61 protein-coding genes, 2 tRNA genes and 1 pseudogene (1 of these 64 running past the window's edge) are annotated in these 53,567 nt (G+C 61.7%); 24 read left to right on the top strand and 40 right to left on the bottom strand.

Annotated features, from left to right (window positions below):
* Positions 1–17 precede the first annotated feature (17 nt).
* The 3 genes from AC1DQ3_RS15055 to AC1DQ3_RS15045 all read left to right on the top strand — a co-directional run bounded on the left by AC1DQ3_RS15055 (position 18) and on the right by AC1DQ3_RS15045 (position 5,261).
* Positions 18–329, top strand: a complete 312-nt coding sequence (locus AC1DQ3_RS15055) for an H-NS histone family protein (protein WP_477120977.1) — start codon at positions 18–20, stop codon at positions 327–329.
* Between the two features lie 304 nt (positions 330–633).
* Positions 634–4,620 (top strand): NACHT domain-containing protein, encoded by a 3,987-nt coding sequence (locus AC1DQ3_RS15050; RefSeq protein ID WP_477120976.1) that lies wholly within the window; start codon positions 634–636, stop codon positions 4,618–4,620.
* 2 nt (positions 4,621–4,622) lie between these two features.
* The gene (locus tag AC1DQ3_RS15045; RefSeq protein ID WP_477120975.1) at positions 4,623–5,261 is read left to right on the top strand and encodes a plasmid fertility inhibition factor family protein; all 639 of its coding nucleotides are present in this window, start codon (positions 4,623–4,625) and stop codon (positions 5,259–5,261) included.
* Here the strand turns inward: AC1DQ3_RS15045 and AC1DQ3_RS15040 are convergent.
* Positions 5,220–5,504 (bottom strand): hypothetical protein, encoded by a 285-nt coding sequence (locus tag AC1DQ3_RS15040; RefSeq protein WP_477121029.1) that lies wholly within the window; start codon positions 5,502–5,504, stop codon positions 5,220–5,222. The two genes, AC1DQ3_RS15045 and AC1DQ3_RS15040, sit on opposite strands and share 42 nt — an antisense overlap.
* Before the next feature lie 61 nt (positions 5,505–5,565).
* Here AC1DQ3_RS15040 and AC1DQ3_RS15035 point away from each other — a divergent pair, with 61 nt between their 5' ends.
* The gene (locus AC1DQ3_RS15035) at positions 5,566–6,099 is read left to right on the top strand and encodes a hypothetical protein (protein ID WP_477120974.1); all 534 of its coding nucleotides are present in this window, start codon (positions 5,566–5,568) and stop codon (positions 6,097–6,099) included.
* Here AC1DQ3_RS15035 and istB read toward each other — a convergent pair.
* Both istB and istA read right to left on the bottom strand, forming a co-directional pair.
* Positions 6,050–6,823 (bottom strand): IS21-like element helper ATPase IstB, encoded by a 774-nt coding sequence (gene istB, locus AC1DQ3_RS15030; RefSeq protein ID WP_477120973.1) that lies wholly within the window; start codon positions 6,821–6,823, stop codon positions 6,050–6,052. The two genes, AC1DQ3_RS15035 and istB, sit on opposite strands and share 50 nt — an antisense overlap.
* Positions 6,820–8,395, bottom strand: a pseudogene (istA, locus tag AC1DQ3_RS15025) (IS21 family transposase). The gene istB and the pseudogene istA overlap by 4 nt, the downstream one beginning before the upstream one ends.
* A gap of 106 nt (positions 8,396–8,501) precedes the next feature.
* On the opposite strand from istA, the gene AC1DQ3_RS15020 reads away from it, so the two are divergent.
* Positions 8,502–8,990 (top strand): hypothetical protein, encoded by a 489-nt coding sequence (locus AC1DQ3_RS15020; protein WP_477120972.1) that lies wholly within the window; start codon positions 8,502–8,504, stop codon positions 8,988–8,990.
* A gap of 229 nt (positions 8,991–9,219) precedes the next feature.
* Here the strand turns inward: AC1DQ3_RS15020 and AC1DQ3_RS15015 are convergent, their stop codons facing one another.
* From AC1DQ3_RS15015 to AC1DQ3_RS14890, 26 genes are all read right to left on the bottom strand, one after another.
* On the bottom strand, positions 9,220–9,483 hold the full coding sequence (locus AC1DQ3_RS15015; protein ID WP_477120971.1) for a hypothetical protein: 264 nt from the start codon (positions 9,481–9,483) through the stop codon (positions 9,220–9,222).
* 12 nt (positions 9,484–9,495) lie between these two features.
* Positions 9,496–9,744, bottom strand: coding sequence for a hypothetical protein (locus tag AC1DQ3_RS15010; RefSeq protein WP_477120970.1), 249 nt, complete (start codon positions 9,742–9,744; stop codon positions 9,496–9,498).
* Between the two features lie 44 nt (positions 9,745–9,788).
* Positions 9,789–10,364, bottom strand: coding sequence for a hypothetical protein (locus AC1DQ3_RS15005; RefSeq protein ID WP_477120969.1), 576 nt, complete (start codon positions 10,362–10,364; stop codon positions 9,789–9,791).
* Positions 10,365–10,560: 196 nt separating this feature from the next.
* Entirely contained in the window at positions 10,561–11,340 is a 780-nt protein-coding gene (locus tag AC1DQ3_RS15000) for a hypothetical protein (protein ID WP_477120968.1), read from the bottom strand.
* Between the two features lie 214 nt (positions 11,341–11,554).
* Entirely contained in the window at positions 11,555–12,241 is a 687-nt protein-coding gene (locus AC1DQ3_RS14995) for a hypothetical protein (RefSeq protein WP_477120967.1), read from the bottom strand.
* 11 nt (positions 12,242–12,252) lie between these two features.
* On the bottom strand, positions 12,253–12,498 hold the full coding sequence (locus tag AC1DQ3_RS14990) for a type II toxin-antitoxin system death-on-curing family toxin (protein WP_477120966.1): 246 nt from the start codon (positions 12,496–12,498) through the stop codon (positions 12,253–12,255).
* Between the two features lie 5 nt (positions 12,499–12,503).
* Positions 12,504–13,085, bottom strand: a complete 582-nt coding sequence (locus AC1DQ3_RS14985) for a hypothetical protein (protein ID WP_477120965.1) — start codon at positions 13,083–13,085, stop codon at positions 12,504–12,506.
* A 9-nt stretch (positions 13,086–13,094) separates the two neighbouring features.
* Positions 13,095–13,601 carry a hypothetical protein gene (locus AC1DQ3_RS14980; protein ID WP_477120964.1) on the bottom strand — a complete coding sequence of 169 codons (507 nt, stop codon included), beginning with the start codon at positions 13,599–13,601 and terminating at the stop codon, positions 13,095–13,097.
* A 78-nt stretch (positions 13,602–13,679) separates the two neighbouring features.
* A complete protein-coding gene (locus AC1DQ3_RS14975) occupies positions 13,680–14,567 on the bottom strand; it encodes a DUF5677 domain-containing protein (RefSeq protein WP_477120963.1) in 888 nt (295 codons plus the stop codon).
* Between the two features lie 15 nt (positions 14,568–14,582).
* On the bottom strand, positions 14,583–15,020 hold the full coding sequence (locus tag AC1DQ3_RS14970) for a hypothetical protein (protein ID WP_477120962.1): 438 nt from the start codon (positions 15,018–15,020) through the stop codon (positions 14,583–14,585).
* A gap of 17 nt (positions 15,021–15,037) precedes the next feature.
* Positions 15,038–15,466 (bottom strand): hypothetical protein, encoded by a 429-nt coding sequence (locus AC1DQ3_RS14965; RefSeq protein WP_477120961.1) that lies wholly within the window; start codon positions 15,464–15,466, stop codon positions 15,038–15,040.
* Positions 15,467–15,536: 70 nt separating this feature from the next.
* The gene (locus AC1DQ3_RS14960; protein ID WP_477120960.1) at positions 15,537–15,878 is read right to left on the bottom strand and encodes a hypothetical protein; all 342 of its coding nucleotides are present in this window, start codon (positions 15,876–15,878) and stop codon (positions 15,537–15,539) included.
* Positions 15,879–15,976: 98 nt separating this feature from the next.
* Positions 15,977–16,198, bottom strand: a complete 222-nt coding sequence (locus AC1DQ3_RS14955; protein WP_477120959.1) for a hypothetical protein — start codon at positions 16,196–16,198, stop codon at positions 15,977–15,979.
* Between the two features lie 406 nt (positions 16,199–16,604).
* Complete coding sequence (locus AC1DQ3_RS14950; protein ID WP_477120958.1) at positions 16,605–16,871, bottom strand: hypothetical protein; 267 nt, start codon at positions 16,869–16,871, stop codon at positions 16,605–16,607.
* A gap of 92 nt (positions 16,872–16,963) precedes the next feature.
* Positions 16,964–17,392, bottom strand: coding sequence for a hypothetical protein (locus AC1DQ3_RS14945; protein ID WP_477120957.1), 429 nt, complete (start codon positions 17,390–17,392; stop codon positions 16,964–16,966).
* A 14-nt stretch (positions 17,393–17,406) separates the two neighbouring features.
* The gene (locus AC1DQ3_RS14940) at positions 17,407–18,171 is read right to left on the bottom strand and encodes a hypothetical protein (RefSeq protein ID WP_477120956.1); all 765 of its coding nucleotides are present in this window, start codon (positions 18,169–18,171) and stop codon (positions 17,407–17,409) included.
* Positions 18,172–18,284: 113 nt separating this feature from the next.
* Positions 18,285–18,536, bottom strand: coding sequence for a hypothetical protein (locus tag AC1DQ3_RS14935; protein WP_477120955.1), 252 nt, complete (start codon positions 18,534–18,536; stop codon positions 18,285–18,287).
* 7 nt (positions 18,537–18,543) lie between these two features.
* Complete coding sequence (locus tag AC1DQ3_RS14930) at positions 18,544–18,720, bottom strand: hypothetical protein (protein ID WP_477120954.1); 177 nt, start codon at positions 18,718–18,720, stop codon at positions 18,544–18,546.
* 13 nt (positions 18,721–18,733) lie between these two features.
* Entirely contained in the window at positions 18,734–18,952 is a 219-nt protein-coding gene (locus AC1DQ3_RS14925) for a hypothetical protein (protein WP_477120953.1), read from the bottom strand.
* Positions 18,953–19,280: 328 nt separating this feature from the next.
* The gene (locus AC1DQ3_RS14920) at positions 19,281–19,592 is read right to left on the bottom strand and encodes a hypothetical protein (protein ID WP_477120952.1); all 312 of its coding nucleotides are present in this window, start codon (positions 19,590–19,592) and stop codon (positions 19,281–19,283) included.
* Positions 19,593–19,611: 19 nt separating this feature from the next.
* Positions 19,612–19,878 carry a hypothetical protein gene (locus tag AC1DQ3_RS14915; protein ID WP_477120951.1) on the bottom strand — a complete coding sequence of 89 codons (267 nt, stop codon included), beginning with the start codon at positions 19,876–19,878 and terminating at the stop codon, positions 19,612–19,614.
* A 21-nt stretch (positions 19,879–19,899) separates the two neighbouring features.
* The gene (locus tag AC1DQ3_RS14910; RefSeq protein WP_477120950.1) at positions 19,900–20,133 is read right to left on the bottom strand and encodes a hypothetical protein; all 234 of its coding nucleotides are present in this window, start codon (positions 20,131–20,133) and stop codon (positions 19,900–19,902) included.
* A 24-nt stretch (positions 20,134–20,157) separates the two neighbouring features.
* Positions 20,158–20,556 (bottom strand): HepT-like ribonuclease domain-containing protein, encoded by a 399-nt coding sequence (locus tag AC1DQ3_RS14905; protein ID WP_477120949.1) that lies wholly within the window; start codon positions 20,554–20,556, stop codon positions 20,158–20,160.
* Positions 20,553–20,843: a nucleotidyltransferase family protein gene (locus tag AC1DQ3_RS14900; protein WP_045237942.1), complete on the bottom strand. Its 291-nt coding sequence runs from the start codon at positions 20,841–20,843 to the stop codon at positions 20,553–20,555. The genes AC1DQ3_RS14905 and AC1DQ3_RS14900 overlap by 4 nt, the downstream gene beginning before the upstream one ends.
* A 64-nt stretch (positions 20,844–20,907) precedes the next feature.
* The gene (locus AC1DQ3_RS14895) at positions 20,908–21,132 is read right to left on the bottom strand and encodes a transcriptional regulator (protein ID WP_477120948.1); all 225 of its coding nucleotides are present in this window, start codon (positions 21,130–21,132) and stop codon (positions 20,908–20,910) included.
* Positions 21,132–21,791, bottom strand: coding sequence for a tyrosine-type recombinase/integrase (locus AC1DQ3_RS14890; protein ID WP_477120947.1), 660 nt, complete (start codon positions 21,789–21,791; stop codon positions 21,132–21,134). Before AC1DQ3_RS14890 ends, AC1DQ3_RS14895 begins: the two co-directional genes overlap by 1 nt.
* 204 nt (positions 21,792–21,995) lie before the next feature.
* Between AC1DQ3_RS14890 and AC1DQ3_RS14885 the strand changes: the two genes are divergently transcribed.
* From AC1DQ3_RS14885 to AC1DQ3_RS14875, 3 genes are all read left to right on the top strand, one after another.
* Positions 21,996–22,196: a hypothetical protein gene (locus AC1DQ3_RS14885; protein WP_477120946.1), complete on the top strand. Its 201-nt coding sequence runs from the start codon at positions 21,996–21,998 to the stop codon at positions 22,194–22,196.
* 130 nt (positions 22,197–22,326) lie between these two features.
* Positions 22,327–23,304 carry a CFI-box-CTERM domain-containing protein gene (locus AC1DQ3_RS14880; RefSeq protein ID WP_477120945.1) on the top strand — a complete coding sequence of 326 codons (978 nt, stop codon included), beginning with the start codon at positions 22,327–22,329 and terminating at the stop codon, positions 23,302–23,304.
* 86 nt (positions 23,305–23,390) lie between these two features.
* Positions 23,391–24,014, top strand: coding sequence for a CFI-box-CTERM domain-containing protein (locus AC1DQ3_RS14875; RefSeq protein WP_477120944.1), 624 nt, complete (start codon positions 23,391–23,393; stop codon positions 24,012–24,014).
* A 533-nt stretch (positions 24,015–24,547) separates the two neighbouring features.
* Here the strand turns inward: AC1DQ3_RS14875 and AC1DQ3_RS14870 are convergent.
* The gene (locus tag AC1DQ3_RS14870; RefSeq protein WP_477120943.1) at positions 24,548–24,700 is read right to left on the bottom strand and encodes a hypothetical protein; all 153 of its coding nucleotides are present in this window, start codon (positions 24,698–24,700) and stop codon (positions 24,548–24,550) included.
* Between the two features lie 75 nt (positions 24,701–24,775).
* Between AC1DQ3_RS14870 and AC1DQ3_RS14865 the strand changes: the two genes are divergently transcribed.
* Positions 24,776–24,994, top strand: a complete 219-nt coding sequence (locus AC1DQ3_RS14865) for a helix-turn-helix domain-containing protein (RefSeq protein ID WP_477120942.1) — start codon at positions 24,776–24,778, stop codon at positions 24,992–24,994.
* 614 nt (positions 24,995–25,608) lie between these two features.
* Here AC1DQ3_RS14865 and AC1DQ3_RS14860 read toward each other — a convergent pair.
* Entirely contained in the window at positions 25,609–25,797 is a 189-nt protein-coding gene (locus AC1DQ3_RS14860; protein ID WP_477120941.1) for a hypothetical protein, read from the bottom strand.
* An 893-nt stretch (positions 25,798–26,690) separates the two neighbouring features.
* Between AC1DQ3_RS14860 and AC1DQ3_RS14855 the strand changes: the two genes are divergently transcribed.
* Positions 26,691–26,764, top strand: a tRNA-Gly gene (locus AC1DQ3_RS14855).
* A gap of 2 nt (positions 26,765–26,766) precedes the next feature.
* A tRNA-Ile gene (locus tag AC1DQ3_RS14850) sits at positions 26,767–26,845 on the top strand.
* A gap of 72 nt (positions 26,846–26,917) precedes the next feature.
* On the opposite strand, the gene AC1DQ3_RS14845 is transcribed toward AC1DQ3_RS14850, so the two are convergent.
* Complete coding sequence (locus AC1DQ3_RS14845; RefSeq protein ID WP_477120940.1) at positions 26,918–28,312, bottom strand: MFS transporter; 1,395 nt, start codon at positions 28,310–28,312, stop codon at positions 26,918–26,920.
* Between the two features lie 547 nt (positions 28,313–28,859).
* Here AC1DQ3_RS14845 and AC1DQ3_RS14840 point away from each other — a divergent pair.
* Together AC1DQ3_RS14840 and araD are read left to right on the top strand one after the other, a co-directional pair.
* A complete protein-coding gene (locus AC1DQ3_RS14840) occupies positions 28,860–29,948 on the top strand; it encodes a mannonate dehydratase (RefSeq protein ID WP_477120939.1) in 1,089 nt (362 codons plus the stop codon).
* An 18-nt stretch (positions 29,949–29,966) separates the two neighbouring features.
* Positions 29,967–31,709: an L-arabinonate dehydratase gene (gene araD, locus AC1DQ3_RS14835; protein WP_477120938.1), complete on the top strand. Its 1,743-nt coding sequence runs from the start codon at positions 29,967–29,969 to the stop codon at positions 31,707–31,709.
* Positions 31,710–31,807: 98 nt separating this feature from the next.
* Here the strand turns inward: araD and AC1DQ3_RS14830 are convergent, their stop codons facing one another.
* Positions 31,808–32,851, bottom strand: coding sequence for a LacI family DNA-binding transcriptional regulator (locus AC1DQ3_RS14830; RefSeq protein ID WP_477120937.1), 1,044 nt, complete (start codon positions 32,849–32,851; stop codon positions 31,808–31,810).
* 53 nt (positions 32,852–32,904) lie between these two features.
* Entirely contained in the window at positions 32,905–33,954 is a 1,050-nt protein-coding gene (locus AC1DQ3_RS14825; RefSeq protein ID WP_477120936.1) for a LacI family DNA-binding transcriptional regulator, read from the bottom strand.
* 269 nt (positions 33,955–34,223) lie between these two features.
* On the opposite strand from AC1DQ3_RS14825, the gene AC1DQ3_RS14820 reads away from it, so the two are divergent.
* The 4 genes from AC1DQ3_RS14820 to AC1DQ3_RS14805 all read left to right on the top strand — a co-directional run bounded on the left by AC1DQ3_RS14820 (position 34,224) and on the right by AC1DQ3_RS14805 (position 39,675).
* Positions 34,224–35,756: a UxaA family hydrolase gene (locus tag AC1DQ3_RS14820; RefSeq protein WP_477120935.1), complete on the top strand. Its 1,533-nt coding sequence runs from the start codon at positions 34,224–34,226 to the stop codon at positions 35,754–35,756.
* Between the two features lie 31 nt (positions 35,757–35,787).
* Positions 35,788–37,344, top strand: a complete 1,557-nt coding sequence (locus AC1DQ3_RS14815) for a UxaA family hydrolase (protein ID WP_477120934.1) — start codon at positions 35,788–35,790, stop codon at positions 37,342–37,344.
* Between the two features lie 64 nt (positions 37,345–37,408).
* Positions 37,409–38,395 (top strand): Bug family tripartite tricarboxylate transporter substrate binding protein, encoded by a 987-nt coding sequence (locus AC1DQ3_RS14810; protein ID WP_477120933.1) that lies wholly within the window; start codon positions 37,409–37,411, stop codon positions 38,393–38,395.
* 74 nt (positions 38,396–38,469) lie between these two features.
* Positions 38,470–39,675 (top strand): L-talarate/galactarate dehydratase, encoded by a 1,206-nt coding sequence (locus tag AC1DQ3_RS14805; RefSeq protein ID WP_477120932.1) that lies wholly within the window; start codon positions 38,470–38,472, stop codon positions 39,673–39,675.
* Positions 39,676–40,012: 337 nt separating this feature from the next.
* Here the strand turns inward: AC1DQ3_RS14805 and AC1DQ3_RS14800 are convergent, their stop codons facing one another.
* The 4 genes from AC1DQ3_RS14800 to AC1DQ3_RS14785 are packed head-to-tail and all read right to left on the bottom strand — an operon-like array spanning position 40,013 to position 43,115.
* Complete coding sequence (locus AC1DQ3_RS14800) at positions 40,013–40,318, bottom strand: Dabb family protein (protein WP_477120931.1); 306 nt, start codon at positions 40,316–40,318, stop codon at positions 40,013–40,015.
* Positions 40,312–41,817 carry an aldehyde dehydrogenase (NADP(+)) gene (locus tag AC1DQ3_RS14795; RefSeq protein WP_477120930.1) on the bottom strand — a complete coding sequence of 502 codons (1,506 nt, stop codon included), beginning with the start codon at positions 41,815–41,817 and terminating at the stop codon, positions 40,312–40,314. The genes AC1DQ3_RS14800 and AC1DQ3_RS14795 overlap by 7 nt, the downstream gene beginning before the upstream one ends.
* Entirely contained in the window at positions 41,814–42,266 is a 453-nt protein-coding gene (locus AC1DQ3_RS14790) for a nuclear transport factor 2 family protein (protein WP_477120929.1), read from the bottom strand. Before AC1DQ3_RS14790 ends, AC1DQ3_RS14795 begins: the two co-directional genes overlap by 4 nt.
* A gap of 27 nt (positions 42,267–42,293) precedes the next feature.
* Positions 42,294–43,115: an RraA family protein gene (locus AC1DQ3_RS14785; RefSeq protein WP_082095252.1), complete on the bottom strand. Its 822-nt coding sequence runs from the start codon at positions 43,113–43,115 to the stop codon at positions 42,294–42,296.
* A gap of 187 nt (positions 43,116–43,302) precedes the next feature.
* On the opposite strand from AC1DQ3_RS14785, the gene AC1DQ3_RS14780 reads away from it, so the two are divergent.
* Positions 43,303–44,922, top strand: coding sequence for an IclR family transcriptional regulator domain-containing protein (locus tag AC1DQ3_RS14780; RefSeq protein ID WP_477120928.1), 1,620 nt, complete (start codon positions 43,303–43,305; stop codon positions 44,920–44,922).
* Positions 44,923–44,928: 6 nt separating this feature from the next.
* Here the strand turns inward: AC1DQ3_RS14780 and AC1DQ3_RS14775 are convergent, their stop codons facing one another.
* Positions 44,929–45,654 carry a GntR family transcriptional regulator gene (locus AC1DQ3_RS14775; protein ID WP_477120927.1) on the bottom strand — a complete coding sequence of 242 codons (726 nt, stop codon included), beginning with the start codon at positions 45,652–45,654 and terminating at the stop codon, positions 44,929–44,931.
* 124 nt (positions 45,655–45,778) lie between these two features.
* Here AC1DQ3_RS14775 and AC1DQ3_RS14770 point away from each other — a divergent pair, with 124 nt between their 5' ends.
* The 4 genes from AC1DQ3_RS14770 (at position 45,779) to AC1DQ3_RS14755 (ending at position 50,352) form a co-directional block, all read left to right on the top strand.
* The gene (locus tag AC1DQ3_RS14770; RefSeq protein ID WP_477120926.1) at positions 45,779–46,540 is read left to right on the top strand and encodes an alpha/beta fold hydrolase; all 762 of its coding nucleotides are present in this window, start codon (positions 45,779–45,781) and stop codon (positions 46,538–46,540) included.
* Positions 46,537–47,823, top strand: coding sequence for an iron-containing alcohol dehydrogenase (locus tag AC1DQ3_RS14765; RefSeq protein WP_477120925.1), 1,287 nt, complete (start codon positions 46,537–46,539; stop codon positions 47,821–47,823). The genes AC1DQ3_RS14770 and AC1DQ3_RS14765 overlap by 4 nt, the downstream gene beginning before the upstream one ends.
* A gap of 146 nt (positions 47,824–47,969) precedes the next feature.
* Positions 47,970–49,352 (top strand): MFS transporter, encoded by a 1,383-nt coding sequence (locus AC1DQ3_RS14760; protein WP_477120924.1) that lies wholly within the window; start codon positions 47,970–47,972, stop codon positions 49,350–49,352.
* A 193-nt stretch (positions 49,353–49,545) separates the two neighbouring features.
* Positions 49,546–50,352 carry a fatty acid hydroxylase family protein gene (locus AC1DQ3_RS14755; RefSeq protein ID WP_477120923.1) on the top strand — a complete coding sequence of 269 codons (807 nt, stop codon included), beginning with the start codon at positions 49,546–49,548 and terminating at the stop codon, positions 50,350–50,352.
* Positions 50,353–50,566: 214 nt separating this feature from the next.
* On the opposite strand, the gene AC1DQ3_RS14750 is transcribed toward AC1DQ3_RS14755, so the two are convergent.
* The gene (locus AC1DQ3_RS14750; RefSeq protein WP_477120922.1) at positions 50,567–51,631 is read right to left on the bottom strand and encodes a LacI family DNA-binding transcriptional regulator; all 1,065 of its coding nucleotides are present in this window, start codon (positions 51,629–51,631) and stop codon (positions 50,567–50,569) included.
* A 179-nt stretch (positions 51,632–51,810) separates the two neighbouring features.
* On the opposite strand from AC1DQ3_RS14750, the gene AC1DQ3_RS14745 reads away from it, so the two are divergent.
* Both AC1DQ3_RS14745 and AC1DQ3_RS14740 read left to right on the top strand, forming a co-directional pair.
* Positions 51,811–52,974: a mandelate racemase/muconate lactonizing enzyme family protein gene (locus tag AC1DQ3_RS14745; RefSeq protein ID WP_477120921.1), complete on the top strand. Its 1,164-nt coding sequence runs from the start codon at positions 51,811–51,813 to the stop codon at positions 52,972–52,974.
* A gap of 293 nt (positions 52,975–53,267) precedes the next feature.
* Positions 53,268–53,567, top strand: partial view of a Bug family tripartite tricarboxylate transporter substrate binding protein gene (locus AC1DQ3_RS14740; protein WP_477120920.1) — the start only. 579 nt of this gene lie beyond the right edge of the window; 300 of the gene's 879 nt are visible here — the first part of the coding sequence; it begins with the start codon at positions 53,268–53,270; its stop codon lies beyond the right edge, outside the window.

Genomic DNA, 53,567 nt, shown 5'->3' with positions numbered 1-53,567 from the left:
CGGTATCATCTGCGTCCATGCCCACTACCATTTCCTCCAGCCAGTCCACCGCCTCCCGTCTGTTGTCGGCCGCCAGCCCCACCGCGGCGCTGCGCGAGCGCGCCGAGGCGATCCTCTGGATCCGCACCAAGATGGCGCGGCACGGCGTGACCCCCGAGCAGTTGGTGGCGGCCGGCTGTTTTGCCGTCTCCGAGCGACCGGCGCCGGCGGCGGTGCGCTATCGCAGCGCGGACGGGCAAAGCTGGGACGGGGAGGGCGCCATGCCGGACTGGCTGCAGCGGGCGGTCAATGCCGGGCAGACGGTTGAGCATTTTCGGGCGCGGTCCTGACCGTGGGATCCTGTACCGGCGTTCTGGGCTGGCCTGTGTCCGTGGGCGCTGCTTCACGTCACCAGTACCATCATCGGAATCCGAGTGAGTAAGTGGCGCCTTATTTGCTTTGCTTCGCTAGAATCGGATCTTCTGCACCCTGCGTTCGCTGTGGCGAGCCTGTTCCGAGATGCCCTCCCTTTCCGACGCACCACTAGACCGGCGTATAAGAGTACTCGCCTCCAGCCGCGCAGACGCTTTGGGGGCGTCTCGGGTTAGCGAACTGCATAGTTGGCCGTACATCGTCCTGCTCGGCGAGCCCGGTATGGGCAAGACGACGGCTCTCACTAGGGCGGCGGAGGAGCGGCAGTCGAGCACTCAGTCTGTGCGAAAATTCATCATGGGCGATTCCCGTTTAGGTGGAGTACCTCTGTTTCTTGATGGTTTGGACGAGTATCGACCCGATCGGGAGCAACGGACAGATAAGGTCGAGCGGCTCGTCAGTCGGCTTCGGGAGGCCGCGCCACCGGACTGGTGGATCTCATGTCGTGTCGAGGATTGGAGCGATGACTACAGAGACATGTTGGAGAGTGTCACTGGGCCGAATGAAATCGTGGTTGCACGACTCGAAGCGCTGGATAAAGCGGAAGCCCTTGCACTTCTGCGAGCGCTAGGCGAGGAGAATCCCGAGCCTGTTTGGGCGCGTGCCCAGGCGTTCGGGGCTCTGGCATTTCTTGAGAATCCCCTTAGCGTAACGTTGATGGTCCAAACCGCGGGCGCAACCGGGAAGTGGCCAAAAACGCGCTTTGATCTGTTCCACGCCGCGACACTTCGTTTGGCGCAGGAGCAGAATCCGAGACGCGGTCTCAGCCGGCCACGTGATGCGCCCGAGGCAACGCGCGAGGCGGCAAGCCGCATGTGCGCACTGCTGCTACTGAGCAATCAGTGGGAGATTTGGCGCTCCAATATCCCCTACGCGAGCAGCGTTGACAGCGGAAACATCGTCTCGTGGTTTGAGTTCGATATCGCTCCAAGCTTACTTCTCAATACGCTGGACACCGCGCTGTTCCGCCAGGCGGAGACGGATGTGTTTGTGCCGATGCACCGTGCCGTCGCGGAGTTTCTTGCCGGCCATGCCCTAGCAGTGGCTGTCGCTGGCGGGACGGACAAGAGTCGCTATCCACTGAGTCGCGTTCTTGCCTTTATCGCCGGAAGCGATGGGAGGGCGTTGTCGGAGTTGCGCGGCGTCTACGCATGGACCGCCGTGCACTTGTCGCGCATGCACCTCGATGCCGAGGCACAACGCCTAATTCGCCAGGATGCGGCCACGATAGTGGTCTACGGCGACGCTGCCGTGCTGACCGAGCCGCAGCGGCGCCTTCTATTGCAGAGCCTAACGAAAGACGATCCGTGGTTTCGGGCCGCGGACGAAGGCGAAGGCGACACCGCCGTCGGTGCACTCGCTGGGGATGACCTCGAAAACGACTTCGCCGCAATACTCCGGAATCGGACCGACCAGAGCCATTTGTTCCTGACGGTCACTGAAGCGTTGACCTACGGGGCGCCGGTGCCGTCGCTCAGAGTACTCCTGCGCGAGATCGCTCTAGACGACACACGCGAGGTGTGGCAGCGGGGGCGTGCTGCTGAGGCATGGGCGGCCGGTGCCTCCGATCGAGGCGCCGCTCGACATGAACTCTACTTGGCTGCCTCGCAACCGCCTTGCAGCGACAAGACTGTCGCGCTACGCCTGGAACTGATCGAGCGCTTGCCAGCCGATCTACCCGTTGACGACGACGTCCGGAAGTTGCTGCAAGACTTTGCGACGGCGCGAGATGAGAAAACGGTAGGTCACCTGTTTCCGCTGCAATTGAGGCTCCAGCGCAACCCAAGGCCAGGGGTGCTGGAGTTTGAATGGGGCCCCTGGCTGGATGAGTTCTCCACCCCGCTCCTGTCAAGCACCGTGAGGCAAGCACTGTGGGGCATGCTCGCCGCAATCATCAAGGCCGCACCGGCGACTTCCGGCAGCGAGTTCTGGCGCTGGATGACGAACATCCACCGGCACGCCTATATAGAAGCGTCGGTCGGTCAGCAGTACGCGATGAAAGGCTGGCTCGCTTCGCGGCCAGGTGTAGAACGGGAGCTCTACGCAGCGATAGCAGCCAGCGCGGGCAACGAACGGGGCCCTCGGCTCCCAATGAACGAGTTTATCCGCTTGACTGGCGCTATCCCTTCTGCCGAAGTCGTGGCGGCCTTATTGGCGGACGAGAGCGCTCTCTTCGGTCAGTTCGGGGCGGGAGAACGAATCGACATGGCGACGGAGATTGCAGTGCAGGCGGGCGAAGAGTCAAAACAAGCGGCGCTGGTGGTTGCCTACTTGCGCGGCCTGGACTGTACTCCGGAGACGCGAGCAAAAACTGATGCTCTGCTCCATCCCGCAATCCCGGAGTGGAAGAGGAAAGCTGAACAGTATCGGATGGCGCAACAGGCAGAGGTCGAAAGGCAACGAGAGGCGCTAAGGCTGGAATATGCCACGGCTGCACCTAACCTTGCGGCAGGAACCGATCTAACTAGGTTGGCAAATGCTGCTTGGTGGCGGTTTGGTTCGGGCCCGTTTGGCGCACAGATCGGACCGGGTGTGGAGCGGGTTGTTGAGTTCGTCGGCGAGGAGGTCGCCGCAGCCATTGCACTGGGCTGGCGCCACGTGGCAATGACGGGCATCGGCATTGAGCCAGATGAGATCGGGCGTGCGATGGTGAACGGTCTTGGCTGGTACGCTGAAGCGGCTATTCTCGCCGGCTTAGATGAGCAAATTGTGGCCACAGGAAATGAGGCAGCATTCTGGCCCTTGCAAACGGCCCTGCATGTCTTGAACGCAGCCGGTAGCCTGCCGTTGAACGCCCGGATGGCATTTGTGACTTGGGCAATTGAACGCCTGGAAGCTTCCTCCGGGGAGTCCACCTCTTGGCTCGTGACATTGTGGAAAACCGCCATTGAGATGCGGCCGGAAGGTGACTTGCCGGTCTTGTCCCTGCTTAACGACTATGCGCCGGGCGGTGGAGTTTGTGCGCGAGCGCTCCAGGGACTATTGAGAGACCATCCCATGATGCCAGAGCGCGCTTTGGTTTCAGCATTGGTAGTCGCCATTCGGCTGACAGGCCGAGCGGATCTAAGCGAAACAGCGACGACGGCCTTAGCAGTTGATTCGGTTTGTGGTGAACCGCGCGCGATTTGGCAGTACCTCGCCTTTTGCCTCGACCCCCAGGGAGCGTCCGCTCCGTTTTCTGTGCTGTTCGCCGACCCATCGATGGTCGGCGCAGCCTTTCCCTGGAATCGGCTAAGTGTCATGTTGATAGAGGACATGACGACCGCAACGAGAGCGCGCTTTGCCGCCAGCGTTATCAGCCTCCTGGCGCCCAGGCAAGCCCCGGCCATGAGGATGACTAACAGCTCCGAGGCCGAAGACCTCGTGTGGCGAGAGCTAGCTTGGTTGGAGCGTTGCGAAGAGGAGAGCGCAACCGACGTCCTGCGCGATCTTGCAGACGCCCCGGCTATGGCCAACTGGCGCGATCAAATCTGCCACAGAATGGCGAAGCAATTGCGGCTTCGACGACAGGCGACGCATGTGCCTGCAACTGTACGGCAGATCAGAGAGGCATTGGCCGGCGGGTCCCCGGTGAATTCATCTGACCTGCAGGCGGTCGTCGTCGATGAACTGCGTAAGATCCAGGCTGCGATGCAAGTGGACCCGCTATTACCCTGGCAGCTGTTTTGGAATGAAGATTCAAAGCGTTCGGCGCCGGAGCAGACTCCAAAGGTCGAGAACAGTTGCCGTAACGTGGTTGGACTGTTGCTGCAGGCAAAACTGGGGGCGTTTGGCATCACCGTCCCGCCGCTTCCAGAAGCGTCCCGCGCCGCGGAGACCAGGACAGACATTTTGATCTTGAGCGGTGCCGGCAGGAACCTTCCGATTGAGGCAAAGCGGCATTTCCATCCGCAGGTTTGGGCCGCGGTTGACGGGCAACTAAAGGGATACACAGCCGATCTCGGTGCCGACGGTCTTGGCATCTATTTGGTGTTCTGGTTTGGCTCAGTCCCCGGCGTGTCTATGCCACGGCGCGAGGGCGAAGATTACAAAGAGCCAGGGACGGCAGCTGAGATGGAATCGATGCTGCGTGAGGATCTGTCAGACGAATTACGCGCAAGAATTGAAATTGTCGTACTCGATGTATCGAACCCAAAGGGCAGGCGTGGGTCGGCCAGAAGGCGGGCATCAAGCACACGGCACGCTCGCAATGGTACCGCTGGGGGGTAGGCATGCTAACTTTCGATAGTCTAGCCTGGATCAACCATGGCAGAAAGGCGGTCTTTGCCGTGGAGACGGCGAGCAAGGGAACTGTCTATATGAGCCAAGGACGTGGCCGCGCAAGCTTATCCGTGGTGGAAGTCGATGCCGAAAGGCTACTCAAGCTTTGGCGGGACGCCGGCATTGCTGAAACTTATCTGGCACATGGTGACGTGGCAAGTTGGCGGGCAGACCGCAAGTACCGCTCTGTGGACGCGTGCTATTCATCTGGGCGAGGCAATCCCGTTCCGTTGGCCTTTGTAAGTTGTGGCGAGGCCCAGTCACCCTCGACAGTGTGGAAGTGGCGGGGTGGGCGAGTAGAGCGGCAGTCGCATACTCGAATCGTGTTCGGATTCTCCGATGGCATCACACGTACCATCTGGCTATTGGCCAACGGGGCAAAGGTCTTCCCAGTGCTCTGTTCATCGCGAGACGCCGCACGGCTCAAAGCACTTGCGGGCGCGATCGGCGGTGGTTCGAGTGCTGTCGACGACTTGGTACCGGACTACCCGGGGATCGAGGAGCGATTGAGCGAGATCGCGGCGACCCCGTCCTTTCCTCCCGTTGGATCACTTTGGCCTGTTCGCAAGGATGCAGAGCTCCCGCTTTAATGCCGTACCTACTAGCAGGTTGCTCAATTCGCTCAGGGCCGCCCTAATCGGCTGCAGCAGCAAGACCAGCGCGAGCCAGAACACATCGCCGCGCGGCGGCTTGCCTGCAGCCAAGAATGCGGTCCGACTGAGGCAGATTGCCAATCTGGCAGCAGTGTCTGCGAGGGCCGGTATGCTGCGAGCAACCGTGCTGTGGTGACACTCTTGATCTTCATCACCACGAAGTAAAATATCAATTTGCATCGGCGTGAATGGAATCTGGCGCTTGACGTCTATCCGAACCACTCAAACTATGACTTGGCAGATGAACAAGCGAACTCTGATAGGCGTCGTCGTCCTCGGCGCCACAGCCCTGACCGGGTGCAGCAACAAGACCGACGCGAACGAGAAAAATTTCGGTGCCGCGATGGCCCAGTACTTAGATCAGAAAGGGGCCCAGTGCCTCGGCCTGTCGAGCTGGCCAGTGGACGTGACCGAGTACAACGTTAGCAAGGGACTACATGACGCACCCGCCATGGCCGCGCTCGAAAGCGTCGGCCTGGTCCACGGTGTGGATGCCGAGATCCAGAAGCCGGACCCTTTCGGCACGCGACGCGTTCGAGTGAAGCGCTACACCTTGACCGAGCTGTCCAAGCCATTCGTCCGAGAGTGGGAGGCCCGGACCATTCCACTCGACGGCGGACCCAGCATCGTCAAGGAGGCTGATCTTTGCTGGGGCAGGACCCGGACGGTCATTTCAAACTCCCCCACTTGTGGTCGGCTAAATTCCCCCAGGCAGGACGGGCAGATTATGAATCGGCCTTCTCACAAACAGCAAGCCTGGTGGCGGCTTCTTTGAGGCGGTAGCTTTTGCCTTCGAACTCGAGAAGCTTGGATCGATGCATCAGGCGATCCAGAATGGTAGTGGCCATGGTGTTGTCGCCGAGGTATCGCCCCCAGTCCTGCACCACGCGGTTGGAGGTGACGATGATGCTGCGACGCAGTTTGTAGCGCTGATGGACCAGGGTCTGCAGCAGTTCGGCGGCGGCGTCCGGGATGCGTTTTGCCAGGAACAGGTCGTCGAGCACCACCAGTTCCGGCTCGAGCAAGGTCTTGAGCAGTCTGTCCTGATCGGCGCGCGTGTCCACGGCGTAGCCGGCGAACACCGTGTCGGACTCGACGTAACGCACCTTCATGCCCTGTAGGGTAGCGTTGTATGCAATGGCCTTGGCAATGTGGCTCTTGCCGGTGCCGGGCTTGCCAATTAGCAGCGCATTGTCAGCGTCGGCGATGAACTTCAAAGTGTGCAACTCGAAGCAGGCCTGGCGCGGCAGCTTCGGGTTGAACGCCCAATCGAAGTCGGCCAGGGTTCGGCGCTCATCCAGGCCGGACTGCTGGTAGCGCCGCTCGAGTAGCCGGGAATGGCGGCGATCCAGTTCATCTTGCAGGATCATCGAGAAGGTCTCGAGGAAGGGTTGCTGGCTGGCCTGGGCCTGCAGCACGCGAGTCTCCAGTGTAGCGCCAATACCGGACAGGCGCAGTTCGCGCAAGGCACGATCGATTTCAGCAAAGCTCATGGTCATGGGTGATCTCCTGGGTTGGCGGCGGCGCTTTGTCTGGCGCCGAGCGAGAACAGGTCGGCATAGTCGTCGCCGCCCCGAATCAAAGGATGTTCCTGGGTCAGGGGCAGTTCGCCCTGGATTGGCGTATCGAGGTCGGCCAGTGCTTGCTCGAGCAGGCGTTCGGTCAAGGCTTTGACCTGCCGGTAGCTGGGCGCACCTTCGCGCAAGGCGGTTTCGCACGCCGCGTCGATCAGCCGACGGGGATACCGCCGGACAAGACCGACGATGCCCCACAGCTTGCGCTGGCCCACACGCCCCTCGGTGTCGAACAAGAGCTGGCACAGACGTTCGGCGGAGGACCCGATGGCTTTGGCCTGGGCAAGAATGCGCCGTGTCTCGCGCGAGGGATTAAAGAGGCGCTCGTCCTGCGGCAGCACCACCGAGCCGGGCCTGTCCACCAGATCGTGGCTGCGCAGCAAGGCTTGGGTTTTCAGGTCACGGATTTCCAGACGGTGCGCGTACTTGCGCACCAGCACCCGGCTGCCAATAGCCGCCGGCCGGGCCGCGTAGCTGCTGTGATCGACGCGAATGCACGTGTCATCGTAGACGGTGTAGACCTTGTCGGTGAAGTACTCGAAGTTATGCGCCGGCAGTGCCCGCAGATGAGGGCGTTCTTCCTCGAACATCGCCTGGACCTGACGCCGAGTGCTGCCGTGGATCCGCTTGGAGGCCCAGTTCGTTTCCCATTGTTCAAGGAAGATGTTTTGCTCTTCGATCGACTCGAAGCGGCGTCCCTTCAGGGCGGTCGCCTGGGTATGCTGGATCGCGTTCTCGACCGTGCCCTTGCGATTGGGGTCGCGCACGCGCGCCGGATCGGCCACCACGCCGTAGTGGGCCAGCATGGCCGCATACACCGGGTTGAGCTCGGGCTCATATAGGTCGGGCTTGAGGACACCTTCCTTCAAATTGTCCAAGACCACGTACTGGCTCACGCCGCCGAAGTGGCGCCAGGCCTGCTCGTGGAGTTCTGCCCAGACCTGCTGACTCGATTTCCACACCACGTGCCGGAAGCTGCGGCGAGAATAGCGCAACGTCATCACGAACAGCCGCGGCTTGCGATAACGGTCCGTGCCTGGCATCCGGGTCGGAGCACCTTCACCGTAGTCGACCTGCGCCTCCTCGCCGGGCAGGAACTCCAACCGGTCGAATTGTGCCGGCGCGTGATGGCGCAAGATCCTGACGAAGCGCTTGACGCTTTCGTAGCTGGAAGCAAAGCCGAACTGGTCCACCAGGTCTTGGTAGATGGCCGTGGCGTTACGATGCAGACGCACCTGGGCCTGGACAAATTCCTGGTACGGCGCGCAGGCCGAACAACGTGTTTCCGTTATTTGCCGGCGGTCGGGGTGGAGGAATTTGCGGCCCAGAGCCGGTGGTCACCGTGGGGGAGTTTGCCTGGGCGGCGGCAAATCGTTCTTGATATCCTCGAATCGTCTTGCGATCGATCCCGGTAATGCGTGCGATCTCTCGCTGGCCTTTGCCTGCCGCGACCAGCGTAGCAATGGTGGTTTGTAGATGTGGCTTCAAGACGTTCACTCCGGCAACCCCTCTGCTTCATGCGAGGGGAACAAGGTAACGTCCTGCCGGGCGCCTACATCACTTTCAGCGCCCCTTCAGGTGGGGGAGTTTGAGGTGACCACAGGTGGGGGAGTTTGACCGACCATCGGGGGTGGCAGCGGTGCTGCTCCTTTATGCATTGCTGGCTTGGCTAATGTTGCCAACACGCTATCGCTGGAGCCTGGGTGCCCTTGGTATCTTGACATTCAGTGGAAAAATTCCTCTGCCAGACGCTGCTCGAATAGCCTATGAAGAGGCTCGAGCCTGTGACTCGATATGGGCGCATGCTGCCGAACGTCTGGCCGTTGATAAGTCGCCCGACGGCATCTTGGATTATATAGCGTGCTACTTCGCCGGTGAAACTCAACTCTACGGAAAGAGGAAACCATCCGAACGCCTGGAAAAGATCGACACGTTCCAGGCGAAACAAGGTACCTTTACAGAGGGCGCGAAGTATCTCTGTCTCAGAGCCCAAGCCAAGACGGTCTTTTCAGATATACGAGTCGCCACCAAGGACTTGAGGTCGGTGGTAAGACAAATGCGTGAGTCACTGAAGGCGACCACGCCAATCTAGCTATCCAGATTGCCAAGCGCTCATAGCTCTACAATCGAATCGCAGCTCCTTCCCGAGAGTCCCGTTCGCGACCGTCCCATCGCGACCCGTCGCGGTCACCCGACTTGTGTCGAACTCTATTGTCGCGTGTCAGACTCTATTGTTTTGTGTCGAACTCTATTGTCGGTTCACAGCATTGGCATCAAAACTGGCATAAGCAGGGCAATGATTTCTTTTCCTCGGTCAGTGGTCATTCGTGGCTCTTGGTATTGGCGTCGCTTTTCTTGCCTGACCAACGCAATGAAAACGGCTCCATCGATCTAAAGCACAAGGCGTAGGCTGCCACAACAAAAAAGAGGTCGACGCCACTATATTTATCCTTACCGATAGCGCCAGCTATCCAGGTCATGGCAACTGCAACCACCGTGACAGATGTTCGGGTTCCCCAACGGTTGGCCGCCCAAATGACGGGTATGGCATGGGCGACTGCAATTACAAGCACAGTTAATGTCATCCCGTCTTTTCCTTACCGAGTCGGCAACGCGTGTAAAGCCGGAAAAAGCTGCATTGCAAAGCCAACTGCTATGAGTCCAAGGCCAAACCGGGAGAGACAGTTATAGCGCCTCATCTGCGGCGTCTCTTCGATCTCAACGTACGCGCCAGAGTTGAGCACAGCGAGGCTGGGCAGACCAAAGTAGAACGTTAGGCAACTTCCAACGACGCCCGCCGCCGGGCCGATGACGTTCAGATACGCAAGCACAGTGTCGAAGCTCATTCTTTTCCTATTTGAATACTGCTCAGTTGCTCCCGGGCGCATGATCACATGCCACCCTTCTTCACGCGTTCCCATTCGTGCTTCAAGATAATCTGGAGGTGCCCAATGACGTTATCCCGTGCCAGACCAAACTGGCCTCGAGCCTCGCTCTTCTGCCCTTCAGTTTCGTTTGGAGGTGGGTCTTTGCAAACATCGGACAGGGCTCCAAGCAGGCGTACGAACTCGTTGTGCTCGTCCTCTTTCGGATTTAACCGCAGCTTAATTCGGATGCCCAACTCTGTCGCCCGCTTGTTCGCTTCCATGAAGTCGTCAAAGGTCGACCTCTGGTCCTCGGGAAAAAGATTCGACGTTGGCCGCCGAAGCTCTTCTAGTCGCGCAAAGAGCGTCAGGTACTCGGCGACATCCTTGCGTAGCTCGTCGATCCATACCTGTCGCTTCGCGGAGATGTTATCGGCAGCCTGCCGATTCGCGATCTGCTCTTGCAAGAGTGCCTGCTTCTTGGCGATACGCCACTGCATGAACGGGCTGATGACAAGACTGATGAGGGCGACGATACCCAGGACGACCTTGTTGAAATTGTCTGCCGTGACGGACTTCAGAATGGTGATGAGCTGATCCATGATGTCGGTCTTTTCCGACTCGTTCAGCGCGTGGTCTGTGACCTACCACAGCGAGCACACTGGTAGAAGCTGTAGCCACTGTCATTCAGAATGTAATGATAGTGAGGCCCTTGCTCCCACTTGTGCCTTCCGAGTAGGCATGCTACCCACCCCAACCAGCCTTTGCGGATACTGTTCACAATCTTTTCCTATGAATTTACATCAACTCGAAGGGTGAAAGTACCCCGGACAGGCCCCCATTCTCATCGTCCACGAGCCAAAATGTAGGCAGGTTTGGGTTCACATCATCAAGAAGGCCTGTAATGTCGTCCTCAGGCTTGACGACACGGGCATCTACAAGAACGAGGGGGCCGTCCACACGTGAGACAGCATTTTCGATTGACGTGCCCAGTGCGATCTTTCTCTGGGGGCCGCCGCGGGGAAGGAACTTTTCCATGGAAACCTCGGGAAGCAGCTTCCACTGATCCCCGATTTTGACTGGAAGGTACGTGAACGAATGCATCAACATGAGCTGCCGAGCATAGGCGACAGGTTGCCACGGATGTACGGTCACCGCGCCTCTGACCATGAAGTCTTTGACCTTTTTACGAGCATCATGTTGTTCTTGCATTAACGCCTCCTCAAGCCCAATGCATAGTTCGATTGCCGCCGCCGTAGCGTGACGCGCGTACACTCCAGAATGCATCGCATCGTTGCGGGCCGCCATGAGCGCCCTGTAGAGGGCATCAAATCGCGAAAAGAGTCCTGGATAGCAATCCAGCATTTCAGTCAGAACGACAGAATCGCTTGATAACTGTCGAACAGAATCGATGTACTTTCCCATATTTGCCTCGCTTCCGTTGAGCCGCAATCCAACGGCTTCGAGGACAAAACAGATTTCACTAAATCCTTCTGCGTCGGCAAGTGCCGCATATCTCGCTGTACGAAGACCGTCTCTGTAGTGCAAACGCTCCTCCCATCTCAGGGTCGGTGGCATTGTTTTCCGTGTCAAGCCGATGGGATGTCGTCGATCGCAACCTTCAGACGAAAGGCTGTATTCACATCGACTCCCTGGCGAGAAAGGTCGGCCATCAAGTCCTCTGCCGACAGGATGCCCTTCGCGATAAGACAACGAACGGCTGTGTGGCTCAGAACGACGAGTTATTCTGCGCTCAAAGGCTGCAAATGCATCATCTCTCCTTTCATTTCCTCTATGTTTTGAACTCAAACCATCCGTGACCAGCATCGGCGTCGAGGAACGTTCTCAACTGAGCCGGATATTTATTGCGAGCACTATGGACAATCTCAATGTACCCACAACCAGAGGCGTCCACGGCAAGCCCAAACGATGGCCAGACTCGCTCAAGGTGTTGAGCAAGATCGCTCCAAAGCAATATCTGTGATCCGAGTAGGGAACGGTGCTCCGGCAGCAAGTGTCCCGAACATGGTGTCGGATGCCCGCCGTTTTCGCAATGGGCCCAGTATTCCTGCTCGCGAAACTTGCCATTGCTGCGCTTTCGCATGGCATTCGGAGTGAAGTACCCCCGCCGTTCAGCAGCCGGGCAGTTTCGCCACCTGATCGCCTCTTCAATATCCTGTGCAAACAGAAATAACAAATACTCGGCCTCGATGAACTGTCGAGTCAGCGCCGCGCCGGCATACCAGTGTTCGGCCGAATACAGATGAACAGCACCGCGTGCGAGCACGCCGGCAGTTTGCGTTACCAGGGCGACAGCCTCGCGAGCCGGTTGATCAGCGGCGAGCCCGAATGCCCACAACGCACGACCGCATTGATCAAGCGCATCGCTCACCTCCGCGCAGTACCGAACGCGCGCTTGCTGCGCGTGTGGATCATTGAGCAGGTCGAGCAAGTCTTTGGGGACTATCGCTGCATCCATATCGGCTCTTCCTAAACTTTACCATTGTGGAACGGGTGATTTTGAACCAGGGAATGAAATAGTGCGGCCGCCTTCGCTTCGATGCTACGGTATTTTTCGATGCCACTCAGCGACGTTCGCGGCCGGTGCACCGCCATTTCGATCAGGTTTGCGTCACATACTCCATGTGGCGATATTGGATCCCCGTCGTCGGCGAAAACCTCCACCAGTCGATCGTGAATATCGATGGCATCCTCCGAGGCGAGATAGCGACGCATGGCTGTTATCGCGCTACGCATAGGATCTTTAGCAGTCGCGCGCCGTTCCCTTCCGGTGGGACGTACCGCCAATCGCCAGACTCGTTGCTGGAACCGCGCTTGCCGCCAGTTTGAATGGAAACGCTTAACTCTCGAATCATGCGTTCCCGGCAGTCGAGTTCGTAAAATATGCTGGCTTGCGGATCCAAGTTACCGATGTTTGCTGTGACTTCGTATAGCGTGATCGTCAAACGTTTGTCGGCGTCAACCGTCTCCACCGTCGCAAACGGCGGTACGTATTTGCTCCCGACCTTCTGAGCAGTGTTCTCCAGGATCTTGCCGCCGAAGTCCTTTTGGATATCAATGCTATCTAGGGCTTTTTCACGGAGGCACTTTGTCCACACCCTCACGTGAGCGCTGGGCATCTGTGTGATGCCTGTAGCGTCATAGAAGCACCATGCTCGCTCATTTAACGATGTACCGCCATATAACTTCCAATCGACGCCCGGTGGTTGCGCGAAGGCCCCGCGAACGACGATGAGCAGCACTGCCGCGCTACAACAAGCAGCGCGGTGTAACCGTTGCGTTACCGTTAGATAGCGGTTCATGTGCTTTTCCTATCGGCCGCCAGTCATAATGTGCTCGGCTTCACCGAGCGGCTTCATCCCCCGTCGCTTTTGTTCGGCGGGTGACGCATCCCGCAATCCGGCAAAGTGGCGATCGAGGCCACCTTGAATTTCGGCCGCCGCCTGAGTATCGTGGCTCGATCCGCTATTCGTTGGAGTTTCTGTAGCCAGAAACCACACGTTGAACACCTGAACCTCTAAAGGTTGCTCTGGCCCGCACAAAACGGCACAGTCGTGACAGGCGCAGAAGAGCATGCACTTGTTGTCTTGGTCACGAAGCTCAATGGTATCGGCAAGAGATTCGCCGGGATGTTTGAAAAAGTTGCGCGCACCGTTAAGGACATTCCATAGCTGCTTGCTGTCGTATCCTGGATTGGCTGTCTTGATGTATTCGAACATCCGGTCGATACCCTGCCTGTCGCAGTGTTGCTCGTAAATTTCACGAGCCGCACAAGCGAGCGTATGCACGGCGACCATGTCGTCATCAGCGAAGTACATTCGGATCGCCGTAGCAAGCTGGCGATGCGCAGCCTCAAGCTTTGTTATAGCTGGACACATGGTGCTTTTCCTTGTGGTTCAGTCACCCTCATACTGGCCGGCCATGCGCTCAGCGGTCAGATGCCACTTCCTTACCAGTGCCGCCGCCGTCGGCTGCGCGGCCATGACTTGTGCCGCCTCGGGAAAGAGCGCCACATAGTGATTCGCGAAGTAGCCCATGAGGACACATGCAGTACTCACAGACGTGGCGGCCATGGTGGCTTGCTGGGCGAGATCGCGCGCATCACGGATCTGCAGTATGCTCAGCCAGCTCGCATGCGAGTAGCCGCACAGATAGCTGTAGAGATCGCGGATTTGCGCGGGGTGAAACCCGGCCTGGACGCCGATCGCTGCCCACGCCCGCCCCGCGCGCCAGTCCCCATTCAGGAACGCCTTGCGGTCTTTCGCAGGATGTTGCGCCCACCTGCGATGGGCTTGCATCGCGGCGCGTAGCGTCTCGATGGCCGCCCTTTCGTCCGCCAACTTCTGCCTGTTCTCGGCCTTGCGCGCGCTCGCCCGCAGCTTCTGCCGGTCCAGCAGGCCCGCGCAATGCCACGTCAGGTGACGAAATTCCCGCAGGTCGGGATCGCTACAGCCATACACATGTGCAAACGTCAGATAGGTCTCCAAGGCTGCCCGCGCCAGAATCAGCACCGAACTATGGTCGACGTGCGACGCCGAACCCTGCGGCATCACCACCTCGACAGGCTGCACCAGCACGTGCAGCGACGCGAGGTGATAATAGAGCTTAAGCGCCAGCACCTGGGCATCGTTCATCCACAACTGGCCGACCGGGATCACCCTGTCGGCCTGAGACTCGATCAGCTGCACCGTCAGGTGCAGCAACGTCCGGGAATCGCTCGATCCCGCCTGCGTGACAGCTGCGTTGCCGTCCGCCCCCACGCGCGGTGCAGTCAGTGGATCCATGTTGTCCGCCTTTTCCTAAATGCCCACTACATGTTCGTAGAACCAGTCATCGAACGCCTGAAATCCCGGCACCTCTAGGCCTAGACGGCTAGCGTTCTCGCACGCACGAACCAGCATCCAGCAAGCTGTTTCTTCCAGGTCGACGGTTACTTGCGACTCACTCGGGTCGCCGAAGTGCTTCAGCGCATCACGAGTGCTGTTCGCCTCACGAATAAAGTCCTTCTTCTTCAAAGGCGACCGATGCAAGAGTCGATGAACCTGTTCGTACTGGTCAAAATTCGAGTCCAGGACACGCTGCTGGCCGCGTCGCACAACCTCACATCCAAGCACCTCCTCCGCGGCGCCTGCAAGCGTGATCACAGCGGCGAACGCGTCATGGTCCAGAAACAGTCGAATCACGGTTGCGAGCTGCTCAATGGCTAGATCGATGCGATGGTAAGTTTGTAGTCCCATCTTGACCTCCTCTTTTCCTATTCCCGCAGCGCGTCCACTGCCGCTCGATAACCGTCATGCGGGTAGTATGGCCAGCCGGATGGCATGCAGAAGCCGTCGCGCTTCTCAATGCAAGCAAACTGAGCGTGCCACCCGGTCTCTGGCGTGAAGATCCAGCCGGAGAGGCCAGTGTCTGCAAACTGGTCGTAAGTTATGTCGATCAGAACGTTGGCCACCTCAAACCACGCATGCGACTGGTTTGCGGGTAGCGTCGGATGCTCGTATCCGCAGACATACGCTCCTTCGTAGCCCAGGTGCTCCTTCAACAACCGCCCGAGGATTTCTGACGCAGGGCCGCATGTTGCTCGCGGGAAGTCAGCGAACATCGAACCGTTGGCGCCTTTCAGGCCGTTCAGGCCGCGGCGGCACGCTATGGCGATCCTCTCAATGGCAGCACGGTCAATCATGATTGATGCCTCAGGGGGTGCACTTGTCTTGCTTTTTCTAGCCATTCCAACTTACTCATCGCGTGCCGTGCTACGGCGCTCTGCGGCGCGATGCGCGTGCGGCTTCAAGTGCTTTCACTCCCGCGCCCAACACGTAAAGATGCGCGAACTCGATGGCGCGATGCATCGGCTCCAGCTGCTTCATCAAGTCGAGCGACGTGCCGGCGTTGAACATTGCCACCACAATCGTCGCGAGCAAGTTAAGGATGACCAAGACCGCATAGGCCAGCATGAGCAGTGCCACCAGCCAGTTGCGCGTCGCGCACAGCACCACGGTCGCGACGAATACTAGCGCGGGCTGCAGATACCACCACGCACTGGCGTCGTCGTGGTACACGAGAATCGTTATCAGCGCGGAATTGAACAGGGCCAAGACACCCCAGCGAACGGCGGCATCGTTGAATGCTTTGTCGATGTCCTAAGGGATCATAGCTGGCTCCTTTTCCTGTGCGCCGGCAGAACCGGCCTCTCCTACTTCAGCGTGGCGGACACGCCGAGCCGGTTCAATTGCCGCGCGAGTTCGTCAGCTTGCTCGACGGTCGTTTCTGGTTGCAATTCGATTGCCAAGCGATGGCCGGAAAAGCTCGGATTGCGATCCAAATCTTCAAGATAGATAGCAAAACCGTACCCGGTGGCCGTGGCGTGATTGGCAGGCTCCTTGACCGTGGCCGTAAACTTTCGTTGCTTCGACATAGATTCTCTCTCCACTGGTGCCAGCGACGGGATGGCCCGGCCCGAGCTTTTTCTATCGTCCAAACTCATGTGTTATGCCGTCAAAAACACCGTCCTCATCGAAACGAATCGCGATGTGGTAGCCGCGTGCCTGCCATTGGAGTAACGCACCCTTCGGAACACTCGACACAGACGTCGGGCGCCCCACAGCTTTCACAATTTCGGTTCGTGTCTTGCCTGTCAAGTCGCCTAGGCGTCTAAATCTTTTGCTGATACTGCCTGAAGACGCCCTTCTGATAAACCACGCCATGAGAACCAAAACAAGTACGAGCGGCACAAATGCCATGAAGCGCTCCTGTCAAATGATTTTTCCTAGCTATTGAGACGGGGGCGATTCCTACGCCCCCGCGTTCCCTTCGCTTTGCTCTTATGCGCGGTCTCGTCCGTGCACGTGCGCAAAGTACACATAGAACATCGACCCAAGGAACCAGGCCATAGGCACGCCGACGGCCGCACATACGCTGAGAGAAGCCCAACGCGGCAAAAACCAGTCGGCAGCGAAAAGAGGCAGCAACGGAAGGGCTATCGTGGCGGCGATGGGCCAGCCCCATTCCTCACTCTTGTCCAAGTAGGTGAACAGTCTGTCAATAACGAACATCACGTAAGCCTTCCAGAGTTCGTAAGCGCGATACATTGCATTGCTTCCTATTGTTTTCCTAACGACGACCGGCCGCGCCGACCGGCTACGCAGCTGCTCGGCACGGATTGACCCGATCCTATGTTCTMTCATTCTCCGCGAAAGCCTCTGCGCACCCAGGCTATTGCGTAGCCTATCAGGTAGACGCTAGCGCAACAGAGCAACCAGGCTGCGATCGCAAGACCTACTATCACCAATATTTTCTTGGTCGCCTCAGTCCTCAAGATGGCGTTGTACTGACCCACCACAGTCTGCGCTTCTTTCTCGGGCACCCCCTGTAGAAATAGAAGGTCGTTTCCGTTGGCCGCCGTAATTTCTACGCCCGTGGGGAGATCAAGAATCTCGTGAACCGAATGCTTGAGCTTTGCTAGCGATTCTTTCGGCAGGCGCTCATAGAAGGCAAATCGGTGAGCGATCTGCTCTGGCCTAGGAAACTGGTGCCACGCGACAACCGCGACCGGTGGCGCGCAAAGGACCGATGTGACCACCCAGAGTCGTTGCCAGCCGTTCAATCGCATCGCGTCCTCTCCGTTCAATCAGTCAGGGGGGTGGCACTGGCTTCACGGCCGAGATCAATTGGAGCAGCTAAGGCTGCGTGCAAGCGTCGATTGGCCGCGCGCAGCGCCGGTACCGAGTCGGCCGAACGGGCCGGTAAGTAACCGCCATGCTTTACTCGCACGGACTCCAGCAGCTCCAGTGCCAGCAGGCCAGCGTGCGCAGAATGACACAGATCTGCCTTTGCGCGCTCAGGATCATCGAAATCAAACACCTCATTTCGGATGACTTGAACTGGCTCGCCCTCGAACGCGAATGTGTGGATGCTGTTCAGTATGTTCGCGTGTGCGGTTTCCGAGTTGATCTCATCCTTCATGCGTTTGATCTCCGACGACACCTCGGGATGTTCACGTTCCAGCCATCTGTAAGTCTTGATGGAAATCGTCTTCGGATCGTCGAGCCCGCCATTCTTCACGTATGCAGAGCCGTCTTTGTGAGCGAGCCCGTAGGCTGCGTGCGATGTCGTCTCAAGGAAGTATCGCAGGTTCGTCATTGCCTGTACGCGGTGCTGACGGACAATCGAGACCATGCATAGAAGCAAAGTCTTCTTCATCTGTGCAAGAAATCGCAAGAAGATTTCGCACGGCACAGTCGGCCAAAGAATGAGGTTCATCAGCACGTCCACCGTTTCAAAGGCATGCGTGGAGTACTCTCCGTAGGTCGACTCAGCGTCGACTACCAGTCGATTTTCGACATCTGAGAACCCCATTGCCATCGCCTTAACATCTGGATTGCTTCCCATCGTTTGCGCTCCCTCACGCAACAAAGCTGCTTTTCTGTCGAACAGTGCCTTTCTCGCGGTGGCTGCCAGCAGATCGCAGTTCGAGCTTGTGCACTTTTCCGTTGCTGTTCATGTCAGGCTACCTTGAGAGCGCGGGACGCGCGCCGGACACGCGCGGCCGCAGCCTTCGGGGTGTCGCCAATCTGGCCCCATTCGTGGTGCCACCAGGTTATGACCCCAGCCGCGGCCGCAGTGTTCTCGGCAAGGATCACAGCGACTACTTCCGCCGCAACGGCAGCCCACCAGGCGGCACCCTCACCGTCGCTCACCTTCGGGTCGATCGCGCGGCGGTAGATGGCCGTCACAGCGTCCAGCGGAATGGTCATGCTATTCCTATTCGTGGTCCTTCAGATCAGCAAGCGCTGCTTCCAGCGTATCGGCTGCATCGGCATGCAGCCCCGCAGTCGCTTCGTTCAGCTCGGCACCCGACGGCAGCTTATGGGACTCCGCTGCGTCGCGCAGTACGTTGATTGCGAGGCGCAGCGCATCGGCGGTTGTTAGTGAGGTCATGTGCTTTTCCCCGTCAAACGATCTTGATCGTCCCTCGCTCCACCAGGCCGTCGAAGTCGGCCTCTGTGAAGCCAGCGTTTGATCTGGTGAAGTCGGAAATATAGAAGCCGACATCCATTCGTAGGCGGTCGCGGAGCTTCTTCTGTTCATCACGATCTGCCCCGCGAACCTTCCGCAGGAGTTCATGGACGCGCTCTGCTTCGGCTGGCGAAAAAATGCTCTTTCCCTTCATGCCGGCTCCTGTCGTTGCTTTTCCCACTTCAAAGAGTTAGGAGCGCTATCGCACCGACTCCACCCAAGAAGAGCGCTGTAACGCCCCACGCAGGCAAGTCGACGGCAAGGCCAAGCGCACCGCACGCGACAGCAAAGCAAACACCGGCCACAAGCTTTCCTCGGCGAATGTTTCGGTACTGCTTTACTGCCACCGTGTACGCTGCTTCCGATGCAGCAAGCCGAGCGTCACTCTCAATGCCGCCAGCCTTGCATGCCGCTCGAACGGCATCGCGCTCCCGTAGCGTGCGAAGCATGTTTTCTCTCGATGCGCTCATCGCGCCCTTCCGTCACGACTTGTCGGGGTCGCTTCCACGCTCTGCAATTCCGCTTGACACGATCCGTAGGGTTTCATCGCGTGCCGTCCGTAGCGCTCGCTTGGCCTTGGCGCCAACGGCATCCAGATCTGCCTTCAAGTTGCTGATGTGCTCATCGATTTCATCTTCGGTCATGAGATGTGGCGAGATGATAGGCCCGCCCCGCTCCGATGCTTCCGACCACTGTTGCAGACAGATCTCGACTACTGGGTCGAATGGAATCTTCTGGTTGGCAGTCATCTTGATGACGGAGAAATCAAAGCGACCGATTGTCTTCTTGCTCATGATCTCTTCCTATGTCGTTTCAATGGGGGGGCAGATGAAAAAGAGCCGACAATCCCCAGCCGAGCAAGCCTATAGGCAAGACAGCGCTGAGCCAACCCGTGTCATCCTTGAATGCCAGCAACGTGCTGATTGCCCCACTCACGGTCGCGGCGATGCCGGCGATCATCGAGAATGTGTAGATTGCTGCGAGCGCTGGGACCATGTGCAAAAACATCAGCGCGATAGCTGACGTCGCAATCCAGCCCTCGACCCCTACTCCGCGCTGTTCAGATTGTTGTGTGCCCATAGGGTGCATTCGTTTTCCCTGTTATCCGACCTTCTTGCTCTGCTTGGCAAAGTCCGCAGCCAAGGCAATACTATTGTTCTTGGGAACGATCCAGTTTCTGTACTGCTCGTTCCATCTACCGTAGTGTCGCATTGCAACGGCGCGAGCAAGAGCGACTACAGCACCATCGCCAGAGCCCTTCACCGTCAGGTCGCCGCTCGGTAGCGTCCCAATGCAAATCTCGCCGGCGCAGCCAGGAATTCTGTAGATGCTCATGGTCGCTTTCCCTTGCTTGTGTACTCACGGCCTCGGGCGGGGCGCGACAGGCTGACCGTCGTCCTGCGAGAGAGATTGGCTCAGTGCTTTCACCTGCTGATGAAGTCCAGGCAGGTCGTTTTGGATGGTCTTCCAGACAATTTCAAGGTCCACTTTGAAATAGCCATGCGCGACGGCGTTGCGCATCTGATAGGCAAACGCCAGGGGTAACTCAGGGTGCGCTGCCGCAAACTCCGGATAGTGATCCTCTATGTTGTGGCTCGCCTCGCCAATGATCTCGATGTTGCGGATCACCGCATCCTGTGCCATCTCGTTCCCCAGGAACACCTCTTCGTCCATGACTTCCGTGTAGCGGGCGATCCGGTCGATGGCCTCCAGAATGTGCTCTAGATAGTCGGACAGCCGTTGCTTGTCGCGACTCATACCGGCACCGCTTCGGCAAGAACAGTCGCCCGGAACTTTTCAGGCAGCGCCTTCGGGGTCAGGACATCAACGGGCACGCCAAGGAGTTGAAGCAACTCGTGCCGAATCGCACCGATGTCGAACAGGGTCGTTTCTGGAGTCGGGTCGATCAGGATATCGAGGTCGCTCCCTTCAACATCATCACCATGAACGACTGAGCCAAAAACGCGAGCGTTTCGGGCTCGATGGGATTCCACCACGCGTCGAATTGCCTCCCGGTGGGAGGCAAGTGCTAGAGATGGTTTCATAGCTTGCTAACCCCTTTCTCACTGTATCGAACAGATACGATGTTATACCCCCATTGGGGGTGCATCAAGTGCTTTTTGCTTCCCACGCCAGAATCTCTCGAACATAGGCCCAAACGACTTCAGGCATGTTGCGAAAGTCTGTTGTCTCGCTTGGAGCAAGCCACTTATCTAGCGTTTTCTCGGGCACGCTGATGCGCTTTGCAAATGCAGCTCTTGTCATGCCAAGCGAACCCATTGCCTCACGCAAGAATTCCTGCTGCGGCTGCACGCCGGCCTTCTTCTCCCCCATCAGATAACTCCTGCGACGATGGCCGACAGCCGTACTGGATCGCCCTCCACCAAACGTTTAACGGCAGATAGGCTCGAAACTCCAATCAACTCCTGAATCAGTTTGATCGAGCGCCCCTGGCGGTGGAGCATCACTGCAAACGTCCGACGCGCCGCACTTGCGTTGCCGTTGGCGATGCCGGCCTGCTGGTGGACCCTCCGAAAAATCTCCGTCAGCGACTCACACGAATAGCTGACGGCCCCCGCTGCCGTGACACGCCGCGTGAAGGCGAACGGCTCGCCCTCGCCGGTAAGAAAAAGCGGACTTTGATGATCCAGGCCACGGTACGCAGCGGGACTCGTCGTGACGCCGTGCCGAGCAGCAAGCCGGTGCTCTAGGTACTGGTCTATCGCAGCGCGCACCTTCGTGCTCGCCCAGAACAACGGACGAGCCTTGCCATTGAAGGATATCTCCGCCCTCAAGGCCGATTCGATCCGACACGCCCCGTTCGCTTGGAGATAGTCAGACACGAGCAGTTTCGCAATTTCGTTGGGCGTGAGCCCAGTGCCATAGGCAACCATCAGCAGGGCAACATCGCGCCGGCTGTTCTGCCCAGTGACCGCCGCGACCTTCAGTGCATGGCGTATTTGATTGTCCTCGACTACTGGCGGTTTTGCCATCCCGTAATACTTCCGCTCGTGGTTGTGTTACGAGATAGTATGCAAGCGATCAGGAGGGATTGCAACGCGCGGCCGCGCCGCAAGCCGGGTCCTCGGAAAAAACCGCCATGTGCGATAACAGGAAATCTGCTGGACATGTGCACGTTTGCCATAGAGCGCTGCTGCCAAACCTTCTGGTCTGGCGTTTCGTCGGTCTGCTGAGGAGTGAGGTTCATTGCCACAGAAGAAGACATTGAGGCGATCCGAGCCGGCATCAAGGCCGGCCGCTTTCCGAATGAGGCTGCGGTTTCGCAAGGGATCGTGCTGTGGCTGCTGGGTACACTCGGCTGGGTGCCCTACGACACGGGCGGCGTCCGGCCAGAATATTATGATGCCACGACTCGTACGCTGGCGCCGCGGCAGTGACCCTTCCCGGTTCCACAATATGAAAAACAATGCATCGCCTTCTGACGGGAGAATGGTGAATGATCGGAACCGATGGAGCATCGTCTATGAATATTGCCGTTACTGATCGCCGTCTTGCGAGGCGCACCTGATGGCCTACTACGGATACGGTAGCGGCCGGCGCCGCCGCTATCGTGGATGGAGCGGGCGCTCGGTCGGGCCGTCCAAATATCAGGAGCTGACCAGGCTCTTCGGCGCGGCGGTGGGGGCGATACGCGGTGCATTCCTCATGCTGGATGAGGAGGCCGTCGACGAGCTGCTGACCGACTATGGCGAGATCCACGGCGAGGCAGCAGAGCGCTACGCGCGCAAGGCCTACCCGAAATGGCGGAGCGGGGAGACCGGGCTTTCAGGCCAGACAATGGAGCGGCTCGTTGCCCTGGTGCCACCCTACCTCTCGCCAGTGCAGCGCTTCGAGATCATGCGCGCCGTGGTCGAGAAGCACCGGCCAGGGGCACCTTACCTCAGTATCCACGTCGACCCAAAGAAGCCGGAGGAGGGTTTCGCCAAGATCGATGCCTCCTTGGACAGGATGCGCAAAGAAGACTCGCTCGCCCACGTGCCTGAAAACGTTCTGTCTGCGGCGACCTGGCTCTGCGACAACGACATGACGGCGGCAAGGGCATTGCTGGCGGCATCGGAGGGCAAGGAGAATGAGACGCTGAGGGCGAACGCCATCCGCGAGATCGAGTTGCTCAAGCGCACGATCCGCACCGGCCAAGTCCAGCGGGCGTCGTATTCCGTCCGGATGCCGGCCGGCAATCTCTCCGTGTCCGTCCACAAAACGTCGAGCTGCTTCGTTGCCACAGTCTGTTTCGGCGAGGAGGCGCCGGAGACCGAAACCTTCCGGCGTTGGCGCGACCGGACACTCATCCAATCGGAATCAGGCAGAAGGTTCATTGCCTGGTATTACCGCAATGGTCCCGCGTTGGCCCGGCTCGCCCAAGCTGCGCCGGGCGCCTTGCCGGCGGCCCGCTGGTTTCTGCGTCGCTTAGCTGGGCGCTTGGCGCGCCGCGAGGCCGGACGCTCGGGCCATGGCGCAGCGGGTTGTGGAACAATGCAGGATTGAAGGAGCGCAAAACGCGTCTTCATGGGAGCCGCATCGAACCTGCATCGGCGGTTGTGGCAACCGGCGGGGCCAAAGGGAAAACGCCAATGACAGAAGAGCAGAAGCAAAAGCACGGGGCCAATGGCCAGATCGTTTCGGCTGACGCCGGTGACGGCCGGGTGGCGCAGTTGCGCGACAGAGGAGTGAGGCCTGGGCAACTGATCGACGCTGCCCTCTCCAACCTGACCCAAAGCCAAGCGCAAGCGTTGATGGGCAAGGCGGCCGACGAAGCCCTTCGGCTGGAGGTGAAGGCCCGCGAGCAGAACCTAGATTACGTTGCCGGGAAGAAGGCCCTCGAAGACCACATCGAAGCCTTCGACATGCTCGATAAGCGCGGCAGGCTGACGCGCCAGAACGTGACATCGGACATCAAGACCGGAGCAGGAAACATGCGGGTGGAGAGCAAGTCGGGTGCGACATGCTTCGTGGCCACGGTAGCCTACGGCGACGGCGACCACCCCAACGTTCGATTCCTGCGTTCGTTCCGCGACGGCTGGCTGCAGCGCCGCAAGTCAGGCCGAGCCTTCATTGACTGGTATTGGCGCGTCGGACCGAAGCTGGCCGAAGTTGTTGGCTCGCGCGAACCTTTGCGGCTCGTATCTCGAGTCGCCTTGGGATTCTTGGTGCGCGTCATTCGCATTTGCTGGCAAGACCCCGCTCGCCGCCGCTGATCGACGCAGCGTGCCTCTTGAGGGGAATGAGGGAATTTCCAAGGGGAAACCACCGGTTCCAGCCAAAAAACCGCGCAAAGCTGACGAATTTCCGGGGTGGATGCCTCGGAGCCAAAGTCTTCGCAAGTCGATCAACAAAAATTTTGCGCAAGCGGATGTTATGGGGTAGTCGCCGGCGATCTTGCACAGGCGCAACCCTTCCAGCACGGTGGACGACGATGATGGAGCCAAGCAGCAGCGCGATGATCAGGGCGTACAGGGGGTAGACTACCGGCAGGTTGTCCTTGCGGTGGGTGATGCGCTAATGCCGACGACTTGGGGCGCGCGGGCTGGCCCTCGATGTCGCCACTACTCTAGGCGAGCGCCTCGTCGAGGTGTGGGGTAGGGAAGGCGGACAACGGATCGCCGAGGCGGCCGGCGTCGAAGCCGCCCACCTGGTGGGTCGCCCAGGGGCGACAGCGGGCGGCGGGGTCTGTTGCATGGTCGAATTACAGAATCGGCTGATTTCCTTTATTACAATCGATCCGCCGTGGCTATCCGCCATGCCGGGCCAGCGCCGCGCGCGCCAGCATCAGCAGCCGGTTTTCCGGAGCGAGCGCGTTGGTCAGCCAGGGCTTATTTTGACATAACATCCGGTCCGCGAAAAATTCATGTAGCGGCAAAGTTGTAATGTCCGGATTCAGCAAAGTTGAAATGTCCGCCTGAGGCACCCTTCATGGTATTCAGCCTACCCAGTTGAATGCATAAAAGGACGCCCGGCGATGGCTGGAACCGAGGTCATTAAAGTAAGCATGCGTGAGCTAGATAGGCTCAAGACCGTCCAGGCGGTCGTGGATGGTCAATTGCGGCCCGGGGTAGCTGCCGAACGGCTGGAGATCACGGATCGGCAATTCCGGCGGCTGCTGGAGCGCTACAGGCGGGAAGGCGCACCAGCAACAATCGGATGCCAGCGGACCGTGAATCCGAAGCCCTCAGCCTGATTCGGGAACACTACGCCGATTTCGCTCCAACTCTGGCGGCCGAGAAGCTGCGAGAGCGCCATGGACTGACGTTGTCCAAAGAATCGATCCGCCGAGTTCCACGCTCGGGCGAGAATTGGGTAGGCGTACGCCGGTCTATCTAAACAAAAGGTGTCATTCATTGGTTCGATACGGCCCGGCCGGGGAACGCCTCTGGATGGCACGCGGCGCCACCTAAACATGGGAATGGAGAGCGGTGAAACGTGGGAGGTAGGTCACCGCCGCGGAGATGGTCAAGCCCCCGTAAAACACCAGGAGGATTGCACGGACCATCCGTACTTCGCGTCAGACGGATTACGAACGACCCCTACTGTGCAACCCTTGCTCGCGCCATACACCGCTCTGACCAGGGCCTTATCACCCGCGATCTTGGGCTCGTCGTTGACCTGGACTGAGCTATCGGTTGACGTCCGACTTACGAAGGCTGCCGCCGCCAGTTCCGCTGCCTTGGCGGTACCGGGAGCTGCGGACTCGTCAGACTCGGCGAGTCCGACGGCCAAGGCCAAGATCACAGCGCCGGCGAACGCGGCCTGCCGAGGTCCTTTGCCCGCTGGGCGCCGCCTAACGCCGACCATTCACTGGGCGGCCGTGTTCACAACCGTGCCGTCGGCGGCGAGCTTGTCCCGCAGTGCCTGCGCCTTGAGCGGATCGCCCCCGATAATGACCACCTTGGCGACATTCAGGCGGCGGATCTGAGTGGCCAGTGCCTCGACGGACGTCGTCGGACATTTTGTCAGCGGAAACATCAAGCTCTTGGGCGACATAACCAGTTCTCATCATTGCAGCGCATGTCCGGTCGCGCCATTGCGCCTCGGCGTACACGCATCGATGATAGCGTCGCGCAGCCGTGACGTCACCCCACTGCAGGGGGGCGGGGGGATGGATCCCGGTCGCTTGGGAGAAGCTGGGGCAGGCGGCTACAGACCGTGCGGCGGAAATATCTGCGATTCCCGGGAAGGTTCCCGCAGCAGGAGCCAATCTGTTGTTTAGCTAGACCTGCGTACCCAATTCTCGACTAAGCCTGGAGCCCGGCATGAGCAGGTGATGTTGGCGAAGCGAATGGACCGCTACCGCGGGCATGAGTGTTCGCTGGGTCTGCCGGAAACGGACCTTTAGCTTCCGCGTAAGCGGCCATCAATTCCGAGCGTCACAGGCAACCCATGGGCAATTGCTAATTTCATGATCATGAAATTATGTTTTTGGCCGCCACTAGAGGCCAACAGCACCGAAGATGGGCATAGATGCCAAGGAGGCGTGGAGCCAAGTCTTCCCCAGCTGGGCGATGCTACGGCGTCAGGATGCGGCTGTCCCCCCGTGACTGCTCGTGGCAAGCCGGCTATATCCGGGCCGTAATTCGAGTGGACGCAGAACGCTTGAGGCTACCTAACCGATACCAGATCGGTATCTAATAGATACCATTTGCCTTTCCGAGGCGGCCGGATAGGTTGCAGCGGCCGGTCCATGGCGAGAAGACGTGGAAGATTTCCAGGTAGTTACTCAACCACTGCCGTAGCGATGGCAATACATCGACGCCCGGGCTGCAAAGTCGCCGTACGTGCTCGGCGCAGCGCGAGATTTTGTGAAAAGCAGCGATGCCTGCTACGAAGAATTCGTGTCACGCTGATTGGGGTAGCTGCTATCATGCCGCGCACCGCACGCGGGTGTAGCTCAATGGTAGAGCAGAAGCCTTCCAAGCTTATGACGAGGGTTCGATTCCCTTCACCCGCTCCATCGGGCCTCTAGCTCATGCTTGGTTAGAGCAGCGGACTCATAATCCGTTGGTGCCGTGTTCGACTCACGGGAGGCCCACCACCGCTTCCGTAAGATCTTCCGGCTTCCAGATGGAAATAGCGGAGATGGATTCTGAATTAGCATGAAGCCGCCTCAGTCCTTTGCAGGCAACTCCACGCGTTCGATCTTACCCACGATCAGCCAGTAGCTCAGGATGGCCAGCAGTCCGTGGGCACCGACATATACCAGTGCGCCATTGAAGGAGTGTGTGTCAGCCACGATGTAGCCGATCACGATCGGCGTGACGATGCCGGCGATATTGCCCACCGCGTTGAACACGCCTCCGGTGCTGCCCACGATGGCGGCGGGCGCGGTGTCGGCCACCACGGTCCAGCCCAGCGAGCCGAAGCCCTTGCCGAAGAACGCCAGGCTCATCAGCGCGATCACGACCCAGTCGGTGTCCACGTAGTTGCAGGCGATCATGGTGGCGCTGAGCAACAGGCCGATGGTGATCGGCAACTTGCGCGCCATCGTCAGCGAGCCGGTGCGGCGCAGCAGCGCGTCCGACACGAAGCCGGTGGACACGCCGCCGATAAATCCGAAGATGGCTGGCACCGCGGCAACGAAGCCCGCTTGCAGGACGGTAAAGCCGCGCCCGTTCACCAGGTAGCTGGGAAACCACGAGACAAAGAACCAGGTGATGGCGCTGATGCAGTACTGCGCCAGGAAGATGCCCACCAGCATGCGGCTCCGGAACAGCTGGCCGAGCTGCGCCAGCGTCGGGCCCTTGCTGCCCTTGGCGCTCTTGCCGCCGAGATGCACCAGCGCTCCGCCTTGCTCGATGTAGTCGATCTCCGCCTGCGTCACGCGCGGATGCGCGGCGGGGGCGTGATAAAGGCGACACCACGCCCATGCGAGCAGCAGCCCCAGCGCGCCCATTACCGAGAAGATATGCTGCCAGCCGAAGCGGTGATCGAGCCAGCCCATCAGCGGTGTGAACACCACCAGCGACAGGTACTGCGCACTGTTGAAGATCGCGCCGGCCACGCCGCGTTCCGTGGATGGAAACCATGCCGCGATCACGCGCCCGGACGAAGGGCCCACCGGCGACTCCATCGCCCCCAGCAGGAAGCGCAGCACCAGCAGTGCCATGAAGGCAAAGGCAAACCAATGCACCATACTCATCAGCAGCGTGGTGAGCGACCACAGCACCAGCCCCAGGCCGATGGCCTGCTTGGCGCCGATCTTGTCCACCAGCCAGCCGGCCGGCACCTGGCTCAGCACATAAGCCCATGCAAACGAAGAAAACAACCAGCCCATCTGCACGGCGTCCAGCCCCAGGTCCTTGCTCATATGCGGGCCTGCCACCGATAGCGTCGCGCGGTCACCGGTGCTCAGCGCCAACACGATGGTGATCAGGGCCAACATCAGGTAGCGGTAGCGTCCGCTGGCAACGGCGGCGACCGTCGGTTGTACAGGGGAGGTGAGTGCGGTGGCGGACGCAGGTGCCGCCGGGGTCGTGGGGGCGGATGTCATGACGACTGACATGGCGGTCTCCAATCTTGTTTGATGGCAATGGCGCCAGGCTCTATGTGCCGGCGCATCCCGCGGCTGGGTGCTGCCGGGGCGTATGGCCTGCATGCTAGAGAAGACGATCGGAAGAAGATAGCGACAGAGGGTGGCAGGGGTAGCCTGTATCCCATTCCTTGGGAAATCTGGCGCAGATGTGCGGCTTGGGGTGGCAAATCGCCGCTGTGCGCGCGACCCGCGTCACGATGTGGCAGTCGAGGAAGAGCACTGGCCACAAGGAGCTGTGGCGGCTGCCAGGCTCCATGGGCTATGCCGGGTTTTCGTCGTAAGCGGCACACTAGGACGGTTCAATGCACGATTTTTTCCATATCCTGGGACGGCGCGGAAGGTTTGCCAGTCTTCCCCGCATTCCGCGCTTGCCGCCATATCCCGCTTACAGAAAAATGAACACGTGTTCATTGCGGGTGGACATGCCGCGGCACCAGCACTGAGCGTCGTGGCGGCCAAGCCCCCGCACCACATACAACATCCTCATCCAAGCATTTCAGTATCCAGGAGACGCACTATGTACATCAGCGAACAGCTACTCAACCCGGACGAGCGCCGTCTGCGCCTTTCCGCCCAACTCGGGGTAGAGAGCGTGGTGCTGGATAACCGTGGCACCGAGCTGGTATCGGCAAGCGGCGGCGTCAGTGCCTGGGATGCCGGCAAGCTCACCACCTATCGCAAGTGGGTGGAGAGTTTCGGCCTCAAGCTCGATGTGTTCGCACTGGATGTGGGCTCCATCCTGCTGGATTCGCTGGTGGACCTGGAAGGCGCGCGCAAGCAGCGCGACGTCCTGGCGCGGAATATCCAGAAGGCGGCCGACGCCGGCATTACCTGCCTCAAGTACAACGTGCAGATGGTGGGCATCACCCGTACCGGCCTCAAGCCCGGGCGCGGCGGCGCGCAGAACTCCGGTTTTGTCTATGCCGAGTATTCGGCGGATGACGATCGCAAGCATTCCTACTGGGGCGTGGGCTATCCCACCAACCAGGATGAAGGCGACGCGGAGACCGCCATGCTGTGCGGGCAGAAAATGGCGCGGGATGTGCCGCCCGTTACCGAAAAGGCCGGTTGGGACGCCATCGAATTCCTGGTGGAAGGCCTGGTGCCCGCCGCCGACCGCGCCGGCGTGCGCCTGGCTTGCCATCCGCACGACCCGGCGTACCCGGTAGGCGGACTCAACGGCATCGAGCACGTGGTGGGCTCCGCCGATGGCATCCGCAAGTTCCTCTCCCTCAGCCCGAGCGCCAACCACGGCCTGAACTTCTGCCAGGGCACGGTGGCCGAGATGTTCAAGGAGCCGGGCCGCGCCATGATCCCGGTGATCGAGGAGTTCGCCGCTACCGGCCGCATCTTCATGGTCCACTTCCGCAATATCCGGGGTGGCTATCTCGACTTCCAGGAGGTCTTCCCGGACGAAGGCGACGTCGATATGTTCCAGGCCATCAAGGCCTACCAGCGCGGTGGCTACGAGGGGCCGCTGTGCCCGGACCACGTGCCGGTGTCGGATCTTGACGAGAACCGCGAACGCTTCATGTCCTTCGCGCTGGGCTACACGCGCGGGTTGCTGCAGGCGGCCGGCGTGTGGTCCACGCCGGTGCGCGGTTAAGCACCGCGGCGGCCAGACATGACAGACGCACAGCAGACAACCCGCAAGACGCCCGAGAATTTGCGCTCGCACCGCTGGTTCGGCAAGGAGTCCATGCGCACCTTCAACCACCGCTCGCGCATGGCGCAGATCGGCTTTGGCGCGGAGGAATATCGCGGCAAGCCGGTCATCGCCATCCTCAATACGTGGAGCGAGATAAATCCCTGCCACACGCATTTCAAGGCGCGCGCGGAAGAGGTCAAGCGGGGCATTTGGCAGGCCGGCGGCTTTCCGCTGGAAATGCCGGCCATGTCGCTGGCCGAGCCGTTCCAGAAGCCCAGCGCGCTGCTGTACCGCAACCTGCTGGCGATGGAAGCCGAAGAGCTGCTGCGCTCTTATCCTGTTGACGGCGTGGTACTGATGGGCGGCTGTGACAAGACCACGCCCGGCCTGATCATGGGCGCGACGTCGATGAACCTGCCGGCCATCTTCATGCCGGCCGGGCCGATGCTGCGTGGCAATGCGGGCGGCAAGACGCTGGGATCGGGTTCGGACATGTTCAAGAACTGGGCCGAGCTGCGCGCGGGCACCATCACCCATGACGACTGGGAGGAGGTACTGGGCGGAATCGCCCGCTCCCCCGGCCACTGCATGACGATGGGCACCGCCTCCACCATGACCAGCGCCGCCGCGGCCATGGGTTTGACGCTACCGGGCGCGGCCTCCATCCCTGCGCCGGACTCGCGCCACGCGCAGATGGCGGTACAAACCGGGCGGCGCGTTGTTGAGATGGTGTGGGAAGACCTGACGCCATCCAGGGTGCTCAGCGCCCAGGCGATCGACAATGCCGTGGTATGCGTGCTCGCATTGGGCGGCTCGACCAATGCGCTGGTGCACCTGGTCGCCATGGCGCGGCGCGCCGGCGTGGCACTGGATCTCCAGCGCTTCGACGAGTTGGCCGCGACCACGCCGCTGATCGCCAACCTGAGGCCGGCGGGCAAGTACCCCATGGAAGATTTTTTCTATGCAGGCGGCTTGCGCGGGCTGCTCGAGCGACTACGCCCGCTGCTGTATGTGGATGCGCTCACGGTAAACGGCCGCACCCTTGGTAACAATATCGCCGGCGCCCCGGTGCATGACGACAACGTGATCCTGCCCCTGGAGCGTGCGCTGGTCAGCGGCGGCAGCCTTGCCGTGCTGCGCGGCAACCTCGCGCCCAACGGCGCCGTCATCAAGCCTGCCGCCGCCGCGCCGAACCTGCACCGGCATACGGGCCGCGCCGTGGTCTTCGACAGCTATGACGCCCTCAACGCCGGCATCGACGTGCCCGAACTGGAGGTCGACGCCAATAGCGTACTGGTGCTGCGCAATGCCGGACCGCTGGGCGGACCGGGCATGCCCGAGTGGGGCCAGTTGCCGATTCCGAAGAAGCTGCTGCAGCAGGGCGTGCGCGACATGGTGCGCATCAGCGATGCGCGCATGAGCGGCACCAGCTTTGGCGCCTGCGTGCTACACGTGGCCCCGGAATCCTTCGTGGGTGGCCCGCTGGCGCTGGTGCGGACAGGCGACCTGATCGAGCTCGATATCCCCGCACGCAAGCTGGAACTGCTCGTCGACGAAGCCGAGCTGCAACGCCGCCGCGCCGCATGGACGCCACCGCCGCCGCGCTACCAGCGCGGCTATGGCGCGATCTTCGCCCAGCAGGTGACGCAGGCAGACGAGGGGTGCGATTTCGCGCTGTTGCGGGGTACTGAGGCGACGAGGGAGCCTGACATTTTTTGAGGACTGTCGATCCTGTTTGCAGGCATGCCAATGGTCGGGGTCAAATCGTGGGATTGTTCCTGGATCCACAAGGGACTGGGACGCGCTCGCCGCCCTCCTCAGGCACTCTCCCTTGGCACGATACGAAAGCCCATGTCGATCACCCGTTGCGCCCGCCTGCCCGGCCGCGCCTGCCCCTGCAACCTGCGCAGCAGCACCTCGCCAGCCTGGCGTCCGAGTTCGCGCGGCTGTACCTGCACCGTGGTCAAGGTCGGGTAACTTGCCGCGGCCATGGCCAGGTCCGAGAAGCCCACCACGGCAATGCGGCCGGGCACCGCCCAGCCGTGTTGCCGGCATGCCAGCAGTGCGCCCACACCGAGGATATCGTTGCTGCAAAACACAGCCTGGATGTGCGGGGCACGCTCCAGCAGCCGCGTGAATGCCTGCGCGCCGGCATCGATCGTGGAGGGCGGCGGCAGCAGCTCCGCTTCGGCCGGTGCCATGCCAAGCTCGGCCAGTTGCGCTTGCAAGCCATCCAGCCGCTTTCGCGCACGGACTTCGTCGGCGCCGACAAAGCCGATGCGCCTGTGCCCGCGCTCGCGCAGGTATTGCGCCACCGCTGCGCCCACGCCGGCATTGGAGAACCCCACCGCCATATCGATGGGATCGTCGGTCAGGTCCCACGTTTCCACCACCGGCAGGCGGAGGCGGCGCAGCTTGTCGCGCACGCTTTTTTCATGGCTCACGCCGGTGAGCACGATCGCATCCACGCGCCGGCCGAGGAAGGCGTCGACCAGGCCGGCCTCTTCGCGCGGGTGGTAGCTAGACTGCGCAAGCATGAGTTGGTAGCCCTGCGGCGCCAGCGCCGCGGCCAGGCCGTCCATGGTGTCCGCGAACCAGGCATTTGACAGCGTGGGGACAATGGCACCGACAATGCGCGAGCGCGTGGACGCCAGGCTGCCAGCGGTGAGATCGGGCACATAGCCGAGCTGCCGGATCGTGGCCTGCACCAGTTCGCGCTTTGCCTGCGCCACCGTCTCTGGATGGTTGATCACGCGGGATACGGTCACGCTGGCGACGCCGGCGGCACGGGCCACATCCAGCATGCGCACCGGGCCCTTGCGCGCCTGCGCTGGCATGTCGGCGGTCTTGGTGGCTTTCATGGGTGGGTGCAGTTCGCAGTGTTCAGTTCAGTCCTCGATTTTCGGTGCCGGCATCAGCTACTGGTGCGAGCGACCACGCTGAAGCCGAGATCGACAATCCGTTCCCCGACATTGCCCGCTGCGTCCGCCGCGCCAAGCCGGGCCAGCAGCATTTCTCCGGCACGCTTGCCCATCTCACGCGATTGCACCCTGACGCTGCTCAGCGCGGGCACGCTGGCCGCAGCGATAGCCAGATCGGAAAAGCCCACCACCCCCATCCGCTCGGGCACCTGCCAGCCCTGCTCGCGGCAAGCCTGCAGCGCACCCACGCCAAGGGTATCGTTGCTGCAGTACACCGCCTGCAACCGCGGGTGTTGCCGCACCAGTTCGGCCAGTGCGTACGCGCCGTCGGCGATGGAGGAGGGCGGCTCTACCGTGCGCGCCACCACGTCCGGCAGCGCGCGTGCGGCGATTGCCTCGCGGTATCCTGCCAGGCGTTTCAGCGCGCGATCCTCCTTCGCGCCGATAAAGCCGAGGTAGCGGTACCCGCGCGCCAGCAAGTGTTCGGCCACTGCAGCGCCCGCAGCGCGGTTGGAGAAGCCGGCTACCATATCGATGGGGTCGTCGGTGAGGTCCCAGGTCTCTACCACCGGAATGCCGCAGCGGCGCAGCTTGGCACGCACGGCAGGCGCATGGCTGACGCCCGTGAGCACTACCGCGTCCACCTGGCGGCCTATAAAGGCGTCGATCAGGATTTCTTCCTGCCTTTGCCGGTAGCGCGTCTGACCCAGCAGCAACTGGTAGCCGCCGCTCTCCAGCACTTCACCCAGCCCGTCCATGGTTTCCGCAAACCAGGCGTTGGAGAGCGTTGGCACGATGGCGCCGACGATGCGCGAACGCCTCGTCGCCAGGCTGCCGGCATTAAGGTTAGGCACATAGCCCAGTTGCGCAATGGCCTGTTGCACCGCGGCCAACGTGGCTGGCGAGACCAGGTGCGGATGGCTGATTGCTCGCGACACCGTCACGCGCGACACCCCCGCCATACGCGCTACGTCCACCATGCGGCCGCTGCCCGGTGTGCTGCTGCCGGCGCTATCCGGCTGGTTCGGGTGGTCTGTATGCATTGGCTCGATGTTGGTGTTGCCGACGTCAGGCGGGCTCAACGCCGGCCCGGCTTGCCTGCTCGTTTTCCCTGATTTGCTCCGCGCGGGTCACTTATGCCAGCGGCCACCTGCAGCTTTGTCCCAGATCATGGGAATGCACGGGGCGGGCGGTGAGCGACTGGCTTGTATTGTCGATGACGATCCCGAAAAATGGAAGCGCATCCATAAGAGCGCGCGGCAACCGATTCCTCCCTTGGAAAAACGCCGGCGCCGGGCCTCACCGAGACACCATGAACCAGCCTCTATCCCATCTCACCATCCGCCTGGCCGAGTCCGACAATGTCGTACTGGCGCGTGCCCGGATTGCCACCGGCACCGACATCGGCGACGCCATCGCGGCGCGGGACATCCCCGCCGGCCACAAGCTCGCCGCACGTCCCGTTCGGAAGGGCGAAGCGGTGATCAAGGGCGGATTCGCCATCGGCCTTGCCTCCGAAGACCTGCCGGCGGGCGCCTGGGTGCATTCGCATAACCTCGTTGCCGACGACACCGCCACGGCGCGGCGTGATGCGGGCGCGCCCGCGGCTTCGCAGCCGCTAGTCGTCGCCGCCGGACAGCGCGCGACCTTCCAGGGCTTCGTGCGGGCGGACGGCCGCGTAGCCACCCGCAACTACATCGGCGTGTTCGTGGTGGGGAATTGTGGCGCCACCGCCGCACGCAAGGTGGCCGACTGGTTCACCGAGTCGCGCCTGGCGGCCTATCCCAACGTCGATGGCGTGGTGCCCTTCGTGCATGAGATCGGCTGCGGCATGGAGATGACCGGCGAGCCGATGGACCTGCTGCGCCGCACGCTGTCCGGCACCATCCGCAACCCCAACATCGCCGGCGCACTGGTGATCGCGCTGGGTTGCGAGCGCAACAATATCTACGGCTTCCTGGAGCAGGAGAAGCTTGCTGTGGGGCCCGCGCTCAAGACGCTCGTGATGCAGGAAATCGGCGGCACCGCAAACACCATCGAGGCGGGCATCGCCATCATCAAGGACATGCTGCCGGCGGCCAACGCCTGCTCGCGCCAGCCGGTATCTGCGGAACACCTGGTGGTAGGCCTGCAATCGGCCGGCGCCGATGGCTTTTCCGCGGTATCGGCCAACCCGGCGCTGGGCGCGGCGGTGGATCTGCTGGTGGCGCAGGGAGGAACCGCGATCCTGTCGGAAACCGTGGACCAGGTGAGCCTGGGGCACCGCTTCATCGCGCGCGCCGCCACACCGGAGGTTGCGGGCGAACTCGCGCAACGCATCGGCTGGTGGGAGCAGTACCACGCAGGACGCGACACCCAACTGAACCGTCGCCAGCGAGCCGACGGTGGTGCCAGCGGCCTCAGCAACGCATTGGAGAAGGCCGCCAGTGGCGTGCAGCGTGCGGGCAGTTCACCGGTGACGGCGGTCTATGCGTACGCCAATCCCGTCACCGCGCGCGGCCTGGTGTTCATGGACGCGCCCAGCTATGAGGCGGTATCCGCCACAGGCCAGATCGCGGGCGGCGCCAACCTGATCTGCCTGTCCACCGGCACGGGATCGGGATTTGGCGCGTTGCCGGCGCCGACCATCAAGCTGGCCTCCAATACGCCGACCTTCCAGCGCATGGAGGATGACCTCGATATCGATTGCGGCCTGGTGCTGGATGGCGAGGCCACCGTAGCGGAAATGGGGCAACGCATTTTCGCGCAGATGCTGCGCCATGCGTCCGGCGAGAAGACTTGCAGCGAAGCGCTGGGCGTGGGCGAGAACGAGTTCGTGCCCTGGCCCATTGGCGTGCTGGCTTAAGCCGGATCGCCGGACCGCAAAGGACAATGCCATGACGACAACGATGAATTCCAACACGCAAGACGTAGCACGCAATCCCTTTATCCGCCTCGACCCGCAAGACAATGTGGTGGTGGCGCGCATGGAAGTGCCGGCAGGCACCGCCGTGCCGAGCGAGGGCCTTGTGACGCTGCAGCTCGTGCCTTCCGGCCACAAGGTCGCGGCCCGCTTTATCGCCAAGGGCGAGCCGGTGCTCAAGTACAACACGGTGATCGGCTTCGCAGCCGAGGATTTGCCGCCCGGCACCTGGATGCACAGCCACAATATCGCCTTCGGCGACCTGGTGAAGGACTACCGCCACGGCCAGGACTACAAGCCTACCGATTTCTTGCCTCCCGAACAGCGTGCCCGGTTCATGGGCATCGTGCGCCCCGATGGCCGCGTGGCCACGCGCAACTACATCGGCGTGTTCCTGGTGGGCCATAGCGGTGCCACCGTGGCGCGCAAGATCGCCAACGCGTTTGGCGAGGAGCGCCTGCTTGATTTTCCGAACGTCGATGGCGTGGTGCCCTATGTGCACGAGCAGGGCAGTGGCATGGAGATGAGCGGCGAGCCGATGGACCTGCTGCGCCGCACCCTCGGCGGCTATATCCGCCATCCCAATACGGCCGGTGCGCTGGTGATCGCGCTCGGACACGAACACAACGCGCTGCCGGCCTTCCTGGCCGACCAGGGCCTGCAACCCGGCCCCATGCTGAAGACGCTGGTGATCGAAGAGGCCGGCGGCACGCGCAAGGCGATCGCGGCCGGTATCGGGCTGGTGGCGCAGATGCTGGCCACGGCCAATGCCGTGAAGCGCGAGCCGGTGTCGGCCAAGCACATCACGGTTGGCCTGCAATGTGGCGGCTCCGATGGATTCTCCGGCTTGTCGGCCAACCCGGCACTAGGCGCGGCGATGGAGATCCTGGTGCGCCACGGCGGCACCGCGATCCTGTCCGAGACCTCAGAGATCTTCGGCGTGGAGCAGACCCTGACCGCGCGCGCGGTCACGCCGGAAGTCGGCCAGAAACTTGTCGACCGGATCAACTGGTGGCTCGAGTACAACAAGGGCCGCGACACGCAGATCAATGGCCGCGTCAGCCCCGGCAACAACGCCGGCGGCTTGGCCAATGTGCTGGAAAAAAGCCTGGGGGGTGCCAAAAAGGGCGGCAACGCGCCCTTGATGGAAGTCTACAAGTACGCCGAGCCGGTTACGCAGCACGGTTTGGTGTTCATGGACACGCCGGGCTATGACCCGGTCTCCGCCACCGGGCAGATCGCCGGCGGCGCCAATCTGATCTGCTTCACCACCGGACGCGGCTCCTGCTTCGGCTCGGTGCCGGCGCCCACCATCAAGCTGGCCAGCAACACGCCGATGTACCAGCGCATGGTCAAGGACATGGACATCAACTGCGGGGTGGTGATCGACGGCGAGGCCACCATCGAGCAGATGGGCCAGCAGATCTTCGCGCAGATCCTGCGCCACGCCTCCGGCGAGAAGACCTGCAGCGAAGCGCTCGGCGTGGGGCTGAACGAGTTCGTGCCTTGGCCGATCGGGGTGGTCGATTGAATCTCTGACCCCTTGTTTTGGCGCCCTTTACTAGCCTTTCACAAAAAAATCCAGGAGACAGCACATGACCCACCGCAGCAAACGAACCTTTCTCGCCGGCTGTGCACTGGCGCTCGCTGGCATCGTATCCGGCGCCGCCTTTGCGCAGGGCGACGCATGGCCCAGCAAGCCGGTGCGCATGATCGTGCCATTTCCCGCCGGCGGTACCAGCGACATCATGGGCCGCCTGATTGCGGAGCAGCTGGGCAAGGCGCTCAAGCAGCCCTTTATCGTCGAGAACAAGGGCGGGGCGGGTGGCACCATCGGTGCCGAGCAGGCCGCCAAGGCGCTGGCGGACGGTTACACGCTGCTGCTGTCCGGCATCGGCAGCAATGCCATCGCGCATGGCATGACGCCCAAGCCCAACTACGATTCCAGCCGCGATTTCATCCAGATCTCGCAGCTGATTGCCGGAGCCAATGTGCTGGTAGTCAATCCGGCATTCCCGGCGAAGACCTTCAAGGAGTTCGTCGCCTACGTCAAGGCGAATCCAGGGAAGGTCAACTACGGCGTGACCAATGCGTCGTCCGGCCACCTGGCAATGGAGCTCCTCAAGCAGACGGCGGGTCTGAACATGGTCGGCATTCCGTACCGTGGCGGCGGCCCGGCCCTGACCGATGTGCTGGCCAACCAGATCCCCACCATGTTCGTAAATCAGGACGCCGTGCTGCCCTATGTAAAGGCTGGCAAGTTACGGGCGCTGGCGGTGACCAGCGCGCAGCGCAACGCCTTGTTCCCGGATGTGCCGACGGTGGCGGAATCCGGCTATCCCGGCTTTTCTGCCGTATCGTGGGTAGGGCTGTCGGCACCCAAGGGCACGCCCAAGCCCATCGTCGACAAGCTCGAGGCGGAGATGGTGAAGGCGTTCCGCCAGCCGGACGTGCGCGCCAAGCTGGAGGCCAATGGCTTTGTGGTGGTGGCGTCCAGCTCCCAGGAATACTCGCGCTTCCTGCAGTCCGAGACAGAGCGCTGGAGCAAGGTGATCAAGGAGGCGGGCATCAAGCCGGAATAAGGGCACGCGCTGCCCCCCCTGCGCCGATGCCGGCCGTGGGCAACAAACAGACTTCGAGCAACCAAGGACCAATCATGAGCAACACCACCACATCCAACACCTCCTTCGCTTCACAGCAAGCCGCTGCCACGCTGCAGCCCACGGCCCAGTCCGCCGGCGACCGCATCGAATGGGTCAAGGTGTCGCTGGTCTACCTCCCGCTGGCCGCGCCGATCAGCGACGCCAAGGTGCTGACCGGCCGCCAGCGCCCGCTGACCGAGATCGCCTTTATCTTTGCCGAGATCCGCACCCGCGACGGGCATGAGGGCATCGGCTTCGGATACTCCAAGCGTGCCGGCGGCCCCGGCATGTACGCCCACGCCAAGGAGATCGCGCCGGAGCTGATCGGCGAAGACCCGAACGATATTGCCCGCATCTGGAACAAGCTGCTGTGGGCCGGCGCATCGATGGGCCGCAGCGGGCTGACCACGCAGGCGATTGCCCCGTTCGATATCGCGCTGTGGGACCTGAAGGCCAAGCGTGCCGGGTTGCCGCTGGCCAAGCTGCTGGGCGCCCATCGCGACTCGGTACGCTGCTACAACACCTCGGGCGGCTACCTGTCGATGCCGTTGGATCAGGTGCTCAAAAACATCGAGAAGTCGCGCGCCAACGGCATCGGCGGCATCAAGATCAAGGTCGGCCAGCCTGATACCGCCACCGACCTGAAGCGCGTCAAAGCCGTGCGTGAACTGCTGGGCGAAGACTTTCCCTTCATGGTAGACGCCAACCAGCAATGGGACCGCACCACCGCGCAGCGTTTCGGCCGCGTGCTGGAGCAGTTCAACCTGGTGTGGATCGAGGAGCCCCTGGACGCCTACGACATCGAAGGCCACGCCGCGCTCGCCGCCTCGTTGGATACCCCCATCGCCACCGGCGAAATGCTCACCAGCTTCGGCGAGCACGCGCAGCTCATCACCGCGCATGCCAGCGATTTCGTGCAGCCCGACGCACCGCGCGTGGGTGGCATCACCCCCTTCCTGCAGATCATGAGCCTGGCGGACTTCAAGGGGCTGAAGCTGGCGCCGCACTTCGCCATGGAGATCCACTTGCACCTGGCTGCCGCCTATCCGCAGGAACCGTGGCTGGAGCACTTCGAATGGCTGGAGCCGATGTTCAACGAACGGCTGGAGTTGCGCGACGGCAGGATGATCGTGCCCAGCCGCCCGGGTCTTGGGTTCAGCTTGAGCGAGCAGGCGGTGGCGTGGACGGCGGACAAGGTGGAGTTCGGGGTGCGGCCGTAGGCAGTCGTTAGCGATAGCGCACTAAGCCATCCGCAACCGGCACGCTCCAGAGCGCGCCGGTTGGGTTTAACGCCCGCCTCGCGTCAGGAAGCGCCAGCGCCACGCGTATTGACGTACAGCGCGTAGATGGAAGGCTGCTGGCCATGAACAGCCGGAAGCCGCGACGCTGCGGCGAATCGGCTTGTGTCTCCATACCCGGGCGCCTTTGTCTTGATCTTGCGGGAATAAACACAATAGGAAGCTTTGCACGCGCTGGCGGTGCTCACGGGGCGGGATCGACAGCGCACTGCCAGCAAATGGGACGGTCGTGCCCGATGCGCGGGAAAAACCCGCCACCTCAAACCGTGTAGTCCACCGCAGCCCACTCAAAGTAAGGCTTCAGATCCACCACCAGCGCCTGGTGCAGGGGATGGAACAGATAAGCATCCAGCGCCTCTTTGTCATCCACCTCGGACTCCAGCACATAGTCCCAGCAGATCGCACGATCCAGCTCGTTTGCGGCCAAGCGCCAGCCCCGTATGGCCGGGATCAGCGCGCCGAGGGCCGCCATGCGCTCGATGAGCGCGGCTTCCAGGGTGGCGTTCTTGGGTACCTCTGGCTTGCGCCGGAACAACACGATATGCCGCATTCTTGTCTTCAGCATGGCACCCCCGCGCGTGCAATCAGCCAGGCCGGTGCATCTTGCAGCGCCACCGGGCGCAGGAAGCGATCGAGCGCGGCGTAACCCACCGAGGTGGTGAAGGGTTGCGTCGACGCGGGGAAGGGGCCGCCGTGGTGCTGGGCGGCGGTCACGGCCACGCCGGTGGGCACGCCCGCAAACAGCACGCGCCCGGCTACCTGGGTAGCGACGCGCACGATGTCCAGCGTGGTGGCATCCGGCGTTTCGCTGCCGGCATCCACGCCCCACAGCGTCACGGTGAGCGAGCCGCCTACGGCGCGCAGCACTTGCTGTGCTTGCCCGGGTGAGTCGATCCGCACCACCAGCGCGGCGGCGCCGAAGACTTCCTCGTGCAGGCTGTGGTCGGCGATAAAGTCCGCGGCGTCGACCTCGGCCAGGTAGGGGCGCGGCAGGCCGCCGGCGTCCGCGCGCGCCACTTCACCGAGCAGCGGCTTGAGCTTGTCGGACGCGCGCCAGCGCGCCACGCCCTGGTCAAAGGCGGTGCGAATGCCGGCACTGAGCATGGCGTGCGGCGCGAGCGCGTGCAGGGCACCGGCCAGCGCGCCGACGAAGGCGTCGCCAGCGGCGTCCTTGCTGACCACGATCACGCCGGGGCTGGTGCAGAACTGGCCGCTGCCCAGGCAGATCGAGCTGGCCAGATTTTGCGCCAGCTCCGCGCTGTTGCCGCGCAGCGCGGCCGGCAGCACCACCAGCGGATTGACAGAGCCGAGTTCGCCGTAGAAGGGAATCGGATGGGGGCGCTCGGCGGCCACCTTGGCCAGCGCGCTGCCGCCCTTGAACGAGCCGGTGAACGCCACGGCCGCGATCGCCTCCGCCTGCACCAGGCGCACGCCGGTCTCGATGGCAGCGCCTTCGACAAAGCCGAAGATGCCGGCGGGCAGGCCTTGCCCGGCCACCACGCGTTGCGCCAGCGCAGCGGTCTTGCGCGACAGTTCCGGATGCGCCGGATGCGCCTTCACTACCACCGGGCAGCCCGCCGCGAGCGCCGCGGCGGTGTCGCCACCGAGCACCGAGAACGCAAACGGGAAATTGCTGGCGGAGAACATCGCCACCGGGCCCACGGGCACGCGCACGCGCGTCAAGCGCGGACGCCCGGCGGGCGGCGCGCCGGCTACGGCGGGGTCGTCGAGGCTGGCGTGCGCATCGCCGCGTTCCAGTACATCGGCAAAGCCGCGCAGCTGGAAGGCGGTGCGGTCCAGTTCGCCATTCAGGCGCGGCAGGCCGAGCGCGCTCTCGCGGTCGGCCAGTGGCACCAGGGTTTCGCGATCGGCTTCGAGCGCGGCGGCCAGCGCGCGCAGCAGGGCGGCGCGTTGCGCGGCGGGGCTGGCGCCCCATTGGCCGGCCACGGCGGCGGCTGCGGCGACAGCGGCATCGATCTGCGCCGGCGTGGAGGCCGGCCAGCTTGCGCCGGTGGGCTGGCCACTGCGCGCGTCGATGGATTGCAGCAGGGAGGACATGGTCATACGCTCTTCAGGTGATAGCCGCGGCCCGCGTAGTCGAATGCCACCAGTTCGTTGATGGGCGTTGCCTTGTCGGCGGGCGAGGCGTAGTAGGCGCGGATCTCGGCGATCTTGCCGGTCTGCGGATCAAAGTCGTACCACTCGGCGCCGCGCAGCGCGGTGCCGCTCTTGTTTTTCCAGTGCGTCCATTCGATCATCGCCTCCGGGCTGTCATGGCTGACAATGAGGCGCTCGATCGTCCATTGCGAGCCGAGCGTTTCCACGCACCAGATCCATTTTTTGGCGATGGTGTCGGCGGTGCGCCAGGGTACTTCGGGCAGGCCGGCAGGGAAGTAGTGCACGGCGTCGGGCGTGAAGCAGTCCACCAGCGCGTCGTAGTCGGCCGCGTTGCAGGCGTCGAAGTAGCGGCGGATCAGCGCGGCGTGTTGTTCGGGAGTGAATATGGCGGTCATCTTGGTCTTGTGTCCGGTTGGGCGGATTCAGCGGCTGCCGGCGGGCTTGGCGGCCGGGATCGGCGGGCGGCCGGCGGCGACCCATTCGCGATGCTGCGCGCGCGTGGCTTCGCTCGGCGGGTACAGGCCCCACAGCGCTTCGCCGGCCTGCACGCGCAATGCCAGGTAGGCTTCGATGTCGTCGCGCTTCTCGCACAGGTTGGCCATTTCCTCGGCCAGGTGGGCGGGGATCACGGTGATATTGTCGCCGTCGCCGTGGATCACGTCGCCTGGATAGATCGCCACGCCGGCGCAGCCGATCGGCACTTGCAGGTCCGCCACATGGTGATAGGACAGCCGCGTGGTGGCGGTCACGCCCGTGCTCCATACCGGGAAATCCATCTGACTCAGCTCCGTGCCGTCTCGGAAGCTGCCATCGGTGATGACCGCGCGGGCGCCGCGCATCATCATCCGCGTGATCAGCATATTGCCCATCGACGCGGCGCGGCCGTCGCGGTTGCTGTCGATCACCAGCACATGGCCCGGCTCGATCTGCTCCACGCCCACCCATTGCAGGTTGTCGGCGGAAGGCTCGGTGGTGAGGTTGCCGTAGACGTCGATGTCCTCGCGCGCCGGGATGAAGCGCATGGTGTACGCGCGCCCGGCAAAAGGCTTGACCTTGGGGTTGAGCGGTGTCAGCCCGTGCAATACCGGCTGGCGGAAGCCTTTGATGTAGAGCTGCGTGGTCAGCGAGCCGCTGGTCACCTTGGCCAGGCGGTCGAGTACCGAATCCGGCACGTGCGGCGCGGGTGCGCGCTGGGGGATGGTGGCAAGGGGCGGGGGAGGCGCGAAGGTGGGGTTGGTGCTCATGATGCGTGCTGTCCAGGTTGCAAATGGTCGGGGCGGCCATCGTCCCAATCAGTGGGACAAATCTGGCTGCGTGTCAGCTGTGCTGGCTGATTGCATGGTATTGAACTTCCCGGCAACTTAAAATGCTTCGCAGAGGGGCGGCCTCGCCAGACTGCTTCGTTTTTTCCATATATTGAGACAAGCCACCATGTCAGTTAATCCCGGTGACGGTACCGGCGCAATTGAGAAGGCTATCGACGTGCTCGAAGCCGTGGGTGCCAACCCCGGCGGCATCAGCCAGTCCGACCTGACAGCGCAACTCGCGCTGCCGCGAACCACGGTGTACCGTCTGCTGGCCACGCTGGTGGCCCGCGGTATGCTGCGGCGCGATCCGCTGCGCAAGGTGTACCGGCTCGGCTTTCGCTGCTTCGAGATGGCGCGACAGGCCTATACCATGCCGGACCTGGTGGCCGCCGCCTCGCATGAGATGCGCGGCCTGCGCGACCTGACCGGCGAGACCTGCTACCTCGCCACGCTTGATGGGCTGGAGGTGATCTCGCTGGAACGCTGCGACGGCGCGCACAGCGAGCGCTCCGCGGCGGTGCTGGGCCAGCGCAAGCCGGTTCACTGCACCAGCCAGGGCAAAGCCATCCTTTCGGCCATGGCGGGCCCGGCGCGCGACGCCATCGTGCGTGAACTCACGCTTAAGGCGCTCACGCCGCTCACTATTACAGACCGGCGCCGCCTCAACGCGGAACTCAATATCACCGCCGCGCGTGGCTACTCCATCGACGACGAAGAGATCGTGCTGGGCGTGCGCTGCGTGGGTGCGCCCATCGTCGATCCGGAGGGCGTGGTCCGTGGCGCGATCAGCGTGGCCGGCCCGGCCTACCGGTTGACACGCGCGCGGCTGGAGCTGCTCGGGCCCGAGGTGGCGCAGGCCGCCCGCCGCATCGGCGCGCAACTCGAAGGCGTGCGCCTGCCCGCCGGCGATGCTTCGGTAACGGCGGTGCCTGGGCCGTGGGCATTCCAGGGCGCGCATCCGCTGTGGTGCGCGCGGCGTCAGCGGCTGTACTGGGCCGATGTGCTGGCGCCGTCAGTGCGCGTGCTCGACACCACGCAGGAACCCGCGCGCGATGAGCAACTGGTGCGCCTGGAAGCGCCGGTGACCGGGTTGCTGCTGCGTGGCGACGAAGTGTGGGCCATGCATGAGGGCGGCGCGGCGGCTATCGCGAGCGACGGCACCCGACGTCCGCTGGAAGGCTGGTCCCGCGAGCCGTTGCAGGCTTGCTGCGAGGGGGGCGAGGGGGGCGAGGGCAGAGGCTATGGCGAGCAGGCCAACGCGGTGTGGGCTGCGACGGAGTCCGCCGAGGGTGGCTCTGCGGTGGGTCTACTGCGAGCCGACGGCAGCCTCGACGCGCACTGGCATATTGGCGAAGCCGTGCAGGCGCTATGCTGGAGCGCGGCGGACGAAACCCTCTATGCCACCACGCCGACCTCCGGCGCCATCCTGATGCTGCAGCCTGGCTCAACGGCGGTGCGTCGCCTTGCCAGCATGCCGCCCGGGGCGGGCAAGCTGAGCGGGCTCGCGCTGGACAGCAATGGCGGCATCTGGACGGCGCTATGCGAAGGCTGGAGCGTGGTGCGCTTTACGCGCGACGGCACGCTCGACCGCGTGGTCGGCATGCCAGTGCCCTGTCCCAGCGACGTTGCCATTGGTGGCGCCAATATGGACATCCTCTACATCACCACCTCACGGCAACAGGTGCCGCTGGAAACGCTGGCCAAGGCGCCACAGTCCGGATGCTTGTTCGAAGTAAAGGTTTGAATGGGATTAGCGCCTGTCCCCGAGAACAGTAGCGCGCGTGAAATCTTCGATATTATCCAGCAGCGCATCAAGGGCTTTGCCGGCTCCATCGACATCTCCCTTGGCGATAGCGCCGGCAACGTTGGCATGCAGCTTAGCCATCATCGGTAAATCGGCCGCTTCCTTGTAGTGCAAATACCAGAAACGCCGGGATAGGCCGTGCATCAAGCGCATGGCGCCTTCGGCGAACTCATTGCGGGCGGCCACGAGGCACAGCTCATTGAACTCGCGATCCGCGCGCACAAATGAGACATCATCGCCGACTCTTGCTGACTGGGCAAACTCTCGGGCTAAACGCGTGAAGTGCTCGCGCTGCTCCGGCGTGGCCCGGCGCGCTGCGCTTCGGCAAATCAGGCGCTCCACTTCGCGCCGTGTCTCCAATAAACGCAATTGCTTTCCGACATCGATTGTTGGAATCAACAATCCGCGCTGCGGCAGCACGATGATCAGATGCTCTCGGGCAAGGCGCTGGATGGCCTCTCGAATGGGAGTGCGCCCTATGCCTGTCAGCTCGCTGAGCTGCAGTTCGGAGATTGACGTACCGGGTGCCAACCGCAACGTGACAATTGCTTCCTCGATCTGTTCGTAGGCCAGATCAGTCAGCCGGCCGCGTTGTCCCGCAACGTTGTCGGTCGTGTCATCCGGCTCTGGGGGCGCGGCGGCCTTGGTGCGAGATGCAGTCTTGCCAGTCATTGCTGCTCATTCGAGTTCGCGAGATACCAATTGTATATGAGTCGTACGCATCAACCACCGAGCGCTTGCGTTTCTCTGATCGACTGCTATGATTCATCTAATATATTAGCTGTGTGGAGTGGGCATGGATGTCATTTGGGTAGGCGCGGGTCCGGCCTTGGTGATCGCCGTGCATGGCATACAGGGCACACGCGCAGCGTGGCTGCCGCTTGCGCGTGAACTGCAGGACACCTGCACCTTTGTGCTACCGAACCTGCCTGGGCGCGGGCGCGCTCCCAGGCCTTGTTCCCCTGCAGACTGCACCTTGGCGGCGTATGCCCGGGAGCTCCAACGGACCATTCAAGTGCATGCATCGGGTCGTCCTTTTATCCTCGCCGGCTGGAGTATGGGCGTATCGGTGGCATTGGAATACCTCTATGGGGGACACGCCAATCCTGACACACCCGCACCGTGTGGACTGATCCTGCTTTCCGGTACGTCGCAACTGAATGCAGTGTCGTGGTTCGAGTCGTTTGCGCCGGATTCGCTGATGGAAGAGATTGCCGCTCGAGAGCGCAGGCTGGGCCTGACGGAAGCTGCAGACCACACGACGGTGGCGTGGACCTGGCAGGCTCTGCGTGCCACGGACCAACGCCCAAGTCTTGGTGCAATCGATATACCGGCCGTCGTGGTGCATGGCAGCCATGACGATGACTGTCCTGTCGCGCATGCCTTTAACCTCGCAAACGGCTTGCCCAATGCGGAATTGACGATGCTCGATGGCGGCGGCCATGGCTTGCTTACCCAAAACACGGCCCAGGTTGCCGACGCGATTCGAAAGCAGTTGGATCGACTAACGCGTTGGCCTGCCAGGCCCTCATCCGTTTCCCCACTGGAGTTGCCATGAGAGTTGAAGATCTTGTCTATTTCTGTGCACCGTCACGACTGATCATGGGGGCCGGCACACGGGCCCAGCTGCCGGAGTTGCTCCAGCACCTGGGCTATCGTACCGGGCTGCTAGTCACGGACACCTACTTCACTACACATATGCCGTGGGTGAGCGAATATGTAGAAGCGGCCCGCGCGCGAGGCGTCGAGACTCTTGTTTATGACGGTGGCATGGCGGACCCCACGACCACGCTGTGCGATGCGGCCACTGCCGATGTCCGCCGCCGACTGGGCGGCCGCCAACTTGACCATATCATTGCGCTGGGCGGCGGCAGCAACATCGACTTGGCCAAGGCACTTTGCCTGACCCTGCCCGCCGGTCGGCCGATCGGCGATTTTGTCACCGCAATCGACAGCGCGACCGCAGTGCTACCTCTGATCGCACTGCCCACTACGGCAGGTACTGGTTCCGAGGCAACGCCCGGTGCGATCCTGGTGGACCCGGACAATGCCACCAAAGTCGCAGTGATGGACAACCGCTTGCGCCCCGGCATCGCTCTCATCGATCCCGAATTTACCTATAGCTGCCCACCGCGCGTCACTGCAGATGCGGGCATCGATGCGATGACGCATGCCATTGAATCCTTTCTCACCCTGGATTCGGCAAAGTTCAATCGCGGTGGTCACCCTGACCCGGGCTACAGTGGCCGCAACGCGTTGACGATGCTGTTTGCGCGAGAATCGATCCGGCTGTGCGCCATGTACTTACTGCGCGCCTATCAAGACGGCAAGGACACTGAGGCACGCGTAGGGATGTGCTACGCAAGTCTCTATGCCGCCTTTTCGTACGGAAGTGCGGGATTGAATGCCGTGCATGGCATTGCATACGGCGTTGCCGGAATCACGCACAAGTCCCACGGCAGCACTAACGCGGTAGTGCTGCCGTATGTCCTGGATGCCCTCCAGCATGAGCGCGCGGCGGAACTGCTGGAGATCGCAAGAATGTTCGGCATCGAGGAGACGGACGAAACCGAGGCCATCGCCCGGCTGCCACACGTCATCCGGGCGATGGTAGAAGCTGTGGGGATCCCCGGTGACCTGGCCTCGTTCGGCATTCCGGAGTCACAGCTTGTCGCACTGGCGGCGGACGCGCTCGCCGTGACCCGCCTGGCCAAGGCATTCCCGGTTGCCGACGTATCCTCACGCTACGCCAGCATTATCCGCGGTGCCTGGCGCGGCGAGTTTTCCAGTTCGTTCTGTCCCTCTCAAGCTGCTGCGGGCGGCGCGCTACGCGCGGTTTAACGCATCTCCTGTTGCCACGTCCCGCAACTCTGGTACCTACGTAGTTTCCCTAGCAAGTACGTTTATTATTTGAATGCTACTACAATCCATCTAATATATTAGATAAGGCGGCACGCCAGGAGGCCGTCGTACCCAAGGAGACAGACATGGATATGTCAGCAGGCGCCCTCAAGATAGAGGCGGGCATCGCTGCTCGCCTCGAACGCTTACCGATGACCGGATATCAGCGTTCGCTATTCGGCATCATCGCCACCGCGTGGTTTTTTGATTCAATGGATTTGGGCCTGATGACGTTTGTCCTCGGCTCGATGAAGGCGGAATTCGCGCTCACCGCTGCCCAGGCCGGCCTGCTGGCCAGTTCGAGTTTCCTCGGTATGTTTCTTGGTGCCGCAATCGCGGGCCTGCTGGCCGACCGCTTCGGTCGCAAGCCCGTCTTCCAGGTAAGTATGGTCTTCTGGGGGCTCGGCAGTCTGATGTGCGGGTTCGCCGATAGCGTAACGGCGCTGATGCTCTGTCGGGTACTGCTTGGCTTTGGCATGGGCATGGAGTTCCCGATTGGCTTATCGATGGTCTCCGAGATCGTGCCGGCGAAGAGTCGCGGTAAGTACGTGGCCATTCTGGAAGGGTTCTGGCCCATCGGCTTCATTGCAGCCGGCGCGCTTACTTTCATTTTTCTGCCCATCGTCGGCTGGCGTGGAATCTTCATTGCACTATCGGTGCCTGCGGTCTTTGTATTCGTGGTGCGCCGCCGTGTTCCCGAGTCTCCGCGCTGGCTGGAAGATGTCGGTCGCCGCAGCGAAGCCAATGCTGTCATGGCAGGCATTGAAGCTCACGTCCAACGTGCATGGGGACGCCCGTTGCCGGCTGTCTCGGACATCTACGCGCCACCTCCGCAAGTGTCCAACCGCAAGGCACGCTTTGTGGAAATCTGGCAGGGACCTTACGCGCGCCGCACCATCATGCTGTGGTCCGTCTGGTTCTTCGCGCTACTTGGCTATTACGGACTGACTACCTGGCTGGGAGCACTGCTGCAACAGGCCGGTTATGCCGTGACCAAGTCGGTGCTCTATACGGTCTATATTTCCCTCGCCGGCATTCCTGGATTCATGTTTTCCGCATGGCTGCTGGAGAAGTGGGGGCGCAAGCCAACCTGCGCTCTCATGTTGCTGGGCAGCGCTGGCGCCGCGTTCCTCTACGGCCAGGCGGCCGTGCATCGCGTTCCAGTGGAGCAACTCATTGCGGCTGGTCTTTGCATGCAGTTCTTCCTGTTCGGCATGTGGTCAGTCTTGTACGCCTACACCCCGGAACTCTATCCCACGCGCTCGCGTGCCACCGGCTCCGGCTTCGCGTCATCCATCGGTCGCATTGGCTCCTTAGCCGGACCATACCTCGTTGGCGTGCTGCTGCCTTTGGCCGGGCAGGGGGGTGTATTCACACTGGGTGCGCTCTCCTTCGTCGTAGCGGCGCTGGCGGTCCTCGTATTGGGTGTGGAAACGAAAGGGCGGGCACTCGAAGACGTCTCCCACTAGCCGCCCTGAGCAACTGCGGGGAGCCGCCCCTGGCTTGCCGGGGGCTTTTTTATGGGCCGTTGCAACGCTGCTGTCACTGCGTTGCATATGCCGATTTTGCCTTTGACTTTTTTCTATATCCCACTAATATGTTAGTTATGTATTAGCTGAGCAGAAGCGCAACGATTGCCCCTGAGGACGAAGGAGACCAACCATGATGACCGAACGCCAACGAAAATTCCGAGAACAGTACAAGGCCGACATCAGCCCGCTATATAACGGGCTGCTGCACATCACCGTGATCTATGGCGTCGGTATCACGGCGCTGTACTACGCGCTCACGCATCTTCAAGGTGCCAGGTGGGAGTGGGCGTTGGTCTTGCCGGTTTTCCTGGCAGGCAACTTCGTCGAATGGTATATGCACCGCTATGTAATGCATCGGAAAATCGATGTGTTCGCGCTCCGCGCGATCTACGACCGCCATACCCGGCAACATCATCAGTACTTCACCGACCAAGACGCCACGATCGACACCACGCGTGAGTTTCGTATCGTGTTCTTTCCCTGGCGTGTGCTGACCACCCTCGGCGTAGGCGGCGGCGGCCTTGGCTACCTGACTTCGCTCGTGATCAACACCAATGCGGGCTACATTGTCTTTCTGACAATGGTCGCTCAATACCTCATCTACGAAACGTTCCACTACTGCTGCCACGTGCATGACAACTGGTTCGTGCGAAACATGCCCTTCATCAACACCATCCGCCGCCACCACACTGCGCATCACAACATGGGCATCATGATGAAGTACAACATGAATCTGACGTTCCCGATCGCCGACTGGTTCATGGACACCACGGACTTGCGCCGCGGCTTGCTCGGCCACCTCTTTAACGGCTACAGTGAAGAGCACGTCAAGGAAGAACTGAAACCCATTATCAACAAGTTCCGCACGGACCATTCACGCGTAACACTCGACGGTCCCGATCTCAGTGAAGACGAGCGCCGCGTCATGGCGGCCTGATTCCTCGATCGTGCAGGGCTTCGTGAACAGGTACAGGCAGGGCATCTTGGCGCTTGCCTGTACCGCTTCTGTCCCACCGAGTGCTGAAAGTGGTAGGGGGTTTACCGTGTCAGTGGTAAATCCAGATAGCCCAGCAACGCCTGACCGTGGCCCACTTACAGGCCGCTGGCCGCTTTACCGGGCCGCCAACGCCTCCAGTGCCTGAGGCCGTCGGCTAGCCCGGGCGACGCGATGGTCTTGTCTTCTGCGTCGCAACGGGGCCACAGCTTTCGCGCGGCTCGAAGCTGGTAGGCAGCAAGACCGGGGTAGTCTGGTGCGGGTCTTTGATTTGATCGATCAACACCTCGGCGGCACGTTGGCCCAGCAGTGCGGTATCACGCAGCACGGTCGCGATCGGCGGATCGTACATCCGCGACAAGGCGACGTCGTCGCAGCACACCAGCGACAACTGATCGCCCAAGCGCAAGCCGCGCTTGCGCACGGCACGCAAGGCCCCTTCCAGCAACTGGTTGCCACCGAGAATCACCGCAGTGGGCGGATTGGCGTCCGCCAGAAAGCCTTCCATCGCATTCTCCCCATGCTCGGGCGACAGGCTGCCGGAGTCGACCATCACATCAGGCAACAACCCCTCCGCTCGAAAGGTGTCTTCCACTGCGCGGATCCGTTCACGGGACGGGCGCACATTCTGGCCGACCGCCAACCCGATGCGCCGGTGCCCTTGCCGCAGCAAGTACCGCGTGGCTTCTCCCATGCCGAGGTAATGATCGGAGAGCACATAGTGCACATCGAGATCGCCGGCCATGGCGCGGTCGATGACTACCACCGGAGCGGTGGCGCTGGCAAGTGCCGCAAGTGTTGCGGCATTGTCTTCCAGTGCGGGCAGGACGATCAAGCCGTCGACCTGCCGCTGCAGCAGCACTTCTATGCGCTGCGCATCCACGTCTGGCGCCCCGCCCGAATTGGTCAGGAGGATGGAATAGCCCGCCGCGCTCAGCACACTTTCCGCGCCCCCGACGATCGACGCCAATAGGGGATTGGTGATGTCTGACCCGACGAATCCAATTGACTTGGTGGTCCGCCGGCGCAGGTTTTGCGCCATGAGGTTCGGCATGTAGCCGAGTTCGCGCGCCGCCTGCATCACCCTCTCAGTCAACTGTGGGCTGGATCCCGGCTGGCCGGAAAGCACACGCGACACGGAAGCGATACCGACACCAGCGCGTTCGGCAACCTCCTTAATGCCGGCGCGCCTGGTTTCGGAAGAAGTTGGCTTGTTGCTCATTGGGGCGATTTTTCAACTCTGCTCTTGACGCACCGAAGTATGCCATCTATTCTTTGGAAACGTTTCCGGAAACGTTTCCAATCTCATAAACTACAGCGCGAGGCTGTCAGGCCGTTGGCACCACAGATCCGCCCTCTCCAAAGCGTCGGATCGGCAATTCAGCAATTGAAAGGATCAGAATGAGGATCACCAAAGTCGAGGCCCTGCATGTCGGGCAGTTCATGTTTGCCCGCGTCAGTACGGACGAAGGTATTGTCGGCGTCGGCGAATCCGGCGCCTGGGGCCAGCTTGATGCCTCGGCCGCGGCCATCCGGCGCTTTGCGGAATACCTGGAAGGGAGGGATCCGTTCGAGATCGAGCACCACTGGAACGTGATGCACCGGTTCGGGTACTTCCAAGGCATCGCCATCAACTCGGCCATCTCCGCGATCGACATCGCCCTGTGGGACATCAAGGGCAAGGCGCTGAATGTGCCCATCTACCAGTTGCTGGGCGGGCCGGTGCGCACCAAGGCACGCATCTACGGGCATATCTACGAGAGCAGCATCGAAAAGATCCTAGTGGAATGCAAAGCCAAGATGGAAGCGGGCTTCACCGCGTTTGGCCACCTCAACCCCTTCCTTGATGAAGGCAACGACCAGATCTACTTCAAGACGCATATCAAGAAGATGCGCGATGCCATCGACAACGTGCACCGTATGCGGGAGGTTGTCGGCGACCGCGTGGACCTGCTGATCGAACTGCATCGCCGCCTGACTCCGGCGGAGGCAGTGGTGTTCGCGCGCGGCATCGAAGACACGCATCCAATGTTTATCGAAGATCCGATTCGGCCCGAAGGCCCGGATGGTATGACGCGCGTCGCCGAGAAGATCCATATTCCCATCGCGACCGGCGAGCGCTTTACCTCTATCTATGAGTTTCAGGCCCTGCTCAGCCGCAATAGCGTCGAATACGCGCGGGTGGATCCCTGCGTCTGCGGCGGCATCACCGGCGCGCGCAAGGTGGCCGCCATGGCGGAGGCCCATCATGTGCAGGTGGTGCCGCACAACCCGCTCTCGCCGATCGGGCTCGCCGCTTGCCTCCAGTTGGACGCCGCCATTCCCAACTTTGCGATCCAGGAATACGCCACGGGCTTCGAGGCCGGCATCTTCGAATCGCGGCCGGAACACCTTGGCACCAACATCGTGGACCGGGTTCCGCTGCCGCTCAACGGCTTCGTCGACATCCCCACCGGCCCGGGACTCGGCATGAACCTGGTGCCGGATGCGCAGAAGATCCGGCCGCCGCTGTCCAAGCCGATCTCGATGCGCCCACATCTCGACGGCTTCGTAGTTGATCAATAAGCGCACCGAAGCGTTGGGCGGTTGCAAGCGCCGCCCTCTTTTCACCTACCTGCCCTGACATGCGGTCGCCCTCGCGCCCGCCTCGATCCGGCAGGGCAGCTGTGCCCAGAAAACCAGCACGGGCACGGAAGCCGTCGCCGTAGCGGCTTCTCACTCATCAAAGCGGCGTCAGTTCGCGAAGCCCCAGGAGACAAGCAATGAAGACCCTATCCATTCTCGGCCTGCTGTTCAGCGCGGTCTGCGCTGTCCACGCTGTCGGCGCCCAGGCTGCCGAAGCCTATCCGAACAAGGCGGTGACAATCGCCGTGCCTTATGCGCCGGGCGGCTCCACCGACTACGTCACGCGGGCCGTCGCGCGCTACATGGGTGAGGCGTACCAGCAGCCGTTTCTCGTCGAGAACAAGCCGGGCGCAAGCGGCACGATCGCCATGGCCTATGTGGCCAAGGCGGAGCCGAACGGCTATACGCTGATGGCCACCGAAATGACGACCACGATCGTTCCCGCCCTGTTCCCGAAGCTGTCGTTCGATCCGTTGCGCGACTTCATGCCGATCGCGCAATTCGCCGAGGCGCCCTATGTGCTCGTGGTGAAT

The sequence above is a fragment of the Cupriavidus sp. 01T418 genome (genome assembly GCF_056398885.1).
The sequence above is the reverse complement of the archived record's forward strand: the minus strand, read 5'-3'. Positions and strand labels throughout refer to the sequence as shown.

Coding starts and splice junctions, on each gene's coding strand:
- AC1DQ3_RS15055 (WP_477120977.1), top strand. CDS start 18: ATGCCCACTACCATTTCCTCCAGCCAGTCCACCGCCTCCCGTCTGTTG.
- AC1DQ3_RS15050 (WP_477120976.1), top strand. CDS start 634: ATGGGCAAGACGACGGCTCTCACTAGGGCGGCGGAGGAGCGGCAGTCG.
- AC1DQ3_RS15045 (WP_477120975.1), top strand. CDS start 4,623: ATGCTAACTTTCGATAGTCTAGCCTGGATCAACCATGGCAGAAAGGCG.
- AC1DQ3_RS15040 (WP_477121029.1), bottom strand. CDS start 5,504: ATGCAAATTGATATTTTACTTCGTGGTGATGAAGATCAAGAGTGTCAC.
- AC1DQ3_RS15035 (WP_477120974.1), top strand. CDS start 5,566: ATGAACAAGCGAACTCTGATAGGCGTCGTCGTCCTCGGCGCCACAGCC.
- istB (WP_477120973.1), bottom strand. CDS start 6,823: ATGACCATGAGCTTTGCTGAAATCGATCGTGCCTTGCGCGAACTGCGC.
- AC1DQ3_RS15015 (WP_477120971.1), bottom strand. CDS start 9,483: ATGACATTAACTGTGCTTGTAATTGCAGTCGCCCATGCCATACCCGTC.
- AC1DQ3_RS15010 (WP_477120970.1), bottom strand. CDS start 9,744: ATGAGCTTCGACACTGTGCTTGCGTATCTGAACGTCATCGGCCCGGCG.
- AC1DQ3_RS15005 (WP_477120969.1), bottom strand. CDS start 10,364: ATGGATCAGCTCATCACCATTCTGAAGTCCGTCACGGCAGACAATTTC.
- AC1DQ3_RS15000 (WP_477120968.1), bottom strand. CDS start 11,340: ATGCCACCGACCCTGAGATGGGAGGAGCGTTTGCACTACAGAGACGGT.
- AC1DQ3_RS14995 (WP_477120967.1), bottom strand. CDS start 12,241: ATGGATGCAGCGATAGTCCCCAAAGACTTGCTCGACCTGCTCAATGAT.
- AC1DQ3_RS14990 (WP_477120966.1), bottom strand. CDS start 12,498: ATGCGTCGCTATCTCGCCTCGGAGGATGCCATCGATATTCACGATCGA.
- AC1DQ3_RS14985 (WP_477120965.1), bottom strand. CDS start 13,085: ATGAACCGCTATCTAACGGTAACGCAACGGTTACACCGCGCTGCTTGT.
- AC1DQ3_RS14980 (WP_477120964.1), bottom strand. CDS start 13,601: ATGTACTTCGCTGATGACGACATGGTCGCCGTGCATACGCTCGCTTGT.
- AC1DQ3_RS14975 (WP_477120963.1), bottom strand. CDS start 14,567: ATGGATCCACTGACTGCACCGCGCGTGGGGGCGGACGGCAACGCAGCT.
- AC1DQ3_RS14970 (WP_477120962.1), bottom strand. CDS start 15,020: ATGGGACTACAAACTTACCATCGCATCGATCTAGCCATTGAGCAGCTC.
- AC1DQ3_RS14965 (WP_477120961.1), bottom strand. CDS start 15,466: ATGATTGACCGTGCTGCCATTGAGAGGATCGCCATAGCGTGCCGCCGC.
- AC1DQ3_RS14955 (WP_477120959.1), bottom strand. CDS start 16,198: ATGTCGAAGCAACGAAAGTTTACGGCCACGGTCAAGGAGCCTGCCAAT.
- AC1DQ3_RS14950 (WP_477120958.1), bottom strand. CDS start 16,871: ATGTATCGCGCTTACGAACTCTGGAAGGCTTACGTGATGTTCGTTATT.
- AC1DQ3_RS14945 (WP_477120957.1), bottom strand. CDS start 17,392: ATGCGATTGAACGGCTGGCAACGACTCTGGGTGGTCACATCGGTCCTT.
- AC1DQ3_RS14940 (WP_477120956.1), bottom strand. CDS start 18,171: ATGGGAAGCAATCCAGATGTTAAGGCGATGGCAATGGGGTTCTCAGAT.
- AC1DQ3_RS14935 (WP_477120955.1), bottom strand. CDS start 18,536: ATGACCATTCCGCTGGACGCTGTGACGGCCATCTACCGCCGCGCGATC.
- AC1DQ3_RS14930 (WP_477120954.1), bottom strand. CDS start 18,720: ATGACCTCACTAACAACCGCCGATGCGCTGCGCCTCGCAATCAACGTA.
- AC1DQ3_RS14925 (WP_477120953.1), bottom strand. CDS start 18,952: ATGAAGGGAAAGAGCATTTTTTCGCCAGCCGAAGCAGAGCGCGTCCAT.
- AC1DQ3_RS14920 (WP_477120952.1), bottom strand. CDS start 19,592: ATGAGCAAGAAGACAATCGGTCGCTTTGATTTCTCCGTCATCAAGATG.
- AC1DQ3_RS14915 (WP_477120951.1), bottom strand. CDS start 19,878: ATGGGCACACAACAATCTGAACAGCGCGGAGTAGGGGTCGAGGGCTGG.
- AC1DQ3_RS14910 (WP_477120950.1), bottom strand. CDS start 20,133: ATGAGCATCTACAGAATTCCTGGCTGCGCCGGCGAGATTTGCATTGGG.
- AC1DQ3_RS14905 (WP_477120949.1), bottom strand. CDS start 20,556: ATGAGTCGCGACAAGCAACGGCTGTCCGACTATCTAGAGCACATTCTG.
- AC1DQ3_RS14900 (WP_045237942.1), bottom strand. CDS start 20,843: ATGAAACCATCTCTAGCACTTGCCTCCCACCGGGAGGCAATTCGACGC.
- AC1DQ3_RS14895 (WP_477120948.1), bottom strand. CDS start 21,132: ATGGGGGAGAAGAAGGCCGGCGTGCAGCCGCAGCAGGAATTCTTGCGT.
- AC1DQ3_RS14890 (WP_477120947.1), bottom strand. CDS start 21,791: ATGGCAAAACCGCCAGTAGTCGAGGACAATCAAATACGCCATGCACTG.
- AC1DQ3_RS14880 (WP_477120945.1), top strand. CDS start 22,327: ATGGCCTACTACGGATACGGTAGCGGCCGGCGCCGCCGCTATCGTGGA.
- AC1DQ3_RS14875 (WP_477120944.1), top strand. CDS start 23,391: ATGACAGAAGAGCAGAAGCAAAAGCACGGGGCCAATGGCCAGATCGTT.
- AC1DQ3_RS14865 (WP_477120942.1), top strand. CDS start 24,776: ATGGCTGGAACCGAGGTCATTAAAGTAAGCATGCGTGAGCTAGATAGG.
- AC1DQ3_RS14860 (WP_477120941.1), bottom strand. CDS start 25,797: ATGTCGCCCAAGAGCTTGATGTTTCCGCTGACAAAATGTCCGACGACG.
- AC1DQ3_RS14845 (WP_477120940.1), bottom strand. CDS start 28,312: ATGTCAGTCGTCATGACATCCGCCCCCACGACCCCGGCGGCACCTGCG.
- AC1DQ3_RS14840 (WP_477120939.1), top strand. CDS start 28,860: ATGTACATCAGCGAACAGCTACTCAACCCGGACGAGCGCCGTCTGCGC.
- araD (WP_477120938.1), top strand. CDS start 29,967: ATGACAGACGCACAGCAGACAACCCGCAAGACGCCCGAGAATTTGCGC.
- AC1DQ3_RS14830 (WP_477120937.1), bottom strand. CDS start 32,851: ATGAAAGCCACCAAGACCGCCGACATGCCAGCGCAGGCGCGCAAGGGC.
- AC1DQ3_RS14825 (WP_477120936.1), bottom strand. CDS start 33,954: ATGCATACAGACCACCCGAACCAGCCGGATAGCGCCGGCAGCAGCACA.
- AC1DQ3_RS14820 (WP_477120935.1), top strand. CDS start 34,224: ATGAACCAGCCTCTATCCCATCTCACCATCCGCCTGGCCGAGTCCGAC.
- AC1DQ3_RS14815 (WP_477120934.1), top strand. CDS start 35,788: ATGACGACAACGATGAATTCCAACACGCAAGACGTAGCACGCAATCCC.
- AC1DQ3_RS14810 (WP_477120933.1), top strand. CDS start 37,409: ATGACCCACCGCAGCAAACGAACCTTTCTCGCCGGCTGTGCACTGGCG.
- AC1DQ3_RS14805 (WP_477120932.1), top strand. CDS start 38,470: ATGAGCAACACCACCACATCCAACACCTCCTTCGCTTCACAGCAAGCC.
- AC1DQ3_RS14800 (WP_477120931.1), bottom strand. CDS start 40,318: ATGCTGAAGACAAGAATGCGGCATATCGTGTTGTTCCGGCGCAAGCCA.
- AC1DQ3_RS14795 (WP_477120930.1), bottom strand. CDS start 41,817: ATGACCATGTCCTCCCTGCTGCAATCCATCGACGCGCGCAGTGGCCAG.
- AC1DQ3_RS14790 (WP_477120929.1), bottom strand. CDS start 42,266: ATGACCGCCATATTCACTCCCGAACAACACGCCGCGCTGATCCGCCGC.
- AC1DQ3_RS14785 (WP_082095252.1), bottom strand. CDS start 43,115: ATGAGCACCAACCCCACCTTCGCGCCTCCCCCGCCCCTTGCCACCATC.
- AC1DQ3_RS14780 (WP_477120928.1), top strand. CDS start 43,303: ATGTCAGTTAATCCCGGTGACGGTACCGGCGCAATTGAGAAGGCTATC.
- AC1DQ3_RS14775 (WP_477120927.1), bottom strand. CDS start 45,654: ATGACTGGCAAGACTGCATCTCGCACCAAGGCCGCCGCGCCCCCAGAG.
- AC1DQ3_RS14770 (WP_477120926.1), top strand. CDS start 45,779: ATGGATGTCATTTGGGTAGGCGCGGGTCCGGCCTTGGTGATCGCCGTG.
- AC1DQ3_RS14765 (WP_477120925.1), top strand. CDS start 46,537: ATGAGAGTTGAAGATCTTGTCTATTTCTGTGCACCGTCACGACTGATC.
- AC1DQ3_RS14760 (WP_477120924.1), top strand. CDS start 47,970: ATGGATATGTCAGCAGGCGCCCTCAAGATAGAGGCGGGCATCGCTGCT.
- AC1DQ3_RS14755 (WP_477120923.1), top strand. CDS start 49,546: ATGATGACCGAACGCCAACGAAAATTCCGAGAACAGTACAAGGCCGAC.
- AC1DQ3_RS14750 (WP_477120922.1), bottom strand. CDS start 51,631: ATGAGCAACAAGCCAACTTCTTCCGAAACCAGGCGCGCCGGCATTAAG.
- AC1DQ3_RS14745 (WP_477120921.1), top strand. CDS start 51,811: ATGAGGATCACCAAAGTCGAGGCCCTGCATGTCGGGCAGTTCATGTTT.